Below are 57,671 nucleotides of genomic sequence, written 5' to 3' on the forward strand. Positions count from 1 at the left end.
ATCCTTAACATCCCAACGAAGAATGCGTAAGTTCTTCTCTGGAGTCTTTAATAACTCTGCTGGAGTAGTGTCTGTATGCCAGCCTAATGTCAAGATAACATCGCTCTTGGCATTAGAGTTACGGTCTACTAGCCAATACTCTCTTTCGTTTACTAGCTCTACTATACCAGACTTATGTTTATGAGAAGTAAAGAAGTTCTTATCATCTAAGTTATACTTCCCTACGAAAATGTCTTTCTCTTCTTTAGGCGCTGTAATCGTAGCATTTCGATAGTACTTCTTATCTCCAATAGGGAACACAAACTCGTTGTTTCCTTCCTTGTCTACAGTTCCTTGGATATGGCTATTATCACTTGCATTGACTGCCGTTGCGTCTTTTAGAAATGTAAATGATCCGTCTTTCTCATCTACATTGACAATACCGTCTTGGAAGTCCACTCTACCCTGTACTACCACATCATTAATAACATTAAATGCAATATTATCTGCTGTGTTATTTAGCACTACATTGTTAAACTTACTGATACTGTTACCTGATACAGTCTGTTGTTTATCACTTTTAAAAATAGTAGTCCCTTGTGCTAGTTTTCCTTTATAATCAAAGAAAGCACCGTTGTTTATAATATCATTATAAACATATAGCGTACCGTTATTTTTAAAGTCTGCATCATCTATATTCTCTAAGGCATAATGTGTAGACATTATCCCTTCTGGGCTTACATATAGCCCTCCCTTGTTGACTGTCTGAGCCATAGTAGCTATAGAGCACAAGCCAGAAACTACTAAGAGTGTTCTTTTCTTAACCATAGTGAATCACTTTTACTAGTTAGTTATTTTACCACGAATACGATATTCATGATAGAGGTAGGAGTACCATTACCAATAATCTTGTAAGTCATTACTCCATTATCATCTATAACGATATCTGAAAACACAGCAGGATCAAAGTCTGTAACATAATAGTATAAATCACTAGCTGCTGGAAAATGAGGAATAACAGCAGGAGCATTAGTACTCTTTACTGCATTTCCGCTTGTCATTGTGAACTGCTTTTTATACTCTTCGTATAGTTCTTTTCTACCATCTCCAAGAACACTCGTATCAAAAGTGATCGTAGGCATATAGAAGAATTTCACAGCTTTATTATCTGTTGTTACCATCTGTTGCCATTTCGTACCATCGTTATAATAAAACCCAGGCACTACATCTGCTACAGTAGCTGTATTATACACAGTCATTCCGCTAACGTGATCACTTAAAGGATCTGCTTTCGTAGTCTCAGTTAACGCAATACGAGGTAATAAAAGACCTTTGTTCTCTGATTCTAACTCTAAGATAGCATTAGAGTTTATATCAGGATTAGATTTACCAACAACACCGATCTTAGTCTGAGCAAAACCAGCTGTTGCAAGAAATGATATGGCTATACTTAAATATATTTTTTTCATAATGTGAGTTTGATTTAATAAAAGGGAGAGGCCGTTATTGTGAGTTGGCTTTAGCCTCTCCCTTTCTAAAAAGAATTAATTGTTGTTTGTTGTATTCTAAATTATTTTACCTCTTTACCTAGGTATTCTACTACTACTTCATAAGTATCTGCTGGTAAAGCTGTATAGATATTTCCTACACCGATATTAAAGTCAATCTTAGTATCATTTACTACCACATCTTTTATAGATTCAGTAACTACTACACCTGCTTTTAGTACCTTGATAGATAACACACCATTGATAGCGTTATCACCTGTAGCATTAGCTAATGTTACACCTGTAGTTCTAGCAGATTCGCCATTAGTTGTAGTACTTCCTTTAGCTAATAATACTTGGCGCCCATTATAGATATTCCCTGTGAATACGATATCTCCTTCGTTTGTGATATTATCTCCTAAAGCTTGTTTAATTATATCTTTATAGTTTTTGATAATCTCTAATAAGAATGAAGCTGGTAATTCAATAGGAGTCTTCTCTTCTTTACCATTTACAATTTTCATTGTATAAAATACTAAGTCAGTATCAGTATCTTTAATCTTACCAAAATATACGTTCCCTCCTGAGTTTAACACATTAATTAATGTATTCTTCACTTCTTCATTGTTGTTAATAGAAGAGATGATATCTGCCGTCATATTAATGAATTGCTCAACTTTATCTTCATTACTATACTTATAGAAGATTTCTCCTTTCTTAACATTAGCTTCTACTGGTGCTGGAGCTGCTGCATAATCTTCTAATTTACCATTAGCTTTTGCTTCTGTTCTTAAGATATTAGTCTTAGTTTCTACTGAAGCAACAAGATCTGTTAGGTTGATAGTTTTGTACTCATTTGCAGTATTGTCCCAGTACTGTAGTACCCAATTTGGTTTTGTTGAATCAGTACTGATATTCTTATAGATAACATTACCTTCTGAGAACTGAGTGATGTACTGCAAGTACTCTTCTACAGATGTAAAGTTCATATCTTTTCCTCCTACTTGGATAGTGATATTTCCTTTAGTCGTTAAGATCTCTTCGATATTATTTATCACTCCACCTACTACATTTACATGAATAGCTCCAGCTGGAACTGCAGTCCATTTAGTCACATCTAATTCTCCTCCTCCTACAATGTATGCTTCTGATAAATAGTATTGTTTATTTTCATAAGTAACAATAGTAGTTTTAGACTCAGTTTCTGCTACTAGATTACGTAAACTAATCGTCTTATACTCTTCTGTAGCTTTATCATAGTATTGGAATACCCAATTAGGAGCTACATCAGTACCAATGTTTTTATAGATTACATTACCATCAGCAGACTGAGAGATGTATTGTAAATACTCTTCTACAGTTGTGAAAGTTTTATCTCCGTCTTTTGTAGTTACAGTGATTGTAGTAGGTGCTTCTAAGATTTCTTTGAAGTTGTTTACTACAGTTTCTTTTACTTCAATCTTAATAGCTCCGTTTGTTTTTTCATCTAACTTATCAAGTATATCTTTAATCTTAGCTGGGTCGGTTTCTTTACCAATAGCTTCTACAATCGTTTTCTCGTTGAAATATACATAACCAGTTGTTTTACCATTTGCGTCTTTGATGTCTTTAAAGAAAGTATTTGTTTCTACTCCCTGTACCATCTTAGTAATGTCAATCTGCTTAGTTGTATACTTCCCATTATCATAAGTCACATAGAACATTTCTTTAGTCTCAGGATTATAAACAATCGTAGTATGCTTTTCAGTAACTACTGGTTTGCCATCTTTATCTTTATTATCAGGGTTAGACGGTAATATGTAGTTCACTACAGCTTGAAGATTCTTTACGTCTTCTTCTAATTTAGTAGTGATATTCGTGATATTATCACCTAAATTCTTAATTACAGTATCTAATTCTTCTTTCCCTACTATTCTATTCCATTTAACACCATCCCAGTAGTAAAAACCTTTAGGCATAGTCGCTGATGCTGTATTATTATATACTAATAAACTTTCTATTTGAGCTCCTTCAATAGGTTTGAATACATTCTCTACTGTTAAAGCAACACGAGGAATCAAGATACCTTTATTTCCTGCCTTAGCTACGATGTCTAATTCTGCAGAAGTAGCAGGGTCCGGCGTACCGATCCCTACTTGTGCGTTTGCGAAATATGTTGTTCCTAATAATACCGCTAATAATGTGATTTTTTTCATATCTTTTTATATATAAATATTGTTGTTTCTAATTATCTGATTTTCTGTGTGATGTTCAGGTTAGATTTAACTGAACAATTTTTAGTACTTAATTTTATAGGAATACGTCTACCTACAGGACAACCATTTCTATATGTTTGTACATAGATTACTTTATACTTACTACCTGATGGAGTTCCATCCTCATTGCCTTCTTCTACTTCTTGTAAATCTTTAGGTAACTTAAATGTATATTGCTTAACAGGTAAGCCCTTATCGTCAATTACATCCTTAGCCTCTCCAACAATTGGTTTTTCAGGATTGTTAGGATCACTGTCTCTTTCTTGAGTAAACATCTGATAATCTGTACATTGATCATTGCTATTTATTACTATATTACCTTGTTCACATATATCTTTAATATCTTCATTGATATCGAAACCATTACCTAAGTCCACTTTTGGAGCCAAACTAACTTCATATATTCTAGTAAATTCTCCTATAACTCCTAATACATCGGCATAAGTGATTTTTACTCGATCAAAAGCTTCATCTGTTTCTTTAATAATCATTTTATACTTTCTCTTATAGCCTAAGCCCAAAAGTTTTAAATCTATTACCTGAATACCTCCTGTACCATCTATTTCTGGTCCAACTTTTTTATCTCCTAAGTAACGTTGGATCTTAAATGCTTTGATCAATTCTAATCCTAAAACAGGATTACTTGGAGTACCTGTTACGATATGTAACTCATCTCCTGGCATAGCTTGTTGCTTAAACACAACAGTCATATGAGCTTGATTAGCAACAGATACTACTCTACTAATAGTAGCATACGTATCTAGATTATCATCCACTGCATTCCAAGGATTAACAACTGAGGCAGTAGCACTAGCAACTCCAAGACCTAAATCTTGTACTCCATGTAACACATCTAATACAGAAGAGTGTACGCCTTCAGAAACAGGTTCGCAGTACCCCCCTTCAAACTGAGGAACTTGTTTATCATAATAAACACCGTATACCTTAGCTAACTGGGCTACTCCTACTAATGCTCCTAATGAAATCTGTACTCCATAATATTCTTGTGGGCCATTTTTACTAGAAGGAACAAAAGTGTATTCCAAAACATTATCACCTGTTAATAAATCTAATAATCCACCTGAAACAGGTTTTATTGTACCGATACGTTTTCCTTCTTTTGTTAACCCTACTACTGACAATCCACCTGCTACAATCAATCCACTATATTCTTTACCTAACTTAACAGTCACTGGAGTTCCTGCTTTAACAGGATGGTCAAAATAAATATTCTGCCAAGTAGTCCCTAAACCTAATAAAGCAACTGTAGAAGAAATAGTCGAATATGTTGTCGGATCCCCATCTACTGCATTTTCCTTATTTGCAACAAAACCGGCTAAAGTAGTGTACCATGTAGTATTCATGTCTGTTCCATCAGGAAGTTTACCTCCTCTAGCATAAACACGCTCAATAGTTGGTGGGCATAATGAATCGTCAAATACAGTAACTAATAAACTATCATAACTCTCACACCCATTTAATTCACTATATACAGTCAATGTGTAATTACCTACAGCATTAAACTCAACTTGATTACTTTGTACTTGTTTATTATCATAATACCAAATAGGTGTACTTCCATTTGTCTGTACATTTGGCAACTGCAGAACAGCTTTTCCTGTACTACTATCAATCTTAACACTTACGCGTTGACTTCCTTCAATACTTAAAGTAGGTCCTTCATTTTGGATTACTTCAAATACATCTGACATATAAGAAAGTGTACTTCCTTTCGTCGTTACTACAGTATAATCACCTGGAGTTTCTGTACTTAAAGTTCTCTCTTTACCATAATTTGGATTTGTATTTGTACCACTTCCACTATTAACAATCGCTTCTCCATTAAAATACCACTGATAAGTATCTGCAACATCTTTTACTTTTAAAATAATCGATGAACCAGCACAAATAGTATTTCCTGATATTTCGTCACCTTTTTCATCAACAACAATAATAATAGGCTTATCTAACATATTATCATTTACTACCTTAATCACAGTCCCTGGAGCTTTAGTTCCGTCAGGCTGTACTGGATTTGTATTATCTACAGGAGGATAAGAAGGATAGAATACTTCCTTACCTACTTCTTGTCCTGCTTCACCTACATAAGCAATATTCTTAATCTCAACTATACCTGATAAATCAGCATTTACATCTACTTCAAAAGTAAAAGCAACTGTTGCACCAGGAGCTAAAACTCCTTTATGAGTAAATACAACTTCATCTTCCGTTAAGACACCTGCTACACTTGATTTGTATTTCACCCCCTTAGGCATTTTATCTTTTACAATAAAATCTGCTATCGGAGTAGTTCCTTCATTGCGAACATGGATAGTATATTCTACTACTTCTCCACCTTTTACAGTACTGATTGTAGCATCATTATTAACTTTATATGATTTCCAAGAAACTAAAGATTGATTAGGATTAACTACTCTACAAGTACGTACTACATCGTATAGATGTATACTTGCTCCTACGTTTACTCCTACTAATGATTTCATCCCTATAGAAATACGATCGTAAGCTGCCTTTGGTCTAAAAGGAAGTTCTACCATTTGACCTGTAGTTAACAAATCAAGTACATTGATTCCATTGATTAATCCATTAGTACTTGATAATGCATCTACTTCTTTATCTCCTTTATAAGCTTTAATCTCTAAAGCACCTATTAAGTCTACATTTACTTGACCACCTTGTGTTTTAAACTTAATCAAAGTCTCTTCGCCCGCTTTTGCATCACTATTAAAGTAGATATATTGTCTAACTGCGCCTGCAATATTTAATGTCCCTGAAGATATTTCAGAGTAATTTGTAGTATTGTTATCAATGGCATGCTCAGGATTCTTAACCCCTCCTCCTGATAAATCTTTTACATCAAGAGCCAAACCACCATATTCAAATGAAGTTGCAAATGAAGGAACACAAGAGTTAGTATCACTTTCATAACACATACTATATACATTCATACTATTAGGTTTAGCAGTAGCACCAACTAAAGCTTTAGATACATCTGTAATACGTACTGATTGATAAGGAACAGTTGGGGTAATAGCTAAATAAGTACGGCCTAAACTATCTTTTACAATTCTGATAGTACCTGCACCTTTAGCTGCATTATTACTCACATTACTTTTACCATCAAGAATAACAGCTTTAGCAGCATTCTTTACTTCTACTTCAAAGAAGTGATCTCCTAAAACAAGTCCATTTAGTAATCCATTTACTACATTACCTAAGCTACCTCCTAATAAAGCATTCAATAATTTCTCATCAAAATCTATACGAACATAAGATGTAGTATTAGCAGGTACTTCTTTAGCATACCCTAACTCGATATGACCTGAATATTGACCTCCTAAACCTAATAAAATACCAGATCCTGAGTTTATAGTAGCATAAGCATCAAAATTATCACTAAAGATATTATCAATATCATCTGCATTAGAAGCACTTAGGACTGTAGTAGCACATACTGGTTTTATAAATGGTGATATTGTAGTGTTTTCAAGACAAGTTGAGTTTACTCTTTTTACATCATATAAACGAATAGAAGGAGTTAAAGCTACATTCACTAAATTACCAACTTGTAATTCCACTCTATCAAAAACATGTTTTGTATCAAAAGTTAAGGTTTGTATTCCTCCTGATTTGAATAAATCTAATAGATTCAAGTTATTAATTAAGCCTTGTTGAAGTGTAAATGATTCTTTCTGTTCATTTCCTAAATAAGTAACTACTTTATAATTTCCTAATAATTGAACTGATAAGGCAGAACTAGGATCTAACTGTAGTCTTACTTTTAATTCATCTCCTACTTGAGAAGGTTGATTAAAATATACTGTTTGTTTTATTAAACCAGCTATAGCAACTAGTCCTGTACTAATTTCTGAGTAATTAGATGAGTTACCACTAATCGCATGATAAGGATTCTTAACTCCAGCTTTTCCTAAGTCTAAAAGACTCAAATTGATTCCTTGTTGACTATAAGAAGTAAACTGAGCAGGGTAACATAAATCTGTACCTATATCAGTACACATATTATACACTTTAAGTGCACGAATCTCTCCTGTAGGTAATGAACTACTTACACTATTAGACACGACAATACTTTGATAAGCTTGATTTGGAGTAACTGCTAAATAATATCTACCGATATTATCTTGTACTAATTTAACTGTTCCATTTGTAGTCCCTTCAAAGTGATTTGAACTTGAACTTTTTAAAACAGAGCTACCAGCAGTATCATATGCCTCTACAGTAAAAATATGATTACCTAATACTAATCCACCTACATTAGCAATCAAATCTCCTAATGTACCACCTAACAATGCATTTAGCATACCTTTTTCTGCATCAATACGGATATAAGATGTTTTATTAGCAGGTAAAGCACTATCATATTTCATTTGTATTCTTCCATTTTGAGGAGAAGAAACAAGTAAACTTCCATTATTTGCTACTAATGACGCATATGTTTCGTTATTTCCATCAACTGCATTATATGGAAAATCTACATTCTCAAAAACTCCTAATTTAGTAGAACATGAAGCTACTTCAAAAGGTTGAGCTGTTGCATCAGGAATAGTAATTAAAGGATTCTTGCAATTCACTTCATCAAAACGCTCTACATCATAGATACGAACAGAAGTTCCTAATAAATCAACACCTACAGGTGCTTTAAGACGAACTTCTAAACGATCAAATGCCTTACCAGGCGCAACAGTAATATCAACTTTTTCACCTAACTTAATTAAGTTGGTGGATTCAAGTATTAAATGCAACAGTAACCATTAGGTTTAATTTTTCTGTAAAAATTTCGTTAGGCGATTTAAAACCAAATCTCTTTCTTGGTCTGTTGTTTAAAATATTTACAGCCTTGTCAATTGCTGCTTGTGTAATTAAATCGAAATTAGTCATTTTAGGGAAATATTGTCTTACTAATCCATTTAAATTTTCATTAGCTCCTCTTTCCCAACTGTGATAAGGCTTTGCGAAGTAGTAATCAAGCTCTAGAGTGTTAGCTATATTTTGATGGTTTGCAAACTCTTTTCCGTTATCAGAAGTCATAGTATGAAGTAACGGTTTGAAGTCTTTTAAGAGTTCTATAATTTTAGCTTCTACAACGTGAGCTTCCTTTGATTCTATCTTTCCCATCCATAAAACCCCTGTAGCTCTATCGTTTATAGTAAGCAGTGCTCCACGATGATTTTTCCCTATTACTAAATCTATTTCAAGATCACCTATTCTATATTTATCATCAACTATACTAGGTCTTTTTTCAATATCTACTCTATTACTTATCAAGCCTCTACTGTCTTTGCATGCACCTCTTTTTCTATATTTTTTACCTTTAGTTCTAAGATGCTTATAAAGCTTTCCTCCTTGTTTTTTGTTCTGCCAAATGAATTGATAAATACATTCAACAGAGACCATTTCTTTTGCTTCAAGTTTACTTCTACCTACTATTTGTTCTGGACTATAATCTTGATTAAGATAGTCTATAATAGTTGTTTTTACGTTTTCAGTTAAGCGTATTCTCTTGCGTTTTTCTTTGTGTCGTTGAGCTGTCTTTCTTTGTCCAAGATTAGCTTTATAAACACCATTTCTTTCGTCTGAATTGCGCTTAAGCTCTCTGCTAACAACAGACTTGTCTTTGCCTATATAACAAGCAATTTCAGTAAGTGATTTACCTGCCTTTTTATATGCTTCTATTTTATATCTTTGTTCTAACGTTAAATGTGACATCTTTTTGGGTGTGTAGGAACCTCAAAAGTAGATGTTTTTTTTCGCCAACGGCGGAGAACATTTGCTCCATGGAGCAAATGTTCTCCGCCGTTTTTTAAATGCTGTTGCATTTATTAGTTGAATCTAAGGTTTAATAAATTCAAATCAGAAACCAAACCTCCTGATAATGACTTTTGATATACTAGACTTTTACCATTATAACCTAATACCTCCACTCCACCTAATAGATTTAAATCTAATACTCCAGTACTCCCTACAGCTAAACTAATATTAACGGTAGCTTTCTCATCTGATGTAGTAGGAAAATAGAATATCTGAGACATTGAACCTCCTACATTAACACCTAATAAAGCTCCTGGTGATACAAGTGAGTATGTATTAGGATTATTATCTATAGCATAACTTAAGTTCTGATTCTTTAAATTCAATAATTCTAAACTAACTCCCTCACCATCAAAAGAAGTTCCTATTGGTTTTCCACAGTGACTAACATTACTATCATAAAAAGAATCATAAACATAAAAATGTTTAGTTGGTGCTGTAAGTTCAACTACCGCTTTGCTATAATTAGAGAATTTCAACTTACTAATTTCTTTATCTGAAGTAATAGCTAATAAGAAATGTCCATTAATATCTTCTATTAGTTTTACAGTTGCATTTTTAAATCCATCTTTAGAGCTTTCTTTTAAAATTACGCTCCCATTAGAATTATATGCTGATACTTCAAAATAGTGATTACCTAAAAGTAATCCATCCACTAATCCTGTTACCAAGTTACCAATACTACCACCTAACAAAGCATTTAATAATCCTTTATCTTCGATACCTACTTTAGTAAAAATAGTATTGTTTTTAGGTACACTTTTATTGAATAATAAATCTAACTCACTATTATAACCTAGTAGTCCACCTACTACACCTGCTTTAGCACTTAACTCTGCATAAGTATTCAAATCACCATCAGCAGCGTAAAGCGCATTTTCTACATGCTCATTATTTTTAATAGTATCTGCATACACCTTAGTCTGCCCCAAGGACTGTACTAAAGGAACGAACAGGACGAGCAAAAGCAGTAACCTCCTCCATAGAGAAAAAGTAGTTTTTTGTTTCATTTGTTGTTTGTTAATTGTGTTTTATAAAATATTATTATGACCAAACTCCTATTGTGAGTTTAGAGCACAGATCATAATCATTACATTGAAGAGGATGTAAGGTCGAACTTATAAGTGTAAAAAATAGTGCATAGCTATTGTGAGTTGTCACACACTGTATTCCAACTATTGTGAGTTATGGAATAACAATTAAACGAAGAATTGAATTCGCGAAGAACAATTACTATCGAATAAAAGATTTACTTACTCTATAAGTCTCATCTTAACACCACTTCGTGGCGAAGTTTTCAAAACCTAGTTTCAAAACCTTTTATACTTACTTCTTTCTTATTCCCATACTTACTTTTTCCATAAATGATAAAGATTAATTTATTAAGCTCCACTTCCACTCCACAGTGAAACTTAGAACTTATCTACTCGATAATTACTAATTCCTATGTACTACATCAAAACATAGTTCTCTGCTTGTTGCATTCACAGGCACAAAACGACTAGCTAGATATTAGGCTACAGTTAATACAATCTACAACTAGTAAATCACTATCTCGCTCTCTACTACTTTCGCAGTACTAAATGTGAGTTCTTAATTAGAGCGAAATAACCGATGTTACTTATGTTATCTATTTTTATCAACCAATACCAAGTATTCAAATCGTTTTTGCTAATAAACTTCTTCTGTCATCCATAGGAAAACCTAAGGAATCAGATTTATAATAATTCGTTAGTAAGGGAATTTGTTTAGAAATCTAGCACTATCTCCACTCCCCTAAAAAACTCCCTCAACTGAATGTATTATTAAAACATATTGAGGGAGTGTAACAGTTTTTCATTGTCCCCACAAAATCAAAACTGCTAATATTATCTAGATTCACTGGAACTGTATCTCTTCCCAAATTCAAAAACAAAATTAGTCACTGCACGAGAGGTTGTGCCTATACTTAAGCATGGTTTTTATCATAAATAGAAGCCCAATACGGTTGTTAATAATCTTAAATCGACACTTTTAAAAAGTTTAAAAAGACGCTTTTAAAAACAACAAAAAGCTAAAAAACAGATATTTAAAAACTTAAAATAGTACTAGTACCTAACTAATTTTAACCATTCTAAAATACAGTATTTACCCATCATTTGATACACTACAAAATATGAAACATCAATAATTTAAATGGTACAATACAATTTTACAAAATGCAAAATAGTGTCAAAATAGTCTAGGTTACTCCATTTATAAAAGAAGATTAAAACCTAAAAAGTCATAAAAAGGAATTGACAAAACGGTATATGATTTTTATAATAATCTAGATAAATAGTACAATCAACGTACCTTCAGTAGTTAGAAGTTGATTATTACTTTAATATATTTTACAGAATAATATGTTATAAAACTAAAAGGAAACAGATCACTAAAAGACACTAAAAAATTAATACTTTCCTAGCCTAGTCTATATTTAAGATATCATAACTTAAGCTCACTTTTAACAACAGCCTTAGTCTAACTGTTAATAAATGTCATTAATCTTATAAAACCTTCCTCTATTCGCATAACACACTAATTCACAAATGTCTTAAATAGATAAACAGGGTAATTATTTAACAAAGAACTATACTTTTTTATAGTACATATTACAGCTTTTCACTCTATATTGCTTAATTAAAGCAAAACAACAAAAAATATGAAAAAACTACAACAACAACCTAATAACAAAGAGGTTACACCAAAATCAATTCTCTTAGATATATTCAAAATCAAATACATCACACCACCTATTAGAAGTTATACTTCTAAAATATTTAACAATTACAGAAAAGAAGATTTAGAGATCAATATGTCTTTTAAGTACTAAAAAACACTTAGTATATCACATATAGTCTGTTTTACGCTAGTATTATTCACCACTCTACCCTTAACTAATACTAACAGTACACTAACTATATAGACTTTCTCACTATCAAAGTCAAAAATTGCTATTATAGAAAAGTACAGATGTCTACTGTTTTGGGCTAAGACAGCAGCTATCCCCTCGTACTCTATTCTATGGTATTGATTATTTATTGTTAAAAAATTAAAATGGATTCGAAAAAAAAACAACAATATACCCATATAGGATTGGTTCCTATATCGGTAATACTGAGTTATGTCCTTATAACTTGGCTACTTACTTTATTCATTAATATAAAGGATATAGTACTCACCTACACCTCATATACCCTATTTGATATAGCTCCAAAAATGCTTCAGAATATTGGATTGGGTCAGCTATCTATCTTTCAAAGCACTATAAGCATTAATAACTTCAGCGGTGTACAACTACACCATGAAATGACAACCTATATAGATCTACCTATCAACTATTTTGTATCAGGTATATTCTACGGTATGGCTTTCTTAGGCCTAATAGCTAGTTTTATTATCTACCAAATCTTTAAAGAACGTAAATGGATTAGTTATTTATCTATACAGTTACTTATTACACTTTGTTTTATAACAGGAGATATTCTAAATCTATTTCACATTCATTCACAAGCAGTTGAATCTTTTTTAAAAGCAACTATTCTTTCTTCCTCTATCATTTTTACAGGTATGTTACTATCTACATACTACCCATTTGGAACGAAGAGATTTATGTATAAGAATGAATTAAAATTATATTCACTGACCTCTATCATAGCTATTGTATTATACTTCTCTAGCTACTTATACGGAGGGAGACACTCTCTATTACTAGATATCACTGTACTTGTATTCTTTATTTTTGTACAATTAACTAAAAGGAATTTAAAACACATAAAGCAATACTATCTTTATGTAGCTTTTTTAATATCATTGTGTATTCTGTTAGGACTGAGCTTTATCAATCTAGAAATAGATGATCCTATCACTATTCAGAATCACGCTATGCCAAACTTAAAGCTATATGTATCAGCGATTATCGTATTGAGTATTATCAATAACTATGTACTAGTTAGAAAAAACCAAAAACACAATATACACAACCGTGTTTTTATGTTTCAATATGTATTAATGCTAAAGAATTATCATAAACTACTAGTTCATGAGAAAAATGCACAAACTCTAAAACAGCCTGATACTATTACACTTAAAGATCATCAAGAAGACTTGTCTTATCATTTAAAGAACAATTATAAACTAACTGAGAGAGAAGTAGATGTACTCTACCTCATCTGGGATGGACTGACTAATAAAGAGATAGCACATGAACTTAGTATAACGATAAGTACTACTAAATATCATATCAGTAATATATATCTGAAGTTAAATGTAAACTCGCGTTCACAAGTATTTGCATTAAAAGATTGGTAGCATACTTCAGTTACTTTTCTATTACTAATATAGCACTTAAAGTTGGGATGAGTCCGTACTGACTCCGTTAATTCAAACAAAATAACAGACTAAACACGAACTTATTGACCTCTTACTAAGTTATCATCTAGAAGGAGACAGCTAGTCAATATAAATTAAACAAAAACAGACTTGCTATTTATGAGCAAGTCTGTATTATTTTGACATATATATACCTTATCAAAATTCGCATATTTAGAAAATATTTTTTTCTAAACAGAAATATCAGAATTTTACAGCAATACTATATTTCACAGTATATAGTAATAGTTACTTAAGATGTCTTTCTTTCAAAACTGATTCTATATCACTTAGGACGAAACCTTTCACTTTTAATAAAATAAGGTAGTGATATAATAAGTCTGCTGCTTCATTCTTAAAGAGAGTATCATTATCATCTTTAGCTTCGATAACTAATTCCACTGCTTCTTCTCCTACTTTTTGAGCAACTTTATTGATTCCTCTCTTAAATAGTTGATTGGTATAAGATGATTCTACATTGTTATCAATACGCTCACTGATAATATTCTCTAAGGTGTAAACAAAACCTTTATCACCAATCTCTCCAAAGCACGAAGTACTTCCTGTATGGCATGTAGCTCCTATAGCTTCTACTTGTATCAACAGACAGTCTCTATCACAGTCTGTCAAAATCTCTTTTACGAGTAAATAATTACCAGAAGTTTCTCCTTTGGTCCAGAGCCTATTTTTAGTACGACTATAGAACGTTACTTTACCTTCAGTAATCGTCTGTTGGTAGGCTTCTTCATTCATATAGCCTTGCATCAATATCTGCATAGAATCCTTATCTTGAATAATCACAGGTACTAACCCGTTGCCTTTATTAAAATCTATATCTAGTTTCATCTTACACTTATATTATTTGTTTTTAATATTTGCTTTAGCTCTGGTATACTTACTTCTCCATAGTGAAATATACTAGCCGCTAACGCACCTGTCGCTTGCGTCTGAATAAACACTTGTGCAAAGTGATCTATACTCCCAGCACCACCAGATGCTATCACGGGTATATTTACCGTTTTAGCTACCTCAGCTGTAATATCGAGTGCAAAGCCCGCTTTCGTACCGTCATTATTCATTGAGGTCAGTAGTATCTCCCCCGCTCCTAAACTAGCTACTTGCTTAGCCCAATCTATAGTCTTTAGCTCGGTCTTGATACGTCCACCTGCACTGTATACCCACCATTCTCCTTCTTCGTACTTTGTATCTATGGCTACCACTGCACATTGACTCCCCAATGCCCGAGCAATCTCCTGTATTAGTTCAGGTCTCTTGATAGCAGCTGAATTGACACTTACTTTATCTGCGCCTGCTCTCACTAGATCTATTGCTTGCTCTCTAGTACTAATCCCACCACCTACGGTAAAAGGGATATTAATCTGACTTGCAATCTCATTAACCAAACCAATTAATGTCTTCCTATTTTCAATCGTAGCTGTGATATCCAGAAAGACTAATTCGTCTGCCCCTTCTTCTACATAGCGTTTTGCTAGCTCTATAGGATCACCAGCTCGCTGTATATCTACGAAGTTAACCCCTTTGACTACCTCACCATGCTGAATATCCATACACGCTATTACTCTCTTTTTTAGCATAATTCACTCAACTCTTTTAATGTTATCCTTCCTTCATAGATCGCTTTGCCGATGATCACTCCTTCACAACCTATCTCTTTTAGCTTGTATAATTCTGCTACCGTAGTTAACCCTCCACTAGCAATCAGTTTTACCTCAGTATTCGTTATAATCTCTTTATACAACTCAATAGCAGGTCCGTTTAGCATTCCATCTTTTTCTATATCAGTGACTATGGTATAGGATACACCTCTCTGTTCATACGACTGGATAAACTCTAGCACATCTGTATCAGCAGAGTCTAACCACCCTTGGGTCATAATCTTGCGCTGTTTACAGTCTGCTCCTAATATAATCTGCTCACTTCCATATCGCTCTAACCATGTTAAGAATAACTCTGGCTTAGTCGCTGCTATACTACCTACAGTCACTTGCTTAGCTCCACTGTTAAAGGCCGTGATGATATCCGAGTCATTCTTAATACCTCCACCGAAATCTATCTGTAGATTAGTCTGAGTAGCTATCTCTTCTAATACCTTGGCATTCATTATTTGACTTGACTTAGCACCGTCTAAATCCACTACGTGTAGATACTTAATTCCTGCATCTTCAAACTGCTTCGCTACTTCTACTGGACTTGTATTATACACTTTAGAGGTATTATAATCTCCTTTTGATAGTCGAACACACTGTCCTCCTATGATATCTATAGCTGGTATGATTCTCATAATTCTAAAAAATTCTTTAATAATAGTTCCCCTACTTTACCTGACTTCTCTGGGTGAAACTGTACTGCATAAAAGTTACCTTTAGCTAAAGCAGCCGAAAAGGGTACGATATAATTATTAACTGCAATAGTATCCTTAGATAAAGTAGCGTAATAACTGTGTACAAAGTAGAAATCATCTAACTCTTCAATTCCTTTAAACAAGGTCTCTTCTTCTATCATATCACAATTATTCCACCCCATATGAGGAACAATATCTGTTGCAGGAAAAAGCTTTACTTCATTGTCAAAGACACCTAATCCTGCTACATTCCCTTCTTCACTAGAATGACACAGTAGCTGCATCCCTAAACATATCCCTAGTACAGGCTGTTTTAACCCTATAATAACCTTATCCAATCCTTTATCTACTAAATACCTCATCGCAGAAGAAGCTTCTCCTACTCCTGGAAAAATCACTTTATCCGCAGAGGTAAGTATCGCTACATCATCTGTGACTATGGTCTGATACCCTAGTCGTTCTATAGCATTCTGTACAGACTGTACATTACCTGCATTGTATTTTAAGATTGCGATCATAGTATGCCTTTAGTACTTGGTATATTATAGTTCTCCGTTTTACTTACTGCCATCTTTATTGCTTTAGCAAAAGCTTTAAAGATCGACTCTATCTTGTGGTGCTCATTGTCACCTTCGCCCTTAATATTCAGGTTGCAACTCGCTGCATCAGCAAAAGATTTAAAGAAGTGATAGAACATCTCTGTCGGCATATCTCCTACTTTCTCTCTCTTAAACTCTGCGTCCCACATCAGCCATGCTCTCCCTCCGAAGTCTATAGCTACCTGAGCTAAACACTCATCCATTGGCAGTAAGAAGCCATATCTCTCTATGCCTTTCTTATTGCCTAATGCTCGTTTAAACGCTGTTCCTAATGCAATAGCTGTATCTTCTATCGTGTGGTGTTCATCTACTTGTAAGTCACCTTTGACTTTTATCTTTAGACCTATATTACCATGTCTATTGACTTGTTCTAACATATGATCAAAGAATCCTAAACCTGTCTCGATAACACAGTCTTTAGCGCTGTCTAGATTCACTTCTATATCAATCGTAGTCTCATTCGTCTTTCTGTATTCTTTACCTATACGGGGTTGTTGCTTTAAGAACTGATAGATCTCCTCCCAATCCATTGTGCTCAATGTGGCACGCTCATCTGCAACTTCATTGATATAAATAACTTTACTTCCTAAGTTCTCTGCTAACTGTATATCTGTCAACCTATCGCCTAAGACATAAGAGTTCGCTAAATCATAATCTCCATGGACATACTTACCTAACATTCCTAATCCAGGTTTACGCGTAGGTTTATTTTCATAGTCAAAAGAATCATCTACATAAATATCTGTAAATGTCACTCCCTCTCCTGCTAGTGTATCCAATATAAAGTTCTGTACAGGCCAAAAGGTATCTTCTGGAAATGAAGCAGTTCCTAGTCCATCTTGATTACTAACTAAAACTAAAGTGTAATCTAACTCTCTAGCTATCTTAGACAAGCTAGAAATAGCTTTAGGTAAGAATACTAACTTCTCAAAACTATCAATCTGAAAGTCTTCAGGTTCTTTAATAATAGTTCCATCTCTATCTATAAATAATACTTTCTTACTCACGATCTATTGTTTTTAATGCAGTTATTAATTGGTTATTTTCCTCTGGTGTACCTATCGAAATACGCAAAGTATTCTCTACGACCTTACTTCTATTTCTCACGATAATTTGCTTATTAATCAAGGCTTCATATACCTTATCCGCATTACCAAATTCAACTAATAGATAATTAGTCTGTGAGGGACATACTCTCTTCACAATAGAAAGTAGCTTCAACTCTTGGATGAGTTTCTCTCTTTCCTCGATAAGTAGCTTTATCCTTTGTTGAAATCCCGATGTATCTTGTAGTTGCTTTATAGCTTCTTCTTGTGTTACACTACTTAGATTATAAGGAGATTTCACCTTGTTAAAATAAGAGATTAACTCCTCACTCATCCATGCCATACCGATGCGAAGTCCTGCCATTCCCCATCCCTTAGAAAGAGTCTGTAGAACGATTAGATTGTTATACTTCGCTAACTCCTCTAACCAAGAAGGCTCATTGCTAAAGTCTATATAAGCTTCGTCTATAATGACTATCCCTTTAAATCTCGTTAATAATGCTGTGATACTGTTTCTATCTAATAGATTACCCGTAGGATTATTAGGCGAACAGATAAACATCAGCTTCACAGTAGGGTCTTCTAAATAAGGATCTACTACTGCTAGTTCTAAATCAAATGCATCATTAAGAGGAAGAGGTATTAACTCTACCGCATTAACATCTGCATACACTTCATACATCGCATAAGTAGGCGTAAATACGATAGCCTTATCCTTATTAGGCTGACAAAAGATACGATACACTAGATCAATAGCTTCATCACTTCCATTCCCTAAAAACAGCTGATTTGGTTTCCCTCCTTTTACTTTACTGATGACTTGTTTTAACGTTAGTTGATATGGATCAGGATATCGGTTAACTGTTCCGAATGGGTTCTCATTTGCATCTAAGAATATCCCTTGTTCTCCTTTATACTCATCTTTAGCACTTGTATAAGGGGATAAAGCCTTGATATTCGGACGAACTAATTCGTTTATATTTATTTTATTATTACTCATTGCTTAGTTTTTTAAGGCGAATACTAACAGCATTTTTGTGGGCAATTAACTCTTCTGCCTCTGCCATTACTTCGATTGTTTTACCTATGTTTTTTAACCCTTGTTTTGTTAGCTTTTGAAAAGTAACCTTCTTTACAAAGCTGTCTACCGATACGCCACTATAGCTCTTCGCATAGCCATTCGTAGGTAGAGTGTGATTCGTACCACTTGCATAATCACCAGCGCTCTCACAAGAATAAGCTCCTAAGAATACAGAACCTGCATTGATCACTAAGTCTATATACTTCTCAGCATTCTCTATATTTAAGATTAAGTGTTCAGGCGCATAAGCATTGCTAAAAGCAATACATTCTTCTATAGTCGATAATTCTATCATCAAGCTATTGTTCAGTGTCTGTTTTGCTAAGTCTTTACGAGGTAGTTCCTCTAGTTGTTTCTCCAATGCCTCAGCTACTTCACTTATCTTCTGCTTCGTTGTAGTCACAAAGACTACTTGACTATCTGTTCCGTGCTCCGCCTGTGATAATAGATCTGCTGCTATATAATCTGCATCAGCCTCTTGATCTGCAACGACTAAGACCTCACTTGGTCCTGCTGGCATATCGATAGCTATGCCTTGTGCCTGTACTAACTCTTTAGCCTTAGTTACATATTGATTACCAGGGCCAAATATCTTATAGACTTGAGGCACTGTCTCTGTACCATACGCCATGGCAGCAATAGCTTGTGCTCCACCAATCTTAAAGATAGTCTCTATACCTAAGTATTGAGCGGCATAAAGAACTACCTCATTGACTTTGCCTTGTTTATTACACGGTGTACACAATACCAACTCCTTACAACCTGCTAATTGAGCAGGAATAGTTAGCATTAACAAGGTGGAAAATAACGGAGCTGTACCACCTGGTATATAAAGCCCTACTTTCTCTATTCCTACACTCTTTCTCCAGCAAGACACTCCTTCTGTAGTCTCTACTTTATCTTCTGTAGATAATTGAGACTGGTGAAATGTTCTGATATTCGATGCAGCTATAGCTATAGCATCTTTAATATCCTGATTGACTAAAGTAGCAGCTTCTTCTATCTCCTGTCTACTTACTCTAAAGTCCGTTAGCTGTACCCCATCAAATAATGAAGCATAATTCTGAACAGCCTGATCTCCTCTTTCTTTGACTTGTTTAAGTACTGTACTGATACTCTCATTTAGACTTTCTGTCGTGATAATAGGGCGTTTTGTTAACCCTATCCATTCTTCTCTTGCAGGTTTATATACTGTTATCATAGCTTCTTATTTTAGTAAATCATTTTTTCTATCGGAGCTACTAGAATTCCCTCTGCTCCTAAGGCTTTTAACTCGTCGATGATATCCCAGAATTGGTCTTCTTGGATAACAGAGTGTAGGCTACTCCAACCTTCATCTGCTAAGGGTAAAACAGTAGGACTCTTCATACCTGGTAGTATAGAGATGATCTGTTCTAACTTATCATTAGGAGCATTTAATAAAATATACTTGCGTTCCTTAGCATTTAAAACAGACTTAATTCTAAACAAGAGTTTGTCTAATAAGACTTGTTTATCCTTTCCTAAAGCTTGGTTGCTAATTAAGACTGCTTGGCTGTCTAGCACCTTGTCTACTTCTTTAAGTCCATTAGACATTAGCGTAGATCCACTACTCACGATATCGCATACCCCATTAGCAAGACCAATGCTAGGCGCTATCTCTACACTTCCAGAGATAAACTCTATAGAAGCATTCACGCCTTGTTGTTTTAAGTATTTTTCTAGGATAAAGGGATAAGAAGTTGCAATCTTTTTGCCTTCAAAGTAAGTAATACCAGTATAGTCAACTTCTTTAGATACAGCTAAACTCAATCTACAACTACCAAAGCCTAGGTATTCTAATACCTTAACAGGTAGATTAGCCTCTAAGTACACATTCTCTCCTACAATACCGATATCAGCTACTTGTTGTTCTACATATTTCGTTACATCATCATCACGCAAGAACAGTACTTCGATAGGGAAGTTCTTACTTTCGGCAATTAGTTTACCACCACCATTGGGAAACTTAATGCCACATTCTTTTAATAATTCTAGGGATTTCTCACTAAGACGTCCACTTTTTTGGATTGCAATTTTTAATTTACTCATATTATTTTTTGATTAAAATGTTCGAGTAAACCGATAGGAAGTATCAAATAGCAATACGCTTAAAAACAAAAAATCCCGTCTGATTTACTCAAACGGGATAATTAGATATTTTGGTTTCAAATACACCATATCATTACCAGCTCGTAAGAGTACAAGTAGAATGATGATGATGATGTAATTGACTTGGATACATGTCTTTTTTGTTTATTTGATAAGTCAAATGTATATATAATTTTAATACACTTGGTTAATTATTTTTATTTATTTCTTATACTTTTCAAATATCGCCTATTTAAAACAGCTTTCAAACTCAATGAGAGCAAGCCTTTTAACCTATTAATAACTACAGATAAAAATTAGCCATTTTAGCCATTGTTAGATTAAAATGAGTATCCACTTCTTCTGCATTCTTGATTGTTAAAGGGAAAGGAACCATATGACTATAGGAGAAAGGATAGTCTAAAATATCCACTCCAATAGGCACATCTCTATACGGTCCTTTTAGCATATTTAAAGCTTCTACAGCAGGAGCTACCTCATCATTTTTAAGGTTGACAGAGTAGATTTGATTCTCTAATTCTTTTAAGCGTTCTTCTCTTTCTTCTTGGTGATGATTGTAACGAAGCATTGTTTTAAACCAACTCTCCCCTGGGTGTAATTCTTTGGATTGATAGTGATTTAGACGAGGTTCTGCTATAAACTTAGTTGTCAGTAATTGAGCAAAGACTTTTTGCATCATAATAGTTGCTTTTCCATCCATAATATACTTCGATACTGGGAACATACGATCAATAGTCATTCCTCCACAGAAGCAAACTAACTTAGCATTATTCAATATGCCATTAGGATTCGCCATCAGAATAATAATAGATAAAAACGAGCCTATAGAATATCCAAACAAATCAATAGAAGCTGTTTTAGAAAGACTCGGGAACTTACCTTCTCTTAGTTGAGTCTCCCATTGTATAAAATCGTAATATGTCTGTAATCCCGACCAAAACATACGTTGTGGATTAGCCTCCATACGTGTACTCAATGCTGCATTGACATAGCTCGTATCTGAATTCTCTTGCCAATGCATCGCTCTCTTCTGAGCCACCTCAAACATCAGTTTTCGATCAGACCATTCAAGAGGTGCTCTATCCATGTGAAAGCTTATAGGAAACAAGACTAGGGCTTTTTTAGTACGTTTTGCTAACTCATATGCCCAAGGTAGATACTTATCCCACTTCTTCTCATTTAAGCCGTGAAACATGACTATAGTCTCTTCTGAAACCTCTTGCTCTAATGTCTTTAAAACAATAATCTTAAACTTCTTATTCTCCTCTACACTATAATCAGAAATATCTAATAGGTGATCTGTATCTGTAATCAGCTTACAAAAAGTATCTTCAAAACTCTCGTGATGTTCATCACAATACAATTTATCTGAACCACATAGTACATTAGCTGCTTGTGTAGATTCAAAATCGTATTTAAAGAATTCAATACCTAGTTCTTCACTTTTTATATAGTCATCTTCTGTATTAAAAAGCTTTTTGAGTTGATCGTGTAATTGGTAGTAATGCATGGTGTTAGGATTAGGTTGGTTTAAAATACTATGTATGCATAGTATTAACGCAATAACCATTGAAATTATTACACAAATCAGACATTATTAATATATAATTATTTTGAACTACTACTTGTATTTATTATATCACCAATCGTTATTTCAATTAATTATAAAAAACAAAATCTACTTTTTATAAGACACTCCTGATATACTACTTGCACTTCTAGGATCATATACAGACCATAAAGTCCCCCACTCAAAAGCGATACTCCACTGAGGATAAGGTGAGTTCTTTTTCTTTCCTTTCTCCCCTGACAGTTTACGCATAAAAGAATTATTGCGTTCGAAGACTTCCATTTCCTTCTTTTCTGACCAATCATCCCAAGTCTTAGCATCTCTATCATCGCTAGTGTATATATACATACTCTCTAAGCTATCTCCAAAGAAGCAAATACTAATCCGAACTTGATACCCTTCCCAATCACAATGATTAAAACCATACCAGAAATATCCTGTATTAACATCTCTAAAGCTATCATATTTAGCCTTGTAATAATCCGTTTGTTTTAATTCTTCTAACTGCATTCCCTTATACAATCTACAATTAAATTCTTCTAAAACTATACTACCATTTGTTTTATCTAACATCCCCATGTGTACACTTATTAAACATTTATACTTCTATATAAAAAGCCGATAAGTTCATTAGTACTTATCGGCTTCATATTAAATATAAAAATAGCTTCTTAGTAATTAGATTTATAATCTTCTATCTCCGCAACAGTTCTGATTAACTCTGGTCCTAAATACTGATAACCATTATCTTTAATCAAGAAGTTGTCCTCAATACGGATACCTCCAAAGTGAGCAAACTGTTTTACCTTGTCATAGTTTATAAACTCTGCATATTTCTTCTCAGCCTCCCACATCTCGATTAACTCTGGAATAAAGTAAATACCTGGCTCTACAGTTAGCACATGTCCTGCTTTTAGCTCTTTTCCTAAACGCAATGATTTAATACCAAACTGCTTCGTATCTTTAGGGTCTTCTGTTGTATATCCTACATACTGTTCTCCTAAATCTTCCATATCGTGTACATCAAGTCCCATCATATGTCCTAATCCACATTGGAAGAACATCGTATGTGCATGATTAGCTACAGCATCTTGTGCATTTCCTTTCATAAAGCCTAAGTCGATTAATCCTTCTGCTAATATCTCACAGGCTTTTAGGTGTACATTTTTATACTTCACTCCAGCTTTAAGCTCTGCCTTAGCTCCTTCAAAAGAATTAAGAACTACATTATAAAGATCGCGTTGTTCTGGTGTAAAAGTCTTATCTACAGGATATGTACGCGTCAAGTCAGATGCGTACCCCATTGGCGTCTCGCAACCAGAGTCATTTAACAATAACTTACCTGATTGTAACGTATTCATTTTATAATGATTGTGTAAGATCCCTCCGTTGATTGTCACAATAGAGTTATAAGCTAACTCACAGTTATGACTCCCTGCCACATTCTGAATAGCACTCACGATTTCATACTCCTTCACACCAGGCTTAGCCATGCGCATCGCTAGTAAGTGCATCTGATTAGATACTTTTAGTGCTTCTTCTATCTGTACTATTTCTTGTGCTTCTTTGATTTCTCGTTGTGCTACGATAGCTTGAATCATCGGCACAGATGGTTTAAAGTCCACTATAGAAATATGTAGTAACTCACTTAATAAAATCTTGTTGAATGATTGATAAGGAGGTAGGTAGTGAATATTTCTTTTCACGCTCATAGCAGTCGCTAAATAAATAGCTAATTCTGCATAAGGTCTTGTCTCTACTACACCTGCTTTCTCACATTTTTCTTTTAAAGTCTCTTGACGTCCCATCCATACAATAGCATCCATAGACATCTCATCTCCAAATACGATTGTCTTATGCTCATCTAAATCAATGATAGCAGCTAAGTGTGGTTGTTGGATACCAAAGTAGTACAAAAACGTACTATCCTGTCTGAAATGTGAAGCATTGTCAGCAAAGTTGATTGGATTCTCTATATTTCCTAAAAACAATAAGATTCCCTTTGCTTGAATATTTTGTTGAAGAACTTCTCTTCTTCTCTTATAAGTTTCTGTATTAAACATGGTATTGTTGGTTTGATCCTCCCAAGGTAACAACTTTGTCTGATATATACTCACAAATTGAGTAGTTTTTATCTAGTTGTTAGAGCAGGTGCTAATTCTTATAAATATCTATTGAAAAGAACTGTTGTACTTTATCATATACATCTTGGTCTAGTGCTACTTCTTTTAAGAAAAGTACATATTCAAAGTCCATCAATTGACGTTTGACAGACATAGAAAGTATGTGTACTACTAGCTCATCTGCAATATACTTTTGTTGTTCTTTGTTAGCAGAGTGATAGACCTCTTTTACTAAGAAATTATAATAGGTCTTACCTTCTATTTTCTTGTTTACAAACTGTTCGAAGGTCTTATAAACAATATTCTTAATCACCTCTTCCCACACTGATTTAACTTGTACATTATTAATGGTCAATGCCAACCAATGTATATACTCATCATAGAACAAATCAATCTTCTTACTATACGTTCTAATGCGATTCTGAAAGTCTGTCATGGTTTCGATCACAGTCGAAAAGATATCCAATGTGATTGGTTTATTAATACTGACAGTCACATAGTGATTCACAGGCTCTAAAGCAATATTCATCAAGTCCATCAGCTTCTTCACATTCGCCCCTTCTAATGTTTTTCGACGTCCCGCAACCGACTTTATCGTCTGTTCCATAATCTCTCTTACCTGATCTGTGGTGTATTGTGTTTCATCAGTCGAAAAAGTAAGTAAAAAGAGCTGTTCTAAAGGTTTATTCTTTTTAAAGACTTCTGACAGCCATCCTGTGATAGCTTCCTTATCTACACGAAGCATTACTTCTTCTGTCTCAGTTAGCTTTTTCTTTTTAGTCTTCACTCCTGTAGTAGTGGATTTCTTTTTCGTTCCTCCCTTACTATCTTCCATAGCTAGCAATACCGCTACTTTATGGAGGCAAAGTGTTTCTCCATTCGGACAATCACAAGTAAGCGCAGTAATCTTAGCAGCCTGAATAAACAACTGTACATCATAGCTCTGTTCTCCATCATCTACAAAAGCTACATAGTGCCCCTTACTCTCTTGTTCTAGCTCACGAACAGGCAATTGCATTGCTCTATTTTTATCTTTTGTAGTTATTGATTTGATTACTTCTGCTACTTTCATAATACTTTTATTGTCAGAACACAAAGTAACATATTTATCTCCACTATAACACTATTTCAAAGATCGTTTTGAGTATATACTCCTTTTCTACTCATCAGCAAATCTAGTATACTTCTATTCATCTTATTTTAATTGTGATTATAATGACCTCAGTTGAACTTATATACTCACTTATGGTTGTATAAAGTGGGACACTACGATATAAAAAAGGCTTGAGAATTAATTCTCAAGCCTTATATATCTAATTTAATACTTACTTATCCATTCATCGCTACATGAGATTCAAACTCTCCATCAACCATCTCAATAGATAAAATATGATCTCCGAAATATGCTCCGCCTTCATAATTAAACTCTACTTCACCATCTCCAGTAAAATATAACGACAACAGTCCTAACTCATCTCTAAACTGCTCTTCAGACAATCCTTCGTTCTTTTCACTATACACATCATACAGCTCATCTACAATAATATCTTTTCCTTCAGCATTGTATTTCTCTAACTGAACTACTACCTTATTGACATCTTTTAGAATCTCTTCTAACTCATCATCGCCATTATAAATAGAAAGATTAATTACTTCTTCTCCTAAAGTATAATCCATCTCTAATGTTTCTTCATCATATTCTGATATTTTAAAATCTTGTGCTGTTAATATCATATCTATTGTTTGTTTAATGCTTTATCTACTATACTAATCAATTCCTGTGGAGTCATAAACGTATTCATGAATGCTTCTAAACTTCCTTCATTAGTCACTTCACTAAAGAAAACCTCGTGATCAGTACCAAATAATGTAGGATTCTCTTGATTAGGATCATCTATACAAATGTAATAATGATCAGGAAAACCATAACTATAGAATAGCTGTATCATGCTTGGATATTTTGTACCTACTACTCTCTCTATCTCGCTTAGATTAACAAAATCCTCATCCATAAAATCTGTATTCCACTCTTCATAATCATCAGTTCCTTCCTTATAGGGTGTAAAAGGAGTTGCTGTCCAAAACACCTGCCCTCTCCCTTCTTCTGTATGTACATAGTAATGAGCTATCATCTTATCCATAAATGCCTGTCTATCTGACTGAATCAACTCTTGATGTTCATCTATATACTCTCCTAAACCATAGATAGGCTCTTGATCCTCTTCATCTGCCCAAGGTGTATCTTCTGGCTTCGGATATAATACCATATCAAAAGTGATAGACATCAAATCTTCTGCTAATGACTTCCCTTTTACTTGACTAATATCTCCTCCAAGTGCCTGTATTCTATCTAAAATTGTTTGATTCATTACTATCTACTTTTGTTTTTTCTCGACAAGTGTCTTGATTTTTTTATTCAAACTTCCATCTGTATACCTATACTTCATTAATTTCTGTACGATATCTTTCACTGAGAATTTCTCTACAATATACTTAGCCAATCTTTCATCAGTATATCTAGGATAAACAGGAGTTTGTCCAATACTCATAACCTTGTCTAAGTACGATGCAGCATTAAACTTACACATCTGTTCACCATAAGCCCACATTACATCTTGAGGAACATCTCTACTTAGTACTTCTAGCATTTTCTTATAATTATGCTCTGTTTCCAGAATAGCAAAATACAACATAGAGGCTGATTTTGCATGATGAAAGTTATTTTTTAAAACACTTAAAACTTTAGTTCTAAACCTCTTAACCTCTTCAGGATCCTCTAAATACTTAATTACATAACTATAATCTTCAAGGTCATAGGTCTCAAAGAAAAGTTGCTTTTTTATATTTGCTAAACCTCTTTTATCCCCATTATTCTCATAAATCTCTTCTAGTATCTCTAGATAAGGTTCGTTATACTCTGTCTGAATATTACTCTCTATTATTTTTAAACAATACTCCTCTACTAGTTTAAGATCTATATCCATTAACCCTTTTAATAATAGCAAATTGTATTCATTCTGAAACCTAACTGGTTTAAACAATTTATAACAATCTTTTAAAACTTGTTGTTCAACAGCTATTATCAAAAAGAACAAATACATCTCTATCTCAACAACATAATTATTATCTTGATAATGCTTCATTATTTTCACTACCTCATCCCCAAAAAGAGAAGTATATCTCTCATCTTTACTTTCGTATAGTTCTATAACTAAAGCTGAAACTAGACTGTAGTGTAAACTATTCTTAGGCTCATACAGTTGTTTCAATAAGTTTACTATCGTATTCTTGACAACATCTTGATCTTTGACATTTAATAATGCTAATACGTATCTTTCAACAAACTTATTCATATAGGTATCAACTCGTTTGCTAGTATAATTCACACTATACTTTAACGTAAATAGAGAAGACATTATCTTTAAATAAAGTTCTAAAGCAATAGGTTTTGTAATATTAACAACGATATATTTATCCACTGGCTCTAATGCAAGTGAAACCAAATCTACCAGCCTCTTAATATCTTTAGCATCTGCATTCTTTCTTTTTCCAAAAACAGAAGTATAAATATCTTTCAATATTTTATCAACGATATCAACACTATATTCGGCACTATCTTGTTTTTTAAAAGTTAATATAAACTCCTGCTCTACCTCCTTATTTTTCTTAAACAATTCAGTCAGCCATGTATACACCTCCTCTTGATTAACATCTTGAAGTAATGCTACACTTTCGCTTATTTTCTTTTTACTCAAAGCTTTTTTCACAACGGGTTTCGTAGCAATTTTCTTCCCTTTTAAGGCATCATTTATTGCCATCAGTAGCTTAGTCTGGTGTGAACACATGACTATATTGTCAATCTCACATTCACAACTTCTACTGACTACAGTACGGCCATCTATTACGATTTGTACATCATAGCTACTTTCTTCGTCATCTACATAAGCTACCCAATGTCCTTTACTCTCTTCCTCTACTTCTCTTAGAGATAGCCTTTCTGTTTTCCTTAATGTCGATTTTTCTACTAATTTTAATATCTGTCCTATTGTCATTACCTTCTTTTTTCTATTGTCAAATATACTTACTCTCCACTAAAGAACTATATCATATATATAAAGATTTTCTACTCTATCTGCCTTAAGATACCCGTATCTCTAATACTCCCATCCCTAGCTAAAATTAAAGCCTTAGACACAATCTCTGTGGTCTTAGGGTCATCATCTACAAAGGGTAGGAACAACTTCCCTCTATCCTGTGTATGTACAGGCTCGATATAGAGATGCGTACCAGATATCAAGTGAATCACACCACTACCGACATGTAAGCTATAGATTCCCTTAGTCCCTGTGATCACAAGGTGGCGTTCTTTGTACTCGATATTTGTTAACTTCAATAATCGTGCTGTTTCTCTCACAACAGCCATACGCATCTGTACCGTAGACAGACTTGTCTCTGGATCTACTCCTCCTACATAAGCGACACTTACCACCAAGTCAAGGTCTCTCATCACCTCACTGAAGACAATAGGATTAACCTCTGTTAGGGCAATCACGTCATCTGAAGAAGCTTTAGTGAACAAGACATGCTCTAAGCTAACATAGTCACCATACTCTGCATTACTACCTCCTAAATAGTCAATATAAACCTCAACTCGAATATCCTCCTCAAAATACAGTTTGCTGTAATTCGCATAGTATTCATACTGCCAGTTTCTTGTCTTAAACAGTCCTAAAGTCTGTTTGTCTTTGACCTGATATCCCGTATAGCGATTAGAGCTACCGATATTTGTTTCCTCTGCTTCGTTGTGTAAATACAACTCTCTAAACACTTGTTTAAAGGGTTGTTCTATCTGTTTGTCAAACAAATAAGCTTGTATATTGACCCATTGTCCACTTTGATATAAACCATAACAGTGTACTATCACGAACTCTTCCTCTCCTTGTACATCCATTACCACGCCATCTATAGTGGTAAATACTCCCTCTACAAACAAACCGTAAACCTCACCACATTTAAAAACCAACTTAGCCAAATGGTGCTTAATAATCGGATGCAGTAACAACTTCTGCATCTCTGCATAAGAGAACGCATCTTGTCTAAGCATTGCCTGCTCTAAATTCAGACGAGAGCGACTATACTGTTCTTTCAGTGCCTTCTGACGTTCTACTAGATCTATGATTTGCTCATTTTTCTTTAGTTTAGCAGGTATCGCTTTTAAGGGCTTATCCCCTTTACTCTTCACTGTCAACTCTACTTTTCCTTCATCAGATACAGTCAAAGAGAATGTATACTCATCCAATACCAGTTCCTTATAGTTCTCTAGAATAGACTGCACTTGTACACTCTCCATAGACCATTGAAAACGCACTGCATCAGTATACCCTGCCGCTCTAGCGATGTTCTGCATCGCTACATTATATATCTTTAAGTCATTCTCTTGGCGCATAGCTCCATACTTCTTAGAACCTTTCTTAAACTGTTCTAATAACTCATATCGATCCATCAAATCTCCTTCTCTATCTGTCTCAGATAAGGGGAATAACCCACATGCACGTACATAGTTTCTATCGCGTTTAGAGATAACCCTCGTTTTCAAGTCTTTCATAGAGACTTTGCCTAACAGCACATCTGCATATAGCTTCACACGAGTATGCCCCTCTACTGCCATAAACTTAGTTGAATCATAAAGCATCTGCCAACGCTCTTCTCCTAGTACGTGATAAAAACTAAAGAACCAATCTATATCTACTACACCTCCTTCAAACTCCTCTAACGCTATAGCAGAATAGCGTTGTATCTGTTTTTGTATCTTGTTTCTCTCCTCTTCTTGTTCGTTATCCAGCAGATGAGCGAACAGCCACCATATCGCTGACTCTAATCCTTGCCAGTCTAAGTAAGTCGTGATGTACTTTATCCACTGCGGACATGCTACAGCCACTTCGATCCATTGTATTGCACTGAAGTTTATCTCTGCTACTTGAGCATTAAACATCTCTTGGCTATCCGTACTTAAAGGTGTTGTTCTACGAATAAGTTTACTATAGATTTGTCCTAATTCCTTAATCGTGATTTGCATCTCTGCATAATAGTAAATACTTTCTTTAGATATCCCTGTGTGCTTGATCTTATGCAATAATCCAAAGAAATACTGCATTCCTTCTATCTCCTGAAAGTCAAAGACAATATCAAATACCTTAGTCGTAGGGTTATCCCTATCCATAACCTGTTGTAAATAATACGCTTTAAACTCAACCAAGACTTGCTGTACTTTATCGTTTATAAATCGCTTTGTAAAAGGAGATAACATTGAACTGAAATAAGACTTTCTATTATCTATAACTACAAGATACTGTATAAACTCATCTCGCGTAATTTCATTCTTATCATAGGCAATAGCCATCAATTCAAAAGGTAACAGATAATAGCTATCATCTACTTTATTACAATTCAATTGACGCCAACGCAATAGTCTGAAATATGCTAAACACTGTTCTTCTGTTAAATCCTCTATAGGTATAAACTCAGCATACCAAGATAAATCTGTATAATCTACCCATGTATAGCTATACTCTTCTCCATAAACAGAAGTGCGTATCTCTAAATCTAATACTTCTTGAGTAATACTGTTGTATATTGTTTTTAAACCATCTAAGCAATAGGTCGTTTTTTCTTTAAATGGATATTGATAGGTTAAACAAGAAAAGACTGTTCCCATCGCATACCAGTAGTTATCATATTTAGCTGAGAGTTCATTATAGAAATAAGGCAACTTCCCATCTAATAATGGTTTTATCAATTCAGGGACCTCTGTTTCTGAAGTAGCGCAACGCAGTAAGAATAAGTCTAATGCATCTAACTTACTATCCATAAACCACTGATTCCATACTTCATACAATGGGTAATCTTGGAAGTGTTGTTCTGCTGTCCATTCATCATCACCTGAATAACTATGCATCTTCGTGAAATGTGTTCCTAAGAGTACCTTCTCTGCTTTTCCATAATTAAAATGTTCATATTCATACGTAGCATATTGTTTCATCAGTTGCTCTAGGCTATCTAACTCTCTTACTACCTCTTCCCATTTCTTAGAAAGTCCCCAATTATGTGCAATGCGCTGACTAAATAAAGTATTCTCTTCCACTGAAGGCAATACGACAGCACTCACCACAGTAGCATCGTATAATGCCATATCTGTGTCTTGTCCTTCTTTTCCTTGACGCCCAAAGTCACGCAAGAGTACTAAGTATTCTTCTTCCTCTTTCGCATACTGAATACCTAGCTCATCTAACTGTGTTAACCAAGTACTTAGCTGATGATGTATGTCACCTCTCTGAGCTAGTACTACTAACCCTTCCATTGCTGTTAAGCGCTGATTTACATCCTCACTTAATATTAATTGTTCTAATAGTCTATCCTTAAAATCATCTTGTCTAGAGATCAACAGACGGATAAAGTGTTGTTGTGTCTTTTTAAACTTCCCTTTAAAGTATGCTACTATTTCTTCTTCGTCTTTACTTGATAAGGTAGCGATTGCTAAGAAGCGCATACAGCCAAAGGCTATTGTTTCTTTGCGCTCTTTCAGATAAGCGAAAGCTAACTCATTTTGCACCTCATAGGTAGGTTGTACCTCTCCTGTAAAACTATATCCATACCCCTGAAGTCCATATTCTTTACCTCCAAACAACAATACGTTTAATAACTCTTCTTTAAAATCAACAGTAAAGGTATTTCGCTTGTCTATAAACAGTCTCGCCTTCTCTGATGACTCCTCTGTCAAATACAACAGTGAAGTCAATAACTCTTCCCTATTCAACTCAAAGCTTCTGTAATAATCTGGTATTACACTACTCTTCAAGATTAGTGTCTTTCCACTTTTATACTGTTCATATAAGTCATAAAACACTTGGTATATGTCTTCATAGTTTTCTTGTTGGATAAAATACCTTGAAGTTCTACTGCCTTCCAAATATTGGTTTATTCGATTTAGCAGCATAGCGATAAACTCTTGATCTCTACTTTCTAATACTTTGTTAAATAGAACAGACTCAACCGTATATTCATTAAAGTTTGGTAAGAACTCTAATATTACAAGCTGATACTTGCGCTCTACTTCCTCAAAAGCACTCTCAACAAAGCCAAACGCCATCTCTCTGTGTATCCATAGATAACAGTGCATCAGTGCATAAAACTCTTTTTCATTAAATGCAGATAATTCTTTCTCGTCAAAATACTCATAGTGATTTATAGCATAGAGCATCAACTCACATAGTCGCTTTACATTATCTTGTTTGTCATCTTCTACATGACTTCTAAAGTGGTATGCTAACTCTGTACGCACTGCTTCATAACGCACTAAATTATGAGAGAGAATAACTTCTAAAAAATACTTTAAGTTAGCTACCTGTACATGTGATAATAACCTCGTAATATCTTGTCTAATTCCCTCTTCACGACCAGCGTTTACCAATATATCTTTTACTTTCTCCCAATACTTTGATTGCTTTGAAGCCATTAACATCAATAAAAAAGAAGGTGTCCATCGTCCATGCTCATTATCCCCATCACAGATAGTATCGACTACCTCGATTAACTGCTCTTCTCCACTATCTAAAGCTACTGCCCATACATAAGGGAGATAGTTAGGTAGCGAAAGGTGCATACTATACTCTACCTGCTTATGGAGTGGCAACTCTATGCTATAGGAATCATAGTTATGATTATCATAGAACGATATACCATATAACAGTCCTGAAATAACATTACACTGTTTTAAGAATGTATGTTCTGCATTGTGCCACGTCGCTTCTTTTATATCATATTGTCCTCCTAAGATATATTCATCCACTCGATCTAATAATTCCTGTACCCAAGGCGCTAACTTCTCTCCAAAAAAGTACACCAATAAAGCATAATACTCCACTTCTCTCCACATCCCAACAGAATTACTTGCTAACATCTCTACAAAAGTCTCATCATAACGCGTAAATACCTTAGGACTATAAATAGAATCTTCTGGATCACTACTATTGCCAGTAAAATGTAGTCCTAACATAGCGATATGTGGTTCTAACTTTACACCTACATACTCTTCATTATACACCATCGCATAAAGCTCCCCATGTATCTCTGCATAAGTACGGTTCTCCACTTGATAGTCTCTTAGTATAGTTACAATATTATTATTCATTGGGATCTGTTTAAAAACTAGCTTTTAAAAAATTAAGGGGAATAAATACAAAGGCATCTGCATCATTCAACACAATGACCTCTTCTAATGACAGCAACTCTCGCTCTCCATAAAACAGTAAGAATAACTGATCCTCATACGCTTGTATCACACGCTGTACCTCTTCTGCTATATTGATATCTCTATACTTCTCAGGAGAAGTAAAACGGAGTTTACTAGTGAATAGAATGTTATCTAAAGCTTCTTGTGTAATGGTTAACTGCTCTATGGTATTGCGCTGTTTGAACTTCTGTATATGTTGTTCTACCTGCTGTGTCACTACAGCTCCAAGGAACTCTCTTACCGTGACTTCAGCTGTAGATACTACTATCGCTATCGTCAGTCCCTCTACCTCAGCACTTAGTCTATTCAATTGTTTGATCTGTATATTCACTTGCTTTACAGTCATAATCACTTTCTTTTTCAAAGAGGAAAGATAAGACTTTTAACAAAAAGGTAAGTAGCTATAACTAGCTATATTCTATAGCAAATCAAACATCTTAACACCTCAATAATACTTACACAGCGTTCTTCAACTTGCCGTTATCGGCAAAAAAACCATCTAAACAGATAATTTATTTTAAAAACTTGCCGATATCGGCAAAAAACTCATATAAGCAGATAATTTATTTCAAAACTTGCCGATAGTTATAAAAGATAAATACGAATAACCTATTCTCTAGAAATAGTAATTAGCGACATCGCATTTAATCTAGTTATTTCGTATCTTAATACTCTATTTCACACCTGTCATACTCATGGAAAAAGCTATCAAAATCACTATTGCAGTTTTACTCTTACTGTGTCTTTTAAAGTTGCCTTATGGGTTCTATCAATTCGTTCGCTTTGTGGCCTGTATAGGATTTAGTTACTTTGCGTACAAATCTTATTATAGAGAAGAAAAAACGGAGATGTTTATCTATATCGTACTAGTGCTACTGTTTCAGCCTTTTTTAAAAGTCGCTCTTGGTCGTAGTATTTGGAATATAGTGGATGTCATAGTTGCTATTGGTCTATTTATCAACATCCCTAACAGCAATAAAAAAATAAACCGCGAATAGAATTAATCCATCCGCGGTTATAAATTATTTTAATGACTAAAACTCATATACATCTAACTTCTGCTCTTGATCGAAGACTACCTCAGCATGCCCACTCGGTGCATCATACTTCGCTTTCTCTACTATAGAAGGATTAGAAGGATATGTACCATTAGCATATACTAGTGATTTCCATTCTCCATCTGATTTTACAGTTAAGACTTTCCAATCATTCTCTACAGTAGGTTCTACAAAAATAGCTCCTTGCATCACTGTAAACTTCGTGATTAACTTATAATCAGACCCAAGCAGCAAAGTAGTACACCCACCTGATCCACAGAAATAAGTACCTGTAAGACTTACAAAGATTTCTTTCTTCCCATCTCCATTTAGATCAATAGCATACAGCTTAAACTGACGATCTGTATCTGTCATCACCTTCAAATCCGCTTCTGTCAGAAACTCATTCTTTAAAAAGTTACTTACTCCTAATACAATATCTGATCCTACAGCATCAGCTTTAGGCTCCTGAAATTCTATTACCTCTTCTAAAGGTTCTATAGCCTCTACTTTCTTCTCTTTCTTACAAGAGACAAATGCTATTCCAACTAATAATACTGCAACAATACTTATTCTTCTCATCTTATTTTATTCTTTTTAATAGTATACAAAGGTGGCTAATTAATTCAATTATAAAGTCTTTTTAACAACAATTTGATGTTCTTTTCTACAAAAAAAAAGTGTTACTTTTTTACTATTTCAATAATTATTCAATTGATAAAGTTATTATTTTAAACTTCTGCTCAACTTTTTTTCTCTAAAAACAGTAATTATCCGTTTTTTGAGCACAAAAATAAAAAAAACAACCTCTTTTTTTTATTCCTAAAAAACAACAACACACTTAATAACAGCGTGTTACTAAAAAAACTAGTCTATACATTAAAATACAATCATGCTATAACCCTAGTAAAATAGAGCCTTTAATGCAAATCCTTCGACAATACATGGACAATAACCCCAAAATGGTGGGGCTAAGACAAGCTTTGCCCAACAATGCTCCTTGTATACTCCACGTACTCTCCTTTGATAAAAGACTTACACGTCATCATCATTGAATATTCATACTATTGCTATTTTGCTGATTAGAGATTGATAAAACACTTTTTACTTTTCGTTTATCTCTGTTTCTCCTTATCTATATTCACTATCCTATTGCAACAAAAAAAGCCTTGAAGCTAGTGCTTCAAGGCTTCTATATATCCTTTTATGTCTTATTTCTTCTTCGCTATCCCTCTGATTACTTTCGCTATTCCTCTGTGATATAGACCTTCTGATAGCTCTATATCTACCTCTTCTAGATTGATAAATTCGAAATCGCAGAAATCCTCTTTTAATTCTTCTACGCTATACAGCATCGTAGGGTTACTAGGTCCTCCTACATTGGGATTCTCTTTTTGTTTATAGATATGCTCTTTAGCAAAAGCTTCTAGTATCAATGTTCCACCTGCTTTGACATAACTTCCTAACTGTCTATGATAGGCCCTCCTTACACTCTCTGGAAAATGAGCATAAATCAACGCTACTGCATCCACTGATGCTAATTCGTAAAATAACGATTCAATATCACTGACAAGATAGTCAATCTCTACATGGTGTTGTTTAGCTAATTGAAGTGCTTTATTCCTAGCTTCTATACTTTGATCAAAGGCTTTTACACTCCATCCTTTTTGCGCTGCATATACCGCATTTCTCCCCTCTCCCTCAGCTGCCATTAATATAACCTCCTTGTCACGACTAGGCTTGAGTACTTCTTCTAGATAGGCATTAGGCGCTATCCCATAAGCATATTCTTGTTCTTTATATCGCTCATTCCAAAACTCTTTCATGCTTATCTTCCTTTTACATTAGCGACTTTAGTCCACGTTCCACCATTGATCACTTGTGTATATCCTTTCTGCTCTAGCATACGCTTCGCCTGACCACTGCGCATTCCACTTCTACAGAATACGACAATCTTATTTTCTTTAGGTAATTTATGCAACTGTGATTCTAATGTATCTAATGGGATATTAAGAGCGCCTGGTACAGAACCACTTTTAAACTCTCCCACTGTACGTACATCTACCAGCATAGCTCCTTCCTGAATATAAGCGAATAGTAACTCTCTCTTATCTAACCCTAATAACTTATTTATAAAACCAAACATAGTCCATTGCTGTTTAAAAGAGTAAAGGTATTATCTCCCCAACAGATATAGTGTAACCTAAGTTACCTAACTATAAAAAAGGCTAGCTGATAACTAACCTTTAGTTTATTTACTTTAAAATTGGCTTTAATAATTCAACAGCTCTTTTGCCCTCTTCTTCTAATAAGACAACCGCTGGTGTCATCCCAAAATATCCTCCTCCAAAACCTGTTCTCGCTTCTATAATCTGAAATCCGAATACACTACCTGATGGTGTATATCGCACTTCTAATCTAAATGCGCAATTATCAGGCTCTGTAGGAATCTTAGAAACAGTTTCAAAATCTAACTGATGTAAATGCTCTGATACCCGATTAATATACTCTCTCCTGAAGTGTATCTCTTTATACTTAAACTTCTCATTAGTAACTGGACTACGCTGAAATATTAAAAACTTACTTACAAGTATTTCTTTTTCTTTCAGAAATTTAAGCAAATCATAATAATCTTTATTCTTAGAATCCTTAGGTCCGATGATAATATTCTTATTCCCTTCCATAGTTTTATTTTATTAACACTATTCAAAATTATCAAACAAACAGAACAATTACTTACACTAAACAAATATTTACACATTGAAACATAAAAAGTATCCAAAAAGTATATACCTAAGATTTGGAGGTATCAGATATTTTTATACTTTTGCTATACATAAGAATCTTAAGTATGAAAAAGCAACAACAACTTTATAAAGGAAGTCTCAATGCCATCATCATGAAACTACTCGATCAGAATGGGAGAATGTATGGGTATGAAATCACGCAAAAGGTAAAAGAAGTAACCGAAGGAGAAATGAGCTTGACAGAAGGTGCTCTCTATCCTGCCCTTCACAAGCTAGAAGCTGATGGATACTTAGATGTAGAACTAGAGCGTGTAGATGGACGAGTACGTAAGTACTATAAGCTCACAGAATCTGGAGTAAAAGAAACTACTTCTAAAATGGAAGAGCTAGAAAGCTTCATCCGCAATATGCAGAACATTGTCAATCTAAAATTGACATAATTGGCAACCACCAAAGACAAAACACAATGAAAACACTTACTATAAACCAACAACAACTAATTATCGCTGAGATAGCAAGATATAATGTGCGTTATGCCAATCTTAAAGAAGAATTGACAGATCATATCTTCTGTGAAATAGAAGAGCTATATCATACAGGATACGAGTTTGAACAAGCTTTTATACAAGTATTTGATAAATGGCATCCTATGTTGACTCCTAGAAAAGACTTTAAGTATAGACACGTCCCTTCTTTTATCTCTAATACGTGGTATCGCAGAGATGACAACAGATGGAGAATAGCAGGTGTTATCACTTCTCTATTTGCTGTAATAAACCTATTCATTCTAAAATTGGATAATATTACATACACTACTAGCTTTTTTACAATTAGTTTGATAGGTCTTGTATTATCTGTTTTTCTACTTATTAAGAATAGAAAGAGACAGCACTATAGAGCTTCTTATTTGATTCTAAAAGCGATGGTATCTGGAGGAATACTACTAGTATCCACTTTTTTATTAAGAATAAAAATTGAGTCTTTTAGGGTTAATGACTTTCATGTAGAGAATTTTAACTTACTCTCATTAATTGTTCTATACCACTGTATCAATATTATACTGTTATCTATGGAGAATAGTAAACAACAACGTACACAGATTGCTTAAAAAAAGAAAATGCTATGAAAACACTACAACCACTAGAACTAGATAAAATTAGACAAGAACTAATCAACCACAAGGTTGAATACATAGAGGTAATAGAAGAACTGACAGACCATATCGCTAATGGTATTGAGCAACAATGGAGTGAATCTAATACTCAAATATCTTTTGAAGAGGCCTTGACTATAGAGATTAATAAATTCGGGGTTAAAGGATTAAGCAAAGTGCAAACTCAGATGAATAAAGCCCAAATATATGAGTACTTGCGTATCATCGGTTTAGGTATAAAAGAGTACTTTGTAACTTCTAAAGTGTTCTATCTACTAGCTATTTTTATTGGTACACTTCTACTATTTAATATTTCAAGTACATGGTATTTTATAGACAGAATATTTAATGTTGGTTATTTAGCTACGATTGTAACTTTTAATCTAGTTATCATGATAGAAAGTGATAGTAGTTGTAAATTACCTTATCTAGGAAATACAAAAAGATATATTTCTAATGCGTACTATTTACTAGTAAAGCAGCTAACCTATTTCTCTTTAATACCTATGATAATTCTTTGTTTTAGTAAAACTTCTCAACAGTTTATCTATTCAAACAGCGCTTTTATCTGGGTACCTAAAAGTATTCTATTTACACTCTTGCTGATTATCCCTTTCATCATTCTCAATAAACTGAGACCTATGGTACTTAAAAAAAAGAATGAACTATCACAATCTAAAGTAATATAATTAATTATCTAAACCATGACAACACTATCTACTAACCAAATAAAACAGATAGAGGATACTCTAATCTCTAAATACAATATCAAGTATCAAGATACTCGTGATGAGGTACTAGATCATATTGCCTGTGAGATAGAAGAACTGATGAGTGAGGGTGCTTATTTTCACGAAGCGAGTAAAATAACAATAGCTAAATGGCATAGTCAACTAAAGCCTTCTAATTGGGTGATCAACAAAACGCCTAGATTTATAGTCAATTCACTAATTGTAAAAGATATGCAGAGCATTGGGCTACTATTTGTTTTGGCTGTATTCACTACCTTTATATTTCATTTTTTTATCAAAGATCAATTATTCATCTTAGGGCTTGCTTTAGCTATAACAGCTTTTCCTATGTTAGTAATGGGGTACCTCAAGTATAAAAAGAATCGTTACGCGAATTTTAAACTAGATTATTACACTGAACATATCAAAGGCGTTGCTTGGTTTAGTTTATTTGTTTTAGATGGTATGGTAGCTTTATATTACAGTTTCACGAGTACTTTTTCGATAGTTTACTTAAACCTAACATTTTTACTACTAGCTATTTTCTTATCAAGTATAGCTATGTATTTGACCTTAAAACATAACCAAGAATACAACAGTGTTTCATCTAAAATATTGTAATTATGAAAACACTTACTACTGACCAAATAAAACATATAGAAGAGACCTTAATCACTCAATACAATATCAAGTATCAAGATACTCGTGATGAAGTATTGGATCATATTGCCTCTGAGATAGAAGAGTTAATGAATGAGGGGAGTGAATATGAAGACGCTTTTAGACAGACTTTTATAAACTGGAAGGATTTATTAAAAACAGATCCTTATCATTTCTATAAAAACACACCCTACTTTATCTCTAAAAACTGGATTGAAAAAGATAGTAGAATAAAGAATAACTCTATCTTATTGGGGATAATTATTACTGTTTGTCAAATGACAGTTCTAGTGTTTTCAGATAGTTTATACTTTATAGTTTCAATATTATTAGCTCTAGTTTCATTGAATATAGTATTTATACTTAGACACTATATCAAAACGATAGTAAGTGAACACGCTGTTTATCTAAAGAAGAGAATTAAGAAGATAACTTCTTATAATGCATTAATAGTAGCGTTATTCATAAGTATCCTACTCTTTCAACATTTACTTAAAAAAGGAGATTTACTAGGCTTCACTCAAGGTTTTATAATTGGAGGGGCTTTATTTATTCCTTTTTCATTAACCTGGACACTAATTACTTATAAATCTTACAAACAACAACTAAGCAAAACTGAAGTGTGATGAAAAAAACAATTAACCTTATAATCCTATTATTATTCACTGGTATATCTTACTGTCAAGTATCAGAAGATATAAATAAGATACTGGTAGATGTATTATACAAAGACCAACACTATAGAACTCTGTATGATAAAGAACAAAATAGCATTGCTAAAAATGAGTTAAACTCTACTATCTACTCTTATGATAAGGAGAACCAAGAGATAGTACTTCCTATAATAGAAAGATTAATTAATGGAGAAGATTTAAAATTAGATGAGGCTAGTTGGCATACTTGTTTCTTAGTATTACAACACGCTGATTTAGAAACTCAATTAAAGTACAAAGACTTTGTTCTACATTACTATAAAGCAGGTAAAATAAAGAACTACGAATATCTTATATTTATAGATAGGATAAATGTAAACACTAATAGATCACAGACTTTCGGTAGTCAAGTAATAGAACTCCCTAATGACAAATTATTAGTATATCCATATGCTTCTTATGATACTAGAGCGAAGGCTTTTAACAGTATAGACATGAATATTCTTAATTTCTCAATGATTAATGGCTCTATGAGATACAGCACTAATCTAAACAAAAAGAAAAAAGAAGATATGGGTCAGCAATATCCTATTGTAGCACTTAAAGAAAATGACTTTGTTTTTTTAGGAGCAGTTATAGATAAACAAGATAACAAAGGTGTGGCTGGCATACAGGTTCTAAATAACAATACAATAGTCACTACTACTGATAATACAGGTTATTTTCAATTTATAGTCAACAAGATTGAAGTTCCGAAAACTATTCGTTTTAAATACAATAACCTAGAATACACATATGAAACTGATACTCCTATAGAAGGGACTGATTTCAGATTAATAGTGAAAGCTACTGAAGCCTTTAAATAAGCGTAAAATCATGATGAAAACACTTACTACTGACCAAATACAAGCTCTACACACTTTTGTAAAGAAGCACTATGTAGAATACTATGATATCGAACTGGAGCTAGTCGATCACTTAGCCAATGGAATAGAGTCTCAATGGAGAGAGGATGGCTCACTTACTTTTGAAACAGCGTTAGACAGAGAGTTTAAGAAGTTTGGGGTGTTTGGGTTTAGTACAATCATTGAGAAAAAGGAGAATAGTCTTACGTATTTTTATCTTGGCATTATTCTAAAAGAAGTTCTGCGCTTCCTGCATTGGCCTAAATTACTCTTAACGAGTGCGCTCTTTTATATCATATATACATCACTTAATTATCTATCAACTATGTTTGAGAATAGAGATATAGTCTCTGTGATTATATGGAGTCTAATGCCTCTAGTTTTTATTTATTTTATCGTAGAGGCGACTCAAATTAAAAAGCTTCATAAAGCGACTCAAAAGAAGTGGTTTATGGATAGAATAAGGTTATCTGTAATAGCATTTCCTTTATCTGCTCTATACATCACGTATTATTTCGGAAGGTTTATAGCTAATAAGTCTATTGTGTTATCAAGTGTACTTATCTTATTCGTAGGACTCTGGATATACATTACATACAATGTTATATCTCCTAAGCTCAAACTAGAAAAAGAAGCTACTATAAAGAAGTTTAACACCCTATAACTACTATTATGAAAACTCTAACTACTGACCAAATACAAGCTCTACACACTTTCGTAAAGAAGCACTATGTAGAATATTATGATATCGAACTGGAGCTAGTCGATCACTTAGCTAATGGAATAGAGTCTCAATGGAGAGAGGATGGTTCACTTCCTTTTGAAACAGCACTAGACAGAGAGTTTAAGAAGTTTGGGATATTTGGGTTTAGTGATGTAGTGGACTCTAAAATAAAACTGGCAACGAATAGTTACTTAAAACAGATGTATAAGGTCTTATTAAGTTTCTTCACTATTCCTAAAATAATTGTTTCACTAGCTATATTTTTATTGAGTTTTGCTATTGGTTTAACTCTGCCTAATTACTATTTAGAAATATTTATAATTACCTCTTTTATACTTCTTTTAGGCTTTATAGGTATGGGGATCAGATGGCAGATAGAACTCAAAAAGATCAATAAAGAAAGCAATAAGAAATGGTATTTAACTAGAGTGGCTACTATGGCTCTCGGAGGCCCTATAATACTAGTTATAGCTCCTTCTTTTAACTCGATTAATCTATTACAAAACTATATTTCATCGATTAGCTTTCTCATTCTAACCTCCTTTTTGATAACCTTATTAATACTGTGGGTGTATATATCTCTTTTTGTATTTATACCTTTTATGCGCAAAGAGATACACCATTCTATTCAACGACACCAACTAACTTAAACACACCTTACTATGATCGCATTAATCACTAAAATTGCGTTGTATATCTGCAACCTAGTATTACATTGGCTATAAATACACCTTAGACAGTGTGCTATTTTCTATAAAAAAACTACTTTTGCAAAAAATAAATCAGACAGATGAATATCAAATTACTTGCAATAGGAAAGACAGACAGTAAACCATTACAAACGTTAATGGATGAATATATGAAGAGATTGTCTTTTTATGTAAAGTTTGACCTAGAGGTAATTCCTGATATCAAGAATGCGAAGAATATGTCTGAAGATCAGCAGAAACAAAAAGAAGGGGAACTAATCTTATCTAAGATAGGCTCTACTGATCAGCTAATCTTACTAGATGACAAAGGAAAGGAGTTTACGAGTATTAGCTTCGCTGATGAGCTACAAAAGAAGATGAACTCTGGTATCAAGACCTTAGTATTTGTTATCGGAGGACCTTATGGTTTCTCAGAGGACGTGTATAAAAATGCAAAAGGGAAAATATCACTTTCTAGAATGACATTTTCCCATCAGATGATTCGTTTATTTATTATCGAACAGATTTATAGAGGATTCACTATCCTGCGCAATGAACCTTATCATCACGAATAGGTTTATGGTTTACAGTGAACGGTGAACGGTGGACAGTTTACAGTGGACGGTTTACGGTTTACGGTTAACATTTTCAGTCAATTGGTTTACAGTGGACAGTTTCACAAAAAAACGGTTTCACGGTTTCACAAACTAACGATTTCACAGTTTCACGATTCGACTAATAAATTAAATCTGTCTTTAAAAACTGGTCTACTACTTCTTTTTCTACAAAGAAAATACGAGTCTGTAAATAAGTTTCGTATGTTACGTCTTTATTCACTCCTAGTTGTAGACTATCTTTATCTTTTATAGCCTCTATTAATTGGTCTTTAGTTACTGACTTACCTTCTACTAAGAAGTTATTAGCATCTTTTAGATATACTACTTTATCTAGAGAAGTAGGTCCTACGAAACCAAAGTCTAAGTCTTTAATTGGAAAAAGAGAAAGATGCTTGTGTAGTGTATCAGCATAACTTAGATATACTCCCTTCTCATCTCTATGCATATTGTCTTCTGCATATTTGTGATCTTTAATTCTCTTTATCTCTTGTAATACTTCTTTAGCATTCAAATCGCGTTGAACAGAAACAATATAGTTCGTACCAGCAATTCTGTTGGCATCATTTAAATTAAAGCTCTTCCCTTCTTCTCCTGTTTCAAAGTAAATAGGTGAATGATCATCTATTCCTTCTTCAACAATAAAAGAAGCTCTACTTAATTGCATCTCTTTCTTATTACAGCTCACTAATAATAGTAAAGCAGGTATTAATAGTAGCACTTTTTTCATATACTCAATTGTTTTATTATTTCTCTTGTTTGTACAGCCTCTTTCACATCGTGAACTCTTAAGATATGAGCTCCTTTTTGTAAAGCCACTGTATTTAATACTGTCGTTCCATTTAATGCCTCTTGAGGAGTAATATCAAATAACTTATAGATCATAGACTTCCTAGATATACCTACTAAAATAGGCAATTCAAAAGAAGATAACAACTCCATTTTACTCATCAGCTCATAATTTTGTTCTAATGTTTTAGCAAAGCCAAAGCCTGGGTCTAGTATGATATCATTAATCTTATATTCTCTTGCTTTTGCTACTCGTTCTGAGAAGTATATTTTCACTTCTTTTACTAAGTCATTATATGTAGTCATCGTCTGCATCGTCTGAGGAGTTCCTCTCATGTGCATCATAATATAAGGTACTTGTAACTCCCCTACAGTGAGCAACATCTGCTCGTCTAAATGCCCTGCGGCAATATCATTTATAATAGAAGCTCCAGCAGCTATTGTAGCTCTAGCAACACCTGCTCTAAAGGTATCTATAGAAAGGTGCATAGTCGGGAACTCTTTTTGAAGTAACTCTACAATAGGTACGATACGTTCTATCTCTTCTTCTTCACTGACATACTCTGCACTAGGTTTACTAGAATACGCTCCTACATCGATAAAGTCAGCCCCTTGCATTATCATCTGCTCTGCATGGTTTAAAAAAGCTAGATCAGACTTATACTTTCCTCCATCAAAAAAAGAATTAGGTGTGATATTTAATATTCCCATTATTTTTGGAGAACTTAAATCAATCAATTCTCCTTTACAATTTATTGTCATTGTGTGTAATGCGTTACTTTTTTATGTAGTTTTATATAATTAAAAACAGCTAAAATACTTCTACCTCTTTCAAAGGGTTAGTATTATTAGTATTTTTGAAAAAATATTACACAAATATAATCCAAATGAATACGACTTCTACTCAATTTGATCAAGTAATTGCGATATGCAGAGATTTATATACCAAGAAAATGAAAGACTATGGATGCGCATGGAGAATCCTTAGAATGCCTTCGTTGACTGATCAAATATTTATAAAAGCACAACGCCTTAGAAGTATTCAAGAGAATGAAGTTAGAAAGGTAGATGAAGGAGAAATCCCTGAGTTCATTGGTATTATCAATTATTGTGTGATGGCACTTATCAATTTAGAGATAGGAGTTGCGAATCAACCTGACTTATCTACTGAAGAAGCAATTGCTTTATACGATCAAAAAGTAGCTGAAACAAAGCAATTAATGGAAGATAAAAACCATGACTATGGAGAAGCTTGGCGTGATTTAAGAGTTAGTTCATTAACAGATCTTATCTTACAGAAACTATTGCGTGTAAAGCAAATTGAAGATAACAAAGGAAAAACCATTGTATCAGAAGGAATAGCTGCTAACTATCAAGATATGCTAAACTATTCTGTATTCGCATTGATACACTTAGATTTACCAAACCAATAAATCACTGTTCTAATACAATCAAATAACTATGAAAATAATTGCTCAATTATCTCGAATATTTGTAGGAATACTATTTATCCTTTCTGGATTAGTGAAACTAAATGACCCTATGGGGTTCTCATATAAGTTAGAAGAATACTTCTCTGAAGCTGTATTAAATATTCCTTTCCTAGCTCCCTATGCCGTAGGATTGGCAGTGACTCTTGTGATTGCTGAAGTACTATTAGGAGTTGCTCTATTAATAGGGTATATGCGAAAATTGACAATTACTTTACTGTTCTTAATGATTGTATTCTTCACATTCCTTACCTTCTACTCTGCATTCTTTAATAAAGTAACAGATTGTGGTTGTTTTGGGGATGCTGTTCCACTAACACCTTGGGGATCTTTCACAAAGGATATTGTATTACTTATCTTGATTCTTATTATCATGAAATATAATCAAGTAATAAAACCTATCTTCTCTGGTAAGATTAACAATATTATAATGATTCTGTCTTTAGTACTATGTAGTTTTATGGGATACTGGGTATTGAACCATTTACCTTTAAAAGACTTCAGAGTTTATAAAGTAGGTACTGATATCGTAAAAGGAATGGAGATTCCTGAAGACGCTCCAAAAGCAGTTTATGAGATTACGTTCTACTATGATGTAAATGGTGAAGAGCGCAAGTTCTCTGATAAAGAGTTAACTAAATTACCTGAAGGTGCTAAATACCTAAGAAGAGAAGAGAAACTTATCTCTGAAGGATACCAACCTCCTATTCATGATTTGACTATGGATAAAGACGGTATTGACCACCTATCTATGATGATGGCAGAACCGAAATTAGTAATGCTTATCTCTTATGACCTAACTAGAGCTGATGAAAAAGGCCTAGAAGCAATGAAAGACTTTGCTAATAAAGCTATTGTTAAAGGATATGTAGTAGCTGGTATGACTGCTTCGAATCAAGACTTAATAGAATCTGTAGTTAGTAAATACAAACTTCCTTTTGACTACTATACATGTGATGGGACTACACTAAAAACAATAGAGCGTGGTAACCCAAGTATAGTAGTAATAGAAAATGGTGTTATTGTAGAGAAGAAACATTGGAATGACAGAGAATCTGTAAACTTAAAATAAGCCTACACGACCTTGTTAAGTTATTTTTTAAAGAAATTATTATACGCATTCTTCACCTTGTTTGGTGTAGTTACTGTTGTCTTCTTTCTATTTAATATTCTTCCTGGAGATCCAGCTAGGATGATGCTTGACCAGAATGAAAACTCAGAACAACTATTAGCTATCAAAAAAAAGTATGGTTTTGATCAACCTAAAGGAAAGCAATATCTGCTTTACTTAAATGACTTATCTCCTATCTCTGTACATAGTGAAACAGAAGGAGATTACAATTTTAATACCGATCAAAAGTACAATGGAACAGTCCTATTTAGCACAGGGCAATACAACTTGATGCTGAAGACACCATACTTAAGAGAAAGCTTCCAAAAAAGTGGTAAGAAAGTAAGTACCATATTAGGAGAAACCTTGCCAAACACTATTCTATTAGCAACATTAGCTATTAGTATTGCGCTTGGTATTGGTGTACTACTAGGTGTTGTTTCAGCTCTATTTAAAAACACATGGCTAGACAAAACAATAGCTATTATAAGTACTTTTGGGATGAGTATTCCTTCGTTCTTCAGTGCTATTTTATTTGCTTGGATATTCGGGTACGTACTGCATAGTTACACTGGACTACCGATGACAGGAAGTCTCTATGAGGTTGATGATTTCGGAGAAGGAAGACATTTAGTGCTAAAGAATGCTATATTACCTTCGATAGTACTTGGAATAAGACCATTAGCTGTTGTAATTCAGTTAATGAGAAATACACTATTAGAAGTACTTAATCAAGATTATATACGCACAGCCAAAGCTAAAGGATTAAGCACTACACAGGTTATCTATAAACACGCTTTAAAAAACTCTCTGAATCCTGTAGTTACAGCATTATCAGGATGGTTTGCCTCAATGCTGGCAGGAGCAGTCTTTGTTGAATATATCTTTGGGTGGAATGGCCTAGGTAAAGAAATAGTAGATGCACTGAATACACTAGACTTACCTGTGATTATGGGCGCAGTACTTATTATCTCTTCTTCTTTCGTAATCATTACTATTTTAGTAGATTTGATATATGCTTATTTAGACCCTAGAATCAAGTTAAATTAAAACAATAAAACAGAAATAGAATCAATGAAAAAAATATTCATAACATTAGCACTAGCTGCTGCAGTATTTACTTCTTGTAAAGAAAAAGCAGAAACAACTACAGAAGAAATCTCAACTACATTACAAGAGGAGACTTCTGCTACACCAGAAGTAGAACAAGTAAAAGATACAACTGTATTTGCTTCTAGAGCATTAGAACAAGACTTTGCTGAATTAGATGGGAAGTCAATTACACTTCAACAAATCCTTGATCAACAAAAAGGAAAAGCTATCCTTATAGATGTATGGGCTGCTTGGTGTCCTGATTGTATCAAAGCGGTTCCTACTATGAAAGAGATTAAAGCAGAGTTTACGAATGTAGCATTCGTAAATCTTTCTCTTGATAAAACAGAAGAATCTTGGAAAGAAGCAATTGAAAAATACGGTATTGAAGGACTTCACTACTACTCTAAAGAAGGAAAAGGAATGAAAGGAGACTTTGGTAAATCACTAGATTTAAACTGGATCCCTCGTTATATCGTAGTAGATAAAGAAGGAAAAATAGCACTATACAATGCTACTGAAAAGAACTTCGATCAAATAAAAGACTTACTTAAAAAAATTCAATAATATGAGACATTCAATCGTTGCTGGTAACTGGAAGATGCACAAGACATATTCTGAAACGCATACTCTATTAGACGAGTTAATTGAAAAATTACCTTCAGGGAAAGAAGTTGAAGTAATTGTAGCTCCTACTTTTGTAAACCTTGCTAGTGCTGTAGCACATTTAGAAGGAACTAATGTACAAGTAGCTGCACAAAATATGCATCAAGCTGAAGGTGGAGCATTCACAGGTGAAATATCTGCTCAAATGCTTACAAGCATTGGTGTAGAGACTGTAATCATTGGACACTCTGAAAGAAGACATTACTTTAATGAAACTGATGCTGTACTAGCTGATAAAGTAAATACTGCATTACGTCATAATATGCGTGTGATCTACTGTATAGGAGAAGAGCTAAAAGATAGAGAAAGCAAACAGTTCTTAAACGTTATCTTTAACCAATTAAGAGACGGGTTATTCCACCTTACTAAAGAGCAGTGGAATAATATCGTTATTGCTTATGAGCCTGTTTGGGCTATTGGTACAGGAATGACAGCTACTCCAGAGCAAGCACAAGAAATACATGCTTTTATCCGTCAAGAAATTGATAGAAAGTATGATAAATCTGTTGCTGAGAATACTTCTATTCTTTATGGAGGAAGTGTTAAACCTAGTAATGCTCAAGAAATCTTCTCTAAACCTGATGTAGACGGTGGTCTTATCGGTGGAGCTGCTCTTGTAGCTGATGACTTTGTCGCTATCGTAAATGCTGCTAATTAATAGTATTTCATAATATTAAAGGGCATAAACTTTTGACAGTTTATGCCCTTTTTGTATATCATAACTTATACATATTGCCTTATTTCACACCCCTTTACGAAAGTATTTATTCTCTATTTAAATAGATTCTAAATAATTACAGTATATTTGTAGTCTATTAAATAACAATATAATGACTCATACTAATGATATTATCACTTATAGCCAGTCTCCTAAAGCATTAGGAGGTATTTATATAAAGGATCATACACATATAGAACAAAAAAAGTCTATCATTAACCACACACATAGAGATGATTACTATGTAATTTCTATTGTAACTAATGGAGAGATGAGAATGGACTGTGAAATGGAGACATTCACTGCCTTACGCAATAACATACTTATTGTCAAACCTTACCAAATACACAACGTTAGACACATTAGCGATGACTTCACTGGTTATCTTTTAGGCATACAAGAGTATAGAATACCTAATGATCTCAATGACTTGCTTTATACTTTACCAGAAAGTCAACAACTTCTAAACATAAAAGAAGAAGAGATGCAAATGCTTGCTACTACTTTTGAGTTAATGAAGAAACATACGGCTACCAATAGCCAACATAAGATGCAGATCATTAATGGGCTATTCTCTACTGCATTATATAGCATTTGTTCTCAAACAACGCATAACTTACAAAACAAAGAGTTAGGGACTCAATCACAACCAACAGTGATTACAAGCAACTTTAAACGCCTAATCACACACCAGACACATCTGAACCTTCCTTCTTATTTTGCTAATGAATTAAGTATTACAACAGCACATCTAAATGACTGTGTAAAGAAAACCACAGGACAAACAGTTAGTTATTGGTTAAAGAAATCAATACTAGATGAAGCGAAACGCTTACTATATTACACCAACAAACCTGTTAAAGAAATTGCCTTTAACCTAGGTTTTGAAGACCATACGTATTTTTCTCGTATGTTTAAAAAACTAACCTATCAGACTCCTCTACAATTTAGAGATACTGTAAGAGCTTAATTCTATACTGTGAATTAAGCTCTTTTTTATAAGGAAAAAGAGAATAGAAAACAGGAAGCAGTCAACTAAATTTAGAGATGTACATAACTCCTAATTCTTAATTCTACACTTTCCCCTCTTTTATCCAATCTTCTCCTATTTTAGTTTTACATCCTATTCCTTCTTTTTAATGAATTTTGCTTAAAACTAAAAGAGAAGAAAATGCCAAAGATTCCAAAACTAATAGGTACAATAGTAAAGACTGCATGGAGTAAGATGTTTGTTACTGTAGTAGTTACACAAAAAGAACAGCTAGCTAATGGCTTATTGAGAATACGTTTTGAAGCTGACCTTTCTAATGCTAAATACGAAATAGGACAAGCCATATTAATGCAAATATCAGACACAGAATATCGCAATTACACTCCTAGCATTTTTAATAAAGAAGAAGGGTACTTTGATGTAATATTTCATCAAAAAGCGAAAGGTCCTGGCACTACTTTTTTCAAGAATATAACAATAGGTACTGAACTCACTTCTAGTTTACCTAGAGGTCTAAATATCTATGATGAGAACACCTATTACCATTTCTTCTATGGTGATGATACTTGTATAGGATTCTGTCAGGCATTACAAGAAGAAATGAAAAAGAATAACCATAAACTAGAAGGTCTACTTGAGTTAAGTGATCATTCTATCCCTTATGCCAATGACCATCTACCTCATATGGAGTATATTGAAAAATCAGATGATAAAGAAGTATACCCTGCAGTAGATTATTTAGAATCTATAGATACTTACCGTTGGAATAAACTAGTTCATGGTCAATTCTACCTAATGGGTAATGGAAAGAGTATTCAGAAGTTTAGAAAGGCACTACGAGCAAAAGGAGTCTCTTCTAACAATATCATTACGCAGCCTTTCTGGGTAGAAGGAAAAATAGGCTTATAAAATGACAAATCTAACTAACTCAATAAACAACTGCTACGGAGAATAAATCAGATTAACTTATTCTCCGTAGCTATTTTTACAAGTTCAAACATATTCTTTGCTTTAAATTTCTGTAACAGATTTCGCCTATGAGTCTCCACTGTAATTACTGATATGAATAGTTTATCCGCTATTTCTGCAGAAGTCAATCCATTAGATATAGCTTGTAGCACCTGCTGCTCTCTTTTAGTCAGTCGAGGCAATTCTACAGGATTAGATAATTGAGTTAACATAATCTCTTGTACTTTCTTACTCAATGCTAACTCTCCATTAATAGCTCTTTCTACACATTCGACTATTTCTTTAGCGTCAGCATTCTTCAGAATATATCCATTCCCTCCATTCTCTAAAAATCGAAAGATAATACTTCTCTCTTCCTGATTACTTATCCCTATCACAACAATATTAGGGGATTTCTGTTTAATCATCTTACAGAAATCTAATCCACTGCCATCATTGAGTACTATATCTAGTAATACCACATCTACTTTATTCTTCTGTATAAAATCTACTATTGCCTCTCCACTACTGAAAAAGAATAATTGGTACCTCTCATCTACTTGAAACAATGATTTTAAGCCTTCTAATATCATTGGATGATCATCTACTATCGCTAACGTGATTATATCCTTATTACACATTACACTCTACATTTATCGTTGTTCCTTGTCCTTTTTGAGAGTCTATACTTAATGTTCCATTGATTAACTGTACTCTACTTTCCATATTTTTAATCCCTAATCCATATATTACCTTAGTAGTGTCAAATCCTACTCCATCATCCTCTATTGTCAGAGTCAACAAGTCTTCGTTTTGACTAATCTGTACAATCACATTATCTGCTTGAGCATATTTAATTATATTACTCAATCCTTCCTGTGCTATGCGATACAAAACTAATTGTGTCTGAAAAGGAATAGTGGTACTGATAGTAAATGCTTCGAACTGAATACTCATTTTTTCATACGTCATAGATTCACACAATTCTTTTAAAGCAATTTCTAATCCTAAATTCTTTAGTGTCTCAGGCATTAGGTTTCTAGATATCCTCCTCATTTCTATGATAGACTTATCTATTTTAACTAATAGCTCACTAGACTCACTCGTCTCTGCAGAAGAAATAGACATCCTTATATTCGCTAACATTCCTCCCATGCTATCGTGTAGATCTTGAGCAATACGTTGTCTTTCTTGTTCTTCCCCTTTTAATACATCCTGAGAAGCTTCATATTTTCGCTTATTCTCTAAGTTTATCAAATCTTGTTGATGGCTTATGCTAATCTGTTGATTTAGCTTTTGTTGATTTTTATAATTTCGAAAAGCTAATATGGCTATGATTACACTTAGTACTAGCCCTATTACTAAAAACAGCATACGCATATTTCTATTTTTAGCAATCAAAGCATCTTCCTTCTTTTCTTGTATTAATTGGTTAATTGTCTGCTCCTTATCATGAGTATCGTGTATAATCTCTAATTCGTTCATCTTTTCCAACAGCTTTTGTTGTTGGAGGCTATCTCCTAATACACTTGATTTTTTCATCCATTGATAAGCTTCTTTATAATCGCCTAACACCTCATTAACAGCTGCTAACTGTGTAAAAGTTATTTTGCGATTAACAGCTTCTTTACTCAAGATATTATCCTTTAAGATCTGCTCTAAGATAAGTTTAGCTCCCTCGTAATCACTCTGCATCAAATAAACATTATAAACGCGGAAATAAAGCATTTGAGTAAGCTTAGGTTGCTTCATTTGCTTAGAGAGTTCTATTCCTTTATTTAAACTCACTAGAGCAGGTTTATACTCCTGTCTAGTGGTGTGATACATTGCTAATTGATAATAATAATTGGGATACTGTCTCGAATTAGGGTACTGTTCTAACAGTTGAGTCGCTTTATCTAAATAGATCTTAGCTGCAGTGCTATTAGCCTGATAACAATAATTACTCACTAAATTAAAATAAGTAATCAAGTGAATAGTTCCCTCTTCCGGCAATTCTTTTAATACCTCTAAAGCTTTAAAGTGGTACTCTTCTGCTTTATCAAATTGTCCCACTGACATAAAGGTCAACCCTACTTGCGTATTAGCATAAGCTAGATATAACTTATTTCCTGCCTTTTCACTTAATGGAATACACTTCTCTGTCAGCATTTTTAGTAAGACTTCATACCCCTTATCTTCTACTTGCACATATGCGTAGTTATACCAACTTCGAATTAAAACATCTACATTTTCCTTATCCTCCTTCAGCTCTTTAATCGCCTCTTCATAATATTGTTTCGCTTTGCTTTTACTCCCTTGATTAGTCTCATAAATCCCTTGATAATACGCTATCACGCCTTTAGATAACAAATGCTTATTAGGCGAAGACAATACCTTAGTCAGCGCTTCCTTACTGTTCACACTATCTGTAGGAGCATAAAACTCTGCTAAAAGCAAATAATGCTCTAAACGATTTTTTTCACTCTTACTAGTCTTGATTTGTTCATTTATTTCTCTGAAGTAACCTTCTTCATCTAAAGGTAATAGCTGCTGACCATAACTAAAAGAAATGAATAAAGTAAAAGAAATAAGTAGATAAAGATTTTTCAACATAGAATCATGTATTAAAGTACAAATATCACAATAAAAACACATTCATCATTTACTATTCTAAAATTAATGGTAAACCATTAGAAACAGATTCATGGTATTCTGTGATTGTCATAAAAAGCCAATCTACTGATATTTGTAACTCACATATAAAACAAAACAAAAAACATGAAAAACTCAAAATTAAGAACTGCTTTTTTAAGTGTATTAGCCGTTTTAACATTAGGCTTAACTACTACAGCTTGTAGTAGTGATGATAATAGCACTGACAGTCCAGCTTTAGAAAAGAATACTTACAAAGTCACAGTATCCTTAACTAATGTTGGTGAAAATGATTTCGTTTCTCTAACTTATGCTGGAGGAACACTTAGCGGAAAGACAGATGTATGGAAAGTAAATGGTAAAGTTAGAACAGGTGAGTCTGCTATTAGTCTAGCGAAGAACGACTTCGGTGCTGGTACTAAAACGTATGTAATCGAAACTACTGAGCCTATCAACGCTTTTGCTAATAGTGTACAGATTATTAACTATGGAGAGAGTTTACCAATCAACTATAAAATAGAAAAAGGAGGAAAAGTATTGGTTAATGAAGAACTAACTTTATCAGGAGATGGTAAAGACTTCTCTAAACAATACGCTTTCTAACACATTCTTATTACTTTCTCAAGTATTGTTTAGTTACTAGAACATCTTTATTATTAGTTGTCTAAGATGTTTACATGAGATGTTTGTTAACGATTACCCACTATAAGTGTTAGTACCTATAGTGGGTAATTTTATGTTCAAAAAGGTACTATATACTAATACATCAACCCCACAATTCCTCTATTTAACCCTATCTTACTCCTTATTGCCATAAGCTAATAAGCTATCATAAGGATTGCCAGTTAACCCTAATAACTGTGCAAAAGCAGGCTCTGTTTTTATCCCTGCTTTTTTCAGTTTTATTACTTCTTGCTTGAAGCTATCACCTTTCTCGTTTAAGATAGCATATTCAATGAGCATATGTCGATAACCATTTTGTTCTTCTACAGGTCTAGGTTGAGCGAATAACTCTATAGGAAATTCTTCTAACGTAAAGTTGACTACTACAGTAGGTATACCTCCTATCTCTACTTCTGTCAAAGTATAATCTTCTATAAACGAAAACGAAAGTTGTACTGTTTGTATAAACTCCTCTTTATTCTGATAACAACAAGCAATATCTAAATCACTCCCTTCAACGGCAATATCTATCGGAAAAGTACCAATTAATATTGGATCAAACTTACGTAACTTATCCATTACTAATCCTTGTTCTAGTACCTCAGCTATTCGCTGTTGTACCTTGTTCCCTTCTCGTAGATAACTCAGCTCTTTAAAATTAATATCACTCATTCTTCTATTTGTTATTTAATGTGTACTCATTTTAGAAAACACATTGATTACAACTACCCCCGATATAATCAATCCCAGCCCTAATACAGCAGGTACATCTGGTTTTTGGTTATACAGTACTATCGCGATCAAAGTTACTAAAACGATACCTACTCCTGACCATATCGCATACGCTATCCCAACAGGAATAGTGCGAAGAGTCTGACTTAAACAATAAAATGCAGCCGCATACATCAATACAGTCAATACACTAGCTCCTAATTTAGAAAATTGTTCTGATGCTTTTAAAGCACTTGTACCTATTACTTCACACACAATAGCTACTGCTAAAAAGATAAAATTCTTCATATATCATTTATTTACGCCACAAAAATAGCCCTCAACAGAGGGCTACTTTTTTGATATATGTCAAATTCTTCTGATTCTACTCAGTGTTTCTTGGGAGATCCCTAGATAAGATGCGATATTTCCTAAAGGGATTCTATTCACATCACTCCCTAGATCTTTTAATAATCTGTGGTATCGCTCTGTAGCAGACATGGTCTGTAGTTGAAAAGCTCTATCTTCTAACTGTAAACAATAGTCTTCTGTAGAGCGTCTTAAAATCAAGTTTAACTCAGGATATTCTTTAAAAAAGCGAAATATAACTTGGTTTGGAATCGCATGTACCACACAGTCTTCCATACATTGTATAAACTCAAGAGAAGCCTTGCTCTTATACATCTGATAAGTAGATCCCATGATCGTTTGTTCAAAAGCAAACCATACATCTATCTCTTGATCATTATGCATATAGAATCCACGCACAAAGCCTTCTTCTAAAACATAAAGACTACCTGATAGTTGTCCTTTTTTTAGTAAGTACTCCCCTTTTCTCTTATAAAATATCTGAGTATTTTTCTCCAAAGCCTCTTTACACATTGGTGATAAATACCCATATTGCTCGAATAATCTAATTAACATATTCATAGCGTTCCTTCGTTATAGCCTTTTTATTTCTTAAGTCTAATATACCAAAAATTTGGCACACCTTCATCTAAAAATGTATCGACTACTTTAAAACCTACTTTTTCTAACACATGTCTAGAGCCATCATTACCTACTTCAGAACTAGCATGTATCGGTAACGTTGTCAAATGTTTGTCTGCATATACTAAGCATGCTTTCGCAGTCTCAGTAGCATATCCCTTACCCCATGCCTCGTAGATAAAGCGGTATCCTAAATCTAAGTATTCTGCGACTCCACTAGGACCGTCTTTTAAATACTTAAAGCCTGTCCACCCGATAAAAGTATTCGTTTCTTTCTCTATCACAGCCCATCTTCCGATACCGAAGTCTTCGTATTGCTGACGAATAAATCTGATTACGCCGAGCGCCTCTTCTTTACTCCCTATCGGTTTCTTACCTAAGAACTCTAACACTCGGATATCTCCGTCTAAAGCCAATATCCCCTCTACATCTCCTTCTTCTAAAGGGCGAATTATTACTCTATCAGTCTCTATTATTTCTTTCATTTTCTTCTTTCTTTAATTGATTCATTACGAAGGTTACGCGTTCATCTACTGTCCCTTTAGGCACCTCTATTAGAGTATAACCATATCGTTGATACGTTGTTTTCATTGTCTCATAAGTTGCCCTAGCTACCTCCATATCCTGTTTGCGTTCTTTGTCTTGCGTATAGATTTCTCCCCACGGAGGTAAGATAAAGACAGTTGGCATATAGGGAAGACTGGAGGCGATACTATGCTGTGCCTCACTTATATCTAATCCTTCTAATACGGCATAGCCTAGGCTATCGAGTATCCCTCTGTCCCATAATAT

Annotated in this window: 55 protein-coding genes and 1 pseudogene (2 of these 56 only partly in view); 20 read left to right on the forward strand and 36 right to left on the reverse strand. The window is 33.9% G+C overall.

The window, feature by feature from the left end:
- From E0Z07_RS17410 to E0Z07_RS17435, 6 genes and pseudogenes are all read right to left on the reverse strand, one after another.
- A protein-coding gene (locus tag E0Z07_RS17410; RefSeq protein ID WP_131541054.1) for a gliding motility-associated C-terminal domain-containing protein crosses the window boundary here: on the reverse strand, positions 1-807 show its 5' portion. Its footprint begins 441 nt before the window's first position; 807 of the gene's 1,248 nt are visible here — the first part of the coding sequence; it begins with the start codon at positions 805-807; its stop codon lies beyond the left edge, outside the window.
- A gap of 23 nt (positions 808-830) precedes the next feature.
- Positions 831-1,448, reverse strand: a complete 618-nt coding sequence (locus E0Z07_RS17415; protein ID WP_131541055.1) for a hypothetical protein — start codon at positions 1,446-1,448, stop codon at positions 831-833.
- Positions 1,449-1,549: 101 nt separating this feature from the next.
- Positions 1,550-3,661, reverse strand: coding sequence for a hypothetical protein (locus E0Z07_RS17420; protein ID WP_131541056.1), 2,112 nt, complete (start codon positions 3,659-3,661; stop codon positions 1,550-1,552).
- Positions 3,662-3,693: 32 nt separating this feature from the next.
- A pseudogene (locus tag E0Z07_RS17425) lies at positions 3,694-8,493 on the reverse strand (DUF11 domain-containing protein); the annotation flags it as partial.
- Positions 8,489-9,469, reverse strand: coding sequence for an IS30 family transposase (locus E0Z07_RS17430; protein WP_006265742.1), 981 nt, complete (start codon positions 9,467-9,469; stop codon positions 8,489-8,491). The gene E0Z07_RS17430 and the pseudogene E0Z07_RS17425, both read right to left, overlap by 5 nt.
- Positions 9,470-9,582: 113 nt before the next feature.
- A complete protein-coding gene (locus tag E0Z07_RS17435; RefSeq protein ID WP_207893707.1) occupies positions 9,583-10,581 on the reverse strand; it encodes a hypothetical protein in 999 nt (332 codons plus the stop codon).
- Positions 10,582-12,254: 1,673 nt separating this feature from the next.
- Here E0Z07_RS17435 and E0Z07_RS18110 point away from each other — a divergent pair.
- Together E0Z07_RS18110 and E0Z07_RS17440 are read left to right on the forward strand one after the other, a co-directional pair.
- On the forward strand, positions 12,255-12,425 hold the full coding sequence (locus E0Z07_RS18110; protein ID WP_165868452.1) for a hypothetical protein: 171 nt from the start codon (positions 12,255-12,257) through the stop codon (positions 12,423-12,425).
- 224 nt (positions 12,426-12,649) lie between these two features.
- Entirely contained in the window at positions 12,650-13,903 is a 1,254-nt protein-coding gene (locus tag E0Z07_RS17440; protein WP_131541057.1) for a helix-turn-helix domain-containing protein, read from the forward strand.
- 309 nt (positions 13,904-14,212) lie between these two features.
- On the opposite strand, the gene hisIE is transcribed toward E0Z07_RS17440, so the two are convergent.
- The 17 genes from hisIE to E0Z07_RS17525 form a co-directional block, all read right to left on the reverse strand.
- Positions 14,213-14,809 carry a bifunctional phosphoribosyl-AMP cyclohydrolase/phosphoribosyl-ATP diphosphatase HisIE gene (gene hisIE, locus E0Z07_RS17445; protein ID WP_131541058.1) on the reverse strand — a complete coding sequence of 199 codons (597 nt, stop codon included), beginning with the start codon at positions 14,807-14,809 and terminating at the stop codon, positions 14,213-14,215.
- Complete coding sequence (hisF, locus tag E0Z07_RS17450) at positions 14,806-15,558, reverse strand: imidazole glycerol phosphate synthase subunit HisF (protein WP_131541059.1); 753 nt, start codon at positions 15,556-15,558, stop codon at positions 14,806-14,808. Before hisF ends, hisIE begins: the two co-directional genes overlap by 4 nt.
- Positions 15,552-16,265 (reverse strand): 1-(5-phosphoribosyl)-5-[(5-phosphoribosylamino)methylideneamino]imidazole-4-carboxamide isomerase, encoded by a 714-nt coding sequence (gene hisA / locus E0Z07_RS17455; RefSeq protein WP_041893132.1) that lies wholly within the window; start codon positions 16,263-16,265, stop codon positions 15,552-15,554. The genes hisF and hisA overlap by 7 nt, the downstream gene beginning before the upstream one ends.
- A complete protein-coding gene (gene hisH, locus E0Z07_RS17460; protein WP_131541060.1) occupies positions 16,262-16,843 on the reverse strand; it encodes an imidazole glycerol phosphate synthase subunit HisH in 582 nt (193 codons plus the stop codon). Before hisH ends, hisA begins: the two co-directional genes overlap by 4 nt.
- Positions 16,840-17,931, reverse strand: a complete 1,092-nt coding sequence (gene hisB, locus E0Z07_RS17465; RefSeq protein WP_131541061.1) for a bifunctional histidinol-phosphatase/imidazoleglycerol-phosphate dehydratase HisB — start codon at positions 17,929-17,931, stop codon at positions 16,840-16,842. Before hisB ends, hisH begins: the two co-directional genes overlap by 4 nt.
- Positions 17,924-18,970, reverse strand: a complete 1,047-nt coding sequence (gene hisC, locus E0Z07_RS17470) for a histidinol-phosphate transaminase (RefSeq protein WP_131541062.1) — start codon at positions 18,968-18,970, stop codon at positions 17,924-17,926. Before hisC ends, hisB begins: the two co-directional genes overlap by 8 nt.
- Positions 18,963-20,252, reverse strand: coding sequence for a histidinol dehydrogenase (gene hisD, locus E0Z07_RS17475; protein WP_131541063.1), 1,290 nt, complete (start codon positions 20,250-20,252; stop codon positions 18,963-18,965). The genes hisC and hisD overlap by 8 nt, the downstream gene beginning before the upstream one ends.
- An 11-nt stretch (positions 20,253-20,263) precedes the next feature.
- Positions 20,264-21,121, reverse strand: a complete 858-nt coding sequence (gene hisG, locus E0Z07_RS17480) for an ATP phosphoribosyltransferase (protein WP_131541064.1) — start codon at positions 21,119-21,121, stop codon at positions 20,264-20,266.
- A 343-nt stretch (positions 21,122-21,464) separates the two neighbouring features.
- A complete protein-coding gene (locus tag E0Z07_RS17485) occupies positions 21,465-22,751 on the reverse strand; it encodes a DUF6051 family protein (RefSeq protein ID WP_006258521.1) in 1,287 nt (428 codons plus the stop codon).
- A 108-nt stretch (positions 22,752-22,859) separates the two neighbouring features.
- The gene (locus tag E0Z07_RS17490) at positions 22,860-23,330 is read right to left on the reverse strand and encodes a hypothetical protein (RefSeq protein ID WP_006258522.1); all 471 of its coding nucleotides are present in this window, start codon (positions 23,328-23,330) and stop codon (positions 22,860-22,862) included.
- A 92-nt stretch (positions 23,331-23,422) separates the two neighbouring features.
- A complete protein-coding gene (locus E0Z07_RS17495) occupies positions 23,423-24,868 on the reverse strand; it encodes an aminopeptidase P family protein (RefSeq protein WP_006258523.1) in 1,446 nt (481 codons plus the stop codon).
- Between the two features lie 37 nt (positions 24,869-24,905).
- Positions 24,906-25,946, reverse strand: a complete 1,041-nt coding sequence (locus E0Z07_RS17500) for a hypothetical protein (protein ID WP_006258524.1) — start codon at positions 25,944-25,946, stop codon at positions 24,906-24,908.
- A gap of 257 nt (positions 25,947-26,203) precedes the next feature.
- A complete protein-coding gene (locus E0Z07_RS17505) occupies positions 26,204-26,608 on the reverse strand; it encodes a DUF2262 domain-containing protein (RefSeq protein ID WP_006258525.1) in 405 nt (134 codons plus the stop codon).
- Between the two features lie 2 nt (positions 26,609-26,610).
- Complete coding sequence (locus tag E0Z07_RS17510) at positions 26,611-27,243, reverse strand: hypothetical protein (RefSeq protein WP_006261737.1); 633 nt, start codon at positions 27,241-27,243, stop codon at positions 26,611-26,613.
- 6 nt (positions 27,244-27,249) lie between these two features.
- Positions 27,250-28,926: a hypothetical protein gene (locus tag E0Z07_RS17515; protein ID WP_006261738.1), complete on the reverse strand. Its 1,677-nt coding sequence runs from the start codon at positions 28,924-28,926 to the stop codon at positions 27,250-27,252.
- A 71-nt stretch (positions 28,927-28,997) separates the two neighbouring features.
- Positions 28,998-34,061, reverse strand: a complete 5,064-nt coding sequence (locus E0Z07_RS17520) for a DUF4132 domain-containing protein (protein ID WP_006261739.1) — start codon at positions 34,059-34,061, stop codon at positions 28,998-29,000.
- A 10-nt stretch (positions 34,062-34,071) separates the two neighbouring features.
- Positions 34,072-34,509 (reverse strand): hypothetical protein, encoded by a 438-nt coding sequence (locus E0Z07_RS17525; RefSeq protein WP_006261740.1) that lies wholly within the window; start codon positions 34,507-34,509, stop codon positions 34,072-34,074.
- A gap of 349 nt (positions 34,510-34,858) precedes the next feature.
- Here E0Z07_RS17525 and E0Z07_RS17530 point away from each other — a divergent pair, with 349 nt between their 5' ends.
- Positions 34,859-35,161, forward strand: a complete 303-nt coding sequence (locus tag E0Z07_RS17530; RefSeq protein ID WP_006261741.1) for a DUF6804 family protein — start codon at positions 34,859-34,861, stop codon at positions 35,159-35,161.
- 36 nt (positions 35,162-35,197) lie between these two features.
- Here the strand turns inward: E0Z07_RS17530 and E0Z07_RS17535 are convergent, their stop codons facing one another.
- The 4 genes from E0Z07_RS17535 to E0Z07_RS17550 form a co-directional block, all read right to left on the reverse strand.
- The gene (locus E0Z07_RS17535) at positions 35,198-35,782 is read right to left on the reverse strand and encodes a hypothetical protein (RefSeq protein ID WP_006261742.1); all 585 of its coding nucleotides are present in this window, start codon (positions 35,780-35,782) and stop codon (positions 35,198-35,200) included.
- A gap of 629 nt (positions 35,783-36,411) precedes the next feature.
- The gene (locus tag E0Z07_RS17540; protein ID WP_006261743.1) at positions 36,412-37,026 is read right to left on the reverse strand and encodes a class I SAM-dependent methyltransferase; all 615 of its coding nucleotides are present in this window, start codon (positions 37,024-37,026) and stop codon (positions 36,412-36,414) included.
- Positions 37,027-37,028: 2 nt separating this feature from the next.
- Positions 37,029-37,346, reverse strand: coding sequence for a rhodanese-like domain-containing protein (locus tag E0Z07_RS17545; RefSeq protein WP_131541065.1), 318 nt, complete (start codon positions 37,344-37,346; stop codon positions 37,029-37,031).
- 109 nt (positions 37,347-37,455) lie between these two features.
- Positions 37,456-37,884: a hypothetical protein gene (locus E0Z07_RS17550; RefSeq protein WP_006261745.1), complete on the reverse strand. Its 429-nt coding sequence runs from the start codon at positions 37,882-37,884 to the stop codon at positions 37,456-37,458.
- A gap of 167 nt (positions 37,885-38,051) precedes the next feature.
- On the opposite strand from E0Z07_RS17550, the gene E0Z07_RS17555 reads away from it, so the two are divergent.
- The 9 genes from E0Z07_RS17555 (at position 38,052) to rlmH (ending at position 44,037) form a co-directional block, all read left to right on the forward strand.
- Complete coding sequence (locus E0Z07_RS17555; RefSeq protein WP_006258534.1) at positions 38,052-38,387, forward strand: PadR family transcriptional regulator; 336 nt, start codon at positions 38,052-38,054, stop codon at positions 38,385-38,387.
- Between the two features lie 26 nt (positions 38,388-38,413).
- The gene (locus E0Z07_RS17560) at positions 38,414-39,055 is read left to right on the forward strand and encodes a hypothetical protein (RefSeq protein WP_006261746.1); all 642 of its coding nucleotides are present in this window, start codon (positions 38,414-38,416) and stop codon (positions 39,053-39,055) included.
- Between the two features lie 14 nt (positions 39,056-39,069).
- Positions 39,070-39,789: a hypothetical protein gene (locus E0Z07_RS17565; protein ID WP_006261747.1), complete on the forward strand. Its 720-nt coding sequence runs from the start codon at positions 39,070-39,072 to the stop codon at positions 39,787-39,789.
- 15 nt (positions 39,790-39,804) lie between these two features.
- Positions 39,805-40,452: a hypothetical protein gene (locus E0Z07_RS17570; protein WP_006261748.1), complete on the forward strand. Its 648-nt coding sequence runs from the start codon at positions 39,805-39,807 to the stop codon at positions 40,450-40,452.
- Between the two features lie 2 nt (positions 40,453-40,454).
- A complete protein-coding gene (locus tag E0Z07_RS17575; RefSeq protein WP_006261749.1) occupies positions 40,455-41,117 on the forward strand; it encodes a hypothetical protein in 663 nt (220 codons plus the stop codon).
- Positions 41,117-42,010 (forward strand): hypothetical protein, encoded by an 894-nt coding sequence (locus E0Z07_RS17580; protein WP_006261750.1) that lies wholly within the window; start codon positions 41,117-41,119, stop codon positions 42,008-42,010. Before E0Z07_RS17575 ends, E0Z07_RS17580 begins: the two co-directional genes overlap by 1 nt.
- 10 nt (positions 42,011-42,020) lie before the next feature.
- Complete coding sequence (locus E0Z07_RS17585) at positions 42,021-42,713, forward strand: hypothetical protein (protein WP_006261751.1); 693 nt, start codon at positions 42,021-42,023, stop codon at positions 42,711-42,713.
- An 8-nt stretch (positions 42,714-42,721) separates the two neighbouring features.
- Entirely contained in the window at positions 42,722-43,423 is a 702-nt protein-coding gene (locus tag E0Z07_RS17590) for a hypothetical protein (RefSeq protein ID WP_006261752.1), read from the forward strand.
- Between the two features lie 140 nt (positions 43,424-43,563).
- Positions 43,564-44,037 (forward strand): 23S rRNA (pseudouridine(1915)-N(3))-methyltransferase RlmH, encoded by a 474-nt coding sequence (gene rlmH, locus E0Z07_RS17595; RefSeq protein WP_006261753.1) that lies wholly within the window; start codon positions 43,564-43,566, stop codon positions 44,035-44,037.
- A gap of 160 nt (positions 44,038-44,197) precedes the next feature.
- Here rlmH and E0Z07_RS17600 read toward each other — a convergent pair whose 3' ends face one another.
- Both E0Z07_RS17600 and folP read right to left on the reverse strand, forming a co-directional pair.
- Complete coding sequence (locus tag E0Z07_RS17600) at positions 44,198-44,806, reverse strand: hypothetical protein (protein WP_006258547.1); 609 nt, start codon at positions 44,804-44,806, stop codon at positions 44,198-44,200.
- On the reverse strand, positions 44,803-45,627 hold the full coding sequence (gene folP, locus E0Z07_RS17605; RefSeq protein WP_006261754.1) for a dihydropteroate synthase: 825 nt from the start codon (positions 45,625-45,627) through the stop codon (positions 44,803-44,805). The genes E0Z07_RS17600 and folP overlap by 4 nt, the downstream gene beginning before the upstream one ends.
- Before the next feature lie 125 nt (positions 45,628-45,752).
- On the opposite strand from folP, the gene E0Z07_RS17610 reads away from it, so the two are divergent.
- The 7 genes from E0Z07_RS17610 to E0Z07_RS17640 all read left to right on the forward strand — a co-directional run bounded on the left by E0Z07_RS17610 (position 45,753) and on the right by E0Z07_RS17640 (position 51,842).
- The gene (locus tag E0Z07_RS17610) at positions 45,753-46,298 is read left to right on the forward strand and encodes a DUF1599 domain-containing protein (protein ID WP_006258549.1); all 546 of its coding nucleotides are present in this window, start codon (positions 45,753-45,755) and stop codon (positions 46,296-46,298) included.
- A 28-nt stretch (positions 46,299-46,326) separates the two neighbouring features.
- A complete protein-coding gene (locus tag E0Z07_RS17615) occupies positions 46,327-47,427 on the forward strand; it encodes a BT_3928 family protein (RefSeq protein WP_006261755.1) in 1,101 nt (366 codons plus the stop codon).
- A gap of 12 nt (positions 47,428-47,439) precedes the next feature.
- Positions 47,440-48,516 (forward strand): ABC transporter permease, encoded by a 1,077-nt coding sequence (locus E0Z07_RS17620; RefSeq protein ID WP_006261756.1) that lies wholly within the window; start codon positions 47,440-47,442, stop codon positions 48,514-48,516.
- A 24-nt stretch (positions 48,517-48,540) separates the two neighbouring features.
- Positions 48,541-49,125: a TlpA family protein disulfide reductase gene (locus E0Z07_RS17625; RefSeq protein WP_006261757.1), complete on the forward strand. Its 585-nt coding sequence runs from the start codon at positions 48,541-48,543 to the stop codon at positions 49,123-49,125.
- Position 49,126: 1 nt separating this feature from the next.
- A complete protein-coding gene (tpiA, locus tag E0Z07_RS17630; RefSeq protein ID WP_006261758.1) occupies positions 49,127-49,882 on the forward strand; it encodes a triose-phosphate isomerase in 756 nt (251 codons plus the stop codon).
- Between the two features lie 172 nt (positions 49,883-50,054).
- Positions 50,055-50,912 carry an AraC family transcriptional regulator gene (locus tag E0Z07_RS17635; protein ID WP_006261759.1) on the forward strand — a complete coding sequence of 286 codons (858 nt, stop codon included), beginning with the start codon at positions 50,055-50,057 and terminating at the stop codon, positions 50,910-50,912.
- Between the two features lie 201 nt (positions 50,913-51,113).
- Positions 51,114-51,842, forward strand: a complete 729-nt coding sequence (locus tag E0Z07_RS17640; protein ID WP_006261760.1) for an FAD-binding oxidoreductase — start codon at positions 51,114-51,116, stop codon at positions 51,840-51,842.
- 47 nt (positions 51,843-51,889) lie between these two features.
- On the opposite strand, the gene E0Z07_RS17645 is transcribed toward E0Z07_RS17640, so the two are convergent.
- Positions 51,890-52,522 (reverse strand): response regulator, encoded by a 633-nt coding sequence (locus tag E0Z07_RS17645; protein ID WP_006261761.1) that lies wholly within the window; start codon positions 52,520-52,522, stop codon positions 51,890-51,892.
- The gene (locus tag E0Z07_RS17650) at positions 52,515-54,476 is read right to left on the reverse strand and encodes a tetratricopeptide repeat-containing sensor histidine kinase (RefSeq protein ID WP_131541066.1); all 1,962 of its coding nucleotides are present in this window, start codon (positions 54,474-54,476) and stop codon (positions 52,515-52,517) included. Before E0Z07_RS17650 ends, E0Z07_RS17645 begins: the two co-directional genes overlap by 8 nt.
- Before the next feature lie 165 nt (positions 54,477-54,641).
- Between E0Z07_RS17650 and E0Z07_RS17655 the strand changes: the two genes are divergently transcribed.
- Entirely contained in the window at positions 54,642-55,118 is a 477-nt protein-coding gene (locus E0Z07_RS17655; protein ID WP_006261763.1) for a hypothetical protein, read from the forward strand.
- A gap of 195 nt (positions 55,119-55,313) precedes the next feature.
- On the opposite strand, the gene E0Z07_RS17660 is transcribed toward E0Z07_RS17655, so the two are convergent.
- The 5 genes in view from E0Z07_RS17660 to E0Z07_RS17680 are tightly spaced (at most 60 nt apart) and all read right to left on the reverse strand, a layout consistent with a single transcriptional unit that may run on beyond the window.
- Complete coding sequence (locus tag E0Z07_RS17660; RefSeq protein WP_006261764.1) at positions 55,314-55,850, reverse strand: DUF4269 domain-containing protein; 537 nt, start codon at positions 55,848-55,850, stop codon at positions 55,314-55,316.
- Positions 55,851-55,865: 15 nt separating this feature from the next.
- Positions 55,866-56,198 carry a DMT family transporter gene (locus E0Z07_RS17665; protein ID WP_006261765.1) on the reverse strand — a complete coding sequence of 111 codons (333 nt, stop codon included), beginning with the start codon at positions 56,196-56,198 and terminating at the stop codon, positions 55,866-55,868.
- A 60-nt stretch (positions 56,199-56,258) separates the two neighbouring features.
- Positions 56,259-56,819 (reverse strand): Crp/Fnr family transcriptional regulator, encoded by a 561-nt coding sequence (locus E0Z07_RS17670; protein ID WP_006258565.1) that lies wholly within the window; start codon positions 56,817-56,819, stop codon positions 56,259-56,261.
- 23 nt (positions 56,820-56,842) lie between these two features.
- Positions 56,843-57,364, reverse strand: a complete 522-nt coding sequence (locus E0Z07_RS17675) for a GNAT family N-acetyltransferase (RefSeq protein ID WP_006258566.1) — start codon at positions 57,362-57,364, stop codon at positions 56,843-56,845.
- Positions 57,342-57,671: the 3' portion of an AAA family ATPase gene (locus tag E0Z07_RS17680; protein ID WP_006261766.1), read on the reverse strand. It continues 237 nt past the right edge of the window; only the last 330 of its 567 coding nucleotides appear in the window; its start codon lies beyond the right edge, outside the window; its stop codon occupies positions 57,342-57,344. The genes E0Z07_RS17675 and E0Z07_RS17680 overlap by 23 nt, the downstream gene beginning before the upstream one ends.

It is taken from the genome of Myroides odoratimimus, assembly GCF_004337635.1.
Classification (GTDB): Bacteria; Bacteroidota; Bacteroidia; order Flavobacteriales; family Flavobacteriaceae; genus Flavobacterium; species Flavobacterium odoratimimum.

What these genes read in the sequence shown, in the direction of transcription:
- E0Z07_RS17415 (WP_131541055.1), bottom strand. Translation starts at nt 1,448, where the DNA reads ATGAAAAAAATATATTTAAGTATAGCCATATCATTTCTTGCAACAGCT.
- E0Z07_RS17420 (WP_131541056.1), bottom strand. Translation starts at nt 3,661, where the DNA reads ATGAAAAAAATCACATTATTAGCGGTATTATTAGGAACAACATATTTC.
- E0Z07_RS17430 (WP_006265742.1), bottom strand. Translation starts at nt 9,469, where the DNA reads ATGTCACATTTAACGTTAGAACAAAGATATAAAATAGAAGCATATAAA.
- E0Z07_RS17435 (WP_207893707.1), bottom strand. Translation starts at nt 10,581, where the DNA reads ATGAAACAAAAAACTACTTTTTCTCTATGGAGGAGGTTACTGCTTTTG.
- E0Z07_RS18110 (WP_165868452.1), top strand. Translation starts at nt 12,255, where the DNA reads ATGAAAAAACTACAACAACAACCTAATAACAAAGAGGTTACACCAAAA.
- E0Z07_RS17440 (WP_131541057.1), top strand. Translation starts at nt 12,650, where the DNA reads ATGGATTCGAAAAAAAAACAACAATATACCCATATAGGATTGGTTCCT.
- hisIE (WP_131541058.1), bottom strand. Translation starts at nt 14,809, where the DNA reads ATGAAACTAGATATAGATTTTAATAAAGGCAACGGGTTAGTACCTGTG.
- hisF (WP_131541059.1), bottom strand. Translation starts at nt 15,558, where the DNA reads ATGCTAAAAAAGAGAGTAATAGCGTGTATGGATATTCAGCATGGTGAG.
- hisA (WP_041893132.1), bottom strand. Translation starts at nt 16,265, where the DNA reads ATGAGAATCATACCAGCTATAGATATCATAGGAGGACAGTGTGTTCGA.
- hisH (WP_131541060.1), bottom strand. Translation starts at nt 16,843, where the DNA reads ATGATCGCAATCTTAAAATACAATGCAGGTAATGTACAGTCTGTACAG.
- hisC (WP_131541062.1), bottom strand. Translation starts at nt 18,970, where the DNA reads ATGAGTAATAATAAAATAAATATAAACGAATTAGTTCGTCCGAATATC.
- hisD (WP_131541063.1), bottom strand. Translation starts at nt 20,252, where the DNA reads ATGATAACAGTATATAAACCTGCAAGAGAAGAATGGATAGGGTTAACA.
- hisG (WP_131541064.1), bottom strand. Translation starts at nt 21,121, where the DNA reads ATGAGTAAATTAAAAATTGCAATCCAAAAAAGTGGACGTCTTAGTGAG.
- E0Z07_RS17485 (WP_006258521.1), bottom strand. Translation starts at nt 22,751, where the DNA reads ATGGTTATTGCGTTAATACTATGCATACATAGTATTTTAAACCAACCT.
- E0Z07_RS17490 (WP_006258522.1), bottom strand. Translation starts at nt 23,330, where the DNA reads ATGGGGATGTTAGATAAAACAAATGGTAGTATAGTTTTAGAAGAATTT.
- E0Z07_RS17500 (WP_006258524.1), bottom strand. Translation starts at nt 25,946, where the DNA reads ATGAAAGTAGCAGAAGTAATCAAATCAATAACTACAAAAGATAAAAAT.
- E0Z07_RS17505 (WP_006258525.1), bottom strand. Translation starts at nt 26,608, where the DNA reads ATGATATTAACAGCACAAGATTTTAAAATATCAGAATATGATGAAGAA.
- E0Z07_RS17510 (WP_006261737.1), bottom strand. Translation starts at nt 27,243, where the DNA reads ATGAATCAAACAATTTTAGATAGAATACAGGCACTTGGAGGAGATATT.
- E0Z07_RS17515 (WP_006261738.1), bottom strand. Translation starts at nt 28,926, where the DNA reads ATGACAATAGGACAGATATTAAAATTAGTAGAAAAATCGACATTAAGG.
- E0Z07_RS17520 (WP_006261739.1), bottom strand. Translation starts at nt 34,061, where the DNA reads ATGAATAATAATATTGTAACTATACTAAGAGACTATCAAGTGGAGAAC.
- E0Z07_RS17525 (WP_006261740.1), bottom strand. Translation starts at nt 34,509, where the DNA reads ATGACTGTAAAGCAAGTGAATATACAGATCAAACAATTGAATAGACTA.
- E0Z07_RS17530 (WP_006261741.1), top strand. Translation starts at nt 34,859, where the DNA reads ATGGAAAAAGCTATCAAAATCACTATTGCAGTTTTACTCTTACTGTGT.
- E0Z07_RS17535 (WP_006261742.1), bottom strand. Translation starts at nt 35,782, where the DNA reads ATGAGAAGAATAAGTATTGTTGCAGTATTATTAGTTGGAATAGCATTT.
- E0Z07_RS17540 (WP_006261743.1), bottom strand. Translation starts at nt 37,026, where the DNA reads ATGAAAGAGTTTTGGAATGAGCGATATAAAGAACAAGAATATGCTTAT.
- E0Z07_RS17545 (WP_131541065.1), bottom strand. Translation starts at nt 37,346, where the DNA reads ATGTTTGGTTTTATAAATAAGTTATTAGGGTTAGATAAGAGAGAGTTA.
- E0Z07_RS17550 (WP_006261745.1), bottom strand. Translation starts at nt 37,884, where the DNA reads ATGGAAGGGAATAAGAATATTATCATCGGACCTAAGGATTCTAAGAAT.
- E0Z07_RS17555 (WP_006258534.1), top strand. Translation starts at nt 38,052, where the DNA reads ATGAAAAAGCAACAACAACTTTATAAAGGAAGTCTCAATGCCATCATC.
- E0Z07_RS17560 (WP_006261746.1), top strand. Translation starts at nt 38,414, where the DNA reads ATGAAAACACTTACTATAAACCAACAACAACTAATTATCGCTGAGATA.
- E0Z07_RS17565 (WP_006261747.1), top strand. Translation starts at nt 39,070, where the DNA reads ATGAAAACACTACAACCACTAGAACTAGATAAAATTAGACAAGAACTA.
- E0Z07_RS17570 (WP_006261748.1), top strand. Translation starts at nt 39,805, where the DNA reads ATGACAACACTATCTACTAACCAAATAAAACAGATAGAGGATACTCTA.
- E0Z07_RS17575 (WP_006261749.1), top strand. Translation starts at nt 40,455, where the DNA reads ATGAAAACACTTACTACTGACCAAATAAAACATATAGAAGAGACCTTA.
- E0Z07_RS17580 (WP_006261750.1), top strand. Translation starts at nt 41,117, where the DNA reads ATGAAAAAAACAATTAACCTTATAATCCTATTATTATTCACTGGTATA.
- E0Z07_RS17585 (WP_006261751.1), top strand. Translation starts at nt 42,021, where the DNA reads ATGATGAAAACACTTACTACTGACCAAATACAAGCTCTACACACTTTT.
- E0Z07_RS17590 (WP_006261752.1), top strand. Translation starts at nt 42,722, where the DNA reads ATGAAAACTCTAACTACTGACCAAATACAAGCTCTACACACTTTCGTA.
- rlmH (WP_006261753.1), top strand. Translation starts at nt 43,564, where the DNA reads ATGAATATCAAATTACTTGCAATAGGAAAGACAGACAGTAAACCATTA.
- E0Z07_RS17600 (WP_006258547.1), bottom strand. Translation starts at nt 44,806, where the DNA reads ATGAAAAAAGTGCTACTATTAATACCTGCTTTACTATTATTAGTGAGC.
- folP (WP_006261754.1), bottom strand. Translation starts at nt 45,627, where the DNA reads ATGACAATAAATTGTAAAGGAGAATTGATTGATTTAAGTTCTCCAAAA.
- E0Z07_RS17610 (WP_006258549.1), top strand. Translation starts at nt 45,753, where the DNA reads ATGAATACGACTTCTACTCAATTTGATCAAGTAATTGCGATATGCAGA.
- E0Z07_RS17615 (WP_006261755.1), top strand. Translation starts at nt 46,327, where the DNA reads ATGAAAATAATTGCTCAATTATCTCGAATATTTGTAGGAATACTATTT.
- E0Z07_RS17625 (WP_006261757.1), top strand. Translation starts at nt 48,541, where the DNA reads ATGAAAAAAATATTCATAACATTAGCACTAGCTGCTGCAGTATTTACT.
- tpiA (WP_006261758.1), top strand. Translation starts at nt 49,127, where the DNA reads ATGAGACATTCAATCGTTGCTGGTAACTGGAAGATGCACAAGACATAT.
- E0Z07_RS17635 (WP_006261759.1), top strand. Translation starts at nt 50,055, where the DNA reads ATGACTCATACTAATGATATTATCACTTATAGCCAGTCTCCTAAAGCA.
- E0Z07_RS17640 (WP_006261760.1), top strand. Translation starts at nt 51,114, where the DNA reads ATGCCAAAGATTCCAAAACTAATAGGTACAATAGTAAAGACTGCATGG.
- E0Z07_RS17645 (WP_006261761.1), bottom strand. Translation starts at nt 52,522, where the DNA reads ATGTGTAATAAGGATATAATCACGTTAGCGATAGTAGATGATCATCCA.
- E0Z07_RS17650 (WP_131541066.1), bottom strand. Translation starts at nt 54,476, where the DNA reads ATGTTGAAAAATCTTTATCTACTTATTTCTTTTACTTTATTCATTTCT.
- E0Z07_RS17655 (WP_006261763.1), top strand. Translation starts at nt 54,642, where the DNA reads ATGAAAAACTCAAAATTAAGAACTGCTTTTTTAAGTGTATTAGCCGTT.
- E0Z07_RS17660 (WP_006261764.1), bottom strand. Translation starts at nt 55,850, where the DNA reads ATGAGTGATATTAATTTTAAAGAGCTGAGTTATCTACGAGAAGGGAAC.
- E0Z07_RS17665 (WP_006261765.1), bottom strand. Translation starts at nt 56,198, where the DNA reads ATGAAGAATTTTATCTTTTTAGCAGTAGCTATTGTGTGTGAAGTAATA.
- E0Z07_RS17670 (WP_006258565.1), bottom strand. Translation starts at nt 56,819, where the DNA reads ATGAATATGTTAATTAGATTATTCGAGCAATATGGGTATTTATCACCA.
- E0Z07_RS17675 (WP_006258566.1), bottom strand. Translation starts at nt 57,364, where the DNA reads ATGAAAGAAATAATAGAGACTGATAGAGTAATAATTCGCCCTTTAGAA.